This window comes from Paenibacillus sp. UNC451MF, assembly GCF_000686845.1.
Taxonomy (GTDB): domain Bacteria; phylum Bacillota; class Bacilli; order Paenibacillales; family NBRC-103111; genus Paenibacillus_S.
The window spans coordinates 57672-108953 of sequence record NZ_JMLS01000026.1 but is presented as its reverse complement, the minus strand read 5'-3'; the positions used below and the strand labels follow the sequence as shown (position 1 = coordinate 108953).

General features: G+C 46.7%; 44 protein-coding genes (1 of these 44 cut by a window edge). 15 read left to right on the top strand and 29 right to left on the bottom strand.

Annotated features, from left to right (window positions below; all coding sequences use genetic code 11):
• Nucleotides 1-209 precede the first annotated feature (209 nt).
• Nucleotides 210-2246, bottom strand: a complete 2037-nt coding sequence (locus tag BP97_RS0124505) for a molybdopterin oxidoreductase family protein (protein WP_028551488.1) — start codon at nucleotides 2244-2246, stop codon at nucleotides 210-212.
• A 202-nt stretch (nucleotides 2247-2448) separates the two neighbouring features.
• Between BP97_RS0124505 and BP97_RS0124500 the strand changes: the two genes are divergently transcribed.
• The 3 genes from BP97_RS0124500 to BP97_RS0124490 are packed head-to-tail and all read left to right on the top strand — an operon-like array spanning nucleotide 2449 to nucleotide 6243.
• The gene (locus BP97_RS0124500; protein WP_028551487.1) at nucleotides 2449-3435 is read left to right on the top strand and encodes a substrate-binding domain-containing protein; all 987 of its coding nucleotides are present in this window, start codon (nucleotides 2449-2451) and stop codon (nucleotides 3433-3435) included.
• A complete protein-coding gene (locus tag BP97_RS0124495; protein WP_028551486.1) occupies nucleotides 3432-4916 on the top strand; it encodes a sensor histidine kinase in 1485 nt (494 codons plus the stop codon). The genes BP97_RS0124500 and BP97_RS0124495 overlap by 4 nt, the downstream gene beginning before the upstream one ends.
• On the top strand, nucleotides 4894-6243 hold the full coding sequence (locus tag BP97_RS0124490) for a response regulator (RefSeq protein ID WP_028551485.1): 1350 nt from the start codon (nucleotides 4894-4896) through the stop codon (nucleotides 6241-6243). The genes BP97_RS0124495 and BP97_RS0124490 overlap by 23 nt, the downstream gene beginning before the upstream one ends.
• A gap of 138 nt (nucleotides 6244-6381) precedes the next feature.
• On the opposite strand, the gene BP97_RS0124485 is transcribed toward BP97_RS0124490, so the two are convergent.
• Entirely contained in the window at nucleotides 6382-6696 is a 315-nt protein-coding gene (locus tag BP97_RS0124485) for an MGMT family protein (protein WP_028551484.1), read from the bottom strand.
• Nucleotides 6697-6713: 17 nt separating this feature from the next.
• A complete protein-coding gene (locus BP97_RS0124480) occupies nucleotides 6714-7388 on the bottom strand; it encodes a DNA-3-methyladenine glycosylase family protein (protein WP_028551483.1) in 675 nt (224 codons plus the stop codon).
• 272 nt (nucleotides 7389-7660) lie between these two features.
• Here BP97_RS0124480 and BP97_RS0124475 point away from each other — a divergent pair, with 272 nt between their 5' ends.
• Together BP97_RS0124475 and BP97_RS0124465 are read left to right on the top strand one after the other, a co-directional pair.
• Entirely contained in the window at nucleotides 7661-8260 is a 600-nt protein-coding gene (locus tag BP97_RS0124475; RefSeq protein ID WP_028551482.1) for a TetR/AcrR family transcriptional regulator, read from the top strand.
• Between the two features lie 107 nt (nucleotides 8261-8367).
• Nucleotides 8368-8940 carry a hypothetical protein gene (locus tag BP97_RS0124465; RefSeq protein WP_028551481.1) on the top strand — a complete coding sequence of 191 codons (573 nt, stop codon included), beginning with the start codon at nucleotides 8368-8370 and terminating at the stop codon, nucleotides 8938-8940.
• A 614-nt stretch (nucleotides 8941-9554) separates the two neighbouring features.
• On the opposite strand, the gene BP97_RS40330 is transcribed toward BP97_RS0124465, so the two are convergent.
• Entirely contained in the window at nucleotides 9555-9770 is a 216-nt protein-coding gene (locus BP97_RS40330) for a hypothetical protein (RefSeq protein WP_156043302.1), read from the bottom strand.
• A 778-nt stretch (nucleotides 9771-10548) separates the two neighbouring features.
• On the opposite strand from BP97_RS40330, the gene BP97_RS0124450 reads away from it, so the two are divergent.
• On the top strand, nucleotides 10549-11943 hold the full coding sequence (locus BP97_RS0124450) for a sugar porter family MFS transporter (RefSeq protein WP_051620934.1): 1395 nt from the start codon (nucleotides 10549-10551) through the stop codon (nucleotides 11941-11943).
• Between the two features lie 299 nt (nucleotides 11944-12242).
• Here the strand turns inward: BP97_RS0124450 and BP97_RS37300 are convergent, their stop codons facing one another.
• The 7 genes from BP97_RS37300 to speB (BP97_RS0124415) are packed head-to-tail and all read right to left on the bottom strand — an operon-like array spanning nucleotide 12243 to nucleotide 20214.
• Complete coding sequence (locus BP97_RS37300) at nucleotides 12243-13541, bottom strand: MFS transporter (protein WP_064745734.1); 1299 nt, start codon at nucleotides 13539-13541, stop codon at nucleotides 12243-12245.
• 53 nt (nucleotides 13542-13594) lie between these two features.
• Nucleotides 13595-14527, bottom strand: coding sequence for an oligopeptide ABC transporter permease (gene opp4C, locus BP97_RS0124440; protein ID WP_081824340.1), 933 nt, complete (start codon nucleotides 14525-14527; stop codon nucleotides 13595-13597).
• Between the two features lie 21 nt (nucleotides 14528-14548).
• Nucleotides 14549-15499, bottom strand: a complete 951-nt coding sequence (locus BP97_RS0124435; RefSeq protein ID WP_028551477.1) for an ABC transporter permease — start codon at nucleotides 15497-15499, stop codon at nucleotides 14549-14551.
• Nucleotides 15492-16529, bottom strand: coding sequence for an ABC transporter ATP-binding protein (locus tag BP97_RS37295; protein ID WP_051620933.1), 1038 nt, complete (start codon nucleotides 16527-16529; stop codon nucleotides 15492-15494). The genes BP97_RS0124435 and BP97_RS37295 overlap by 8 nt, the downstream gene beginning before the upstream one ends.
• Before the next feature lie 43 nt (nucleotides 16530-16572).
• Nucleotides 16573-17547, bottom strand: coding sequence for an ABC transporter ATP-binding protein (locus BP97_RS0124425; protein WP_028551476.1), 975 nt, complete (start codon nucleotides 17545-17547; stop codon nucleotides 16573-16575).
• A gap of 20 nt (nucleotides 17548-17567) precedes the next feature.
• Nucleotides 17568-19205: an ABC transporter substrate-binding protein gene (locus BP97_RS0124420; protein WP_028551475.1), complete on the bottom strand. Its 1638-nt coding sequence runs from the start codon at nucleotides 19203-19205 to the stop codon at nucleotides 17568-17570.
• A gap of 25 nt (nucleotides 19206-19230) precedes the next feature.
• Entirely contained in the window at nucleotides 19231-20214 is a 984-nt protein-coding gene (gene speB, locus BP97_RS0124415) for an agmatinase (RefSeq protein ID WP_331281322.1), read from the bottom strand.
• A 338-nt stretch (nucleotides 20215-20552) separates the two neighbouring features.
• Here speB (BP97_RS0124415) and BP97_RS39075 point away from each other — a divergent pair, with 338 nt between their 5' ends.
• Entirely contained in the window at nucleotides 20553-21155 is a 603-nt protein-coding gene (locus BP97_RS39075; protein ID WP_051620932.1) for an ANTAR domain-containing response regulator, read from the top strand.
• A 130-nt stretch (nucleotides 21156-21285) separates the two neighbouring features.
• On the opposite strand, the gene speB (BP97_RS0124405) is transcribed toward BP97_RS39075, so the two are convergent.
• Nucleotides 21286-22260 carry an agmatinase gene (gene speB / locus BP97_RS0124405; protein WP_028551473.1) on the bottom strand — a complete coding sequence of 325 codons (975 nt, stop codon included), beginning with the start codon at nucleotides 22258-22260 and terminating at the stop codon, nucleotides 21286-21288.
• Nucleotides 22261-22595: 335 nt separating this feature from the next.
• Here speB (BP97_RS0124405) and BP97_RS0124400 point away from each other — a divergent pair, with 335 nt between their 5' ends.
• Complete coding sequence (locus BP97_RS0124400) at nucleotides 22596-23204, top strand: transglutaminase-like domain-containing protein (protein WP_028551472.1); 609 nt, start codon at nucleotides 22596-22598, stop codon at nucleotides 23202-23204.
• A 77-nt stretch (nucleotides 23205-23281) separates the two neighbouring features.
• Here BP97_RS0124400 and BP97_RS0124395 read toward each other — a convergent pair whose 3' ends face one another.
• Together BP97_RS0124395 and BP97_RS0124390 are read right to left on the bottom strand one after the other, a co-directional pair.
• Nucleotides 23282-25957, bottom strand: coding sequence for a YhgE/Pip domain-containing protein (locus BP97_RS0124395; RefSeq protein ID WP_028551471.1), 2676 nt, complete (start codon nucleotides 25955-25957; stop codon nucleotides 23282-23284).
• Between the two features lie 135 nt (nucleotides 25958-26092).
• Complete coding sequence (locus tag BP97_RS0124390) at nucleotides 26093-27175, bottom strand: Gfo/Idh/MocA family protein (protein ID WP_028551470.1); 1083 nt, start codon at nucleotides 27173-27175, stop codon at nucleotides 26093-26095.
• A gap of 199 nt (nucleotides 27176-27374) precedes the next feature.
• Here BP97_RS0124390 and BP97_RS0124385 point away from each other — a divergent pair, with 199 nt between their 5' ends.
• The gene (locus tag BP97_RS0124385; protein ID WP_028551469.1) at nucleotides 27375-28592 is read left to right on the top strand and encodes an MFS transporter; all 1218 of its coding nucleotides are present in this window, start codon (nucleotides 27375-27377) and stop codon (nucleotides 28590-28592) included.
• Nucleotides 28593-28888: 296 nt separating this feature from the next.
• Here the strand turns inward: BP97_RS0124385 and BP97_RS0124380 are convergent, their stop codons facing one another.
• The 6 genes from BP97_RS0124380 to BP97_RS0124355 all read right to left on the bottom strand — a co-directional run bounded on the left by BP97_RS0124380 (nucleotide 28889) and on the right by BP97_RS0124355 (nucleotide 34018).
• Nucleotides 28889-30085, bottom strand: coding sequence for an MFS transporter (locus BP97_RS0124380; protein WP_231506378.1), 1197 nt, complete (start codon nucleotides 30083-30085; stop codon nucleotides 28889-28891).
• 19 nt (nucleotides 30086-30104) lie between these two features.
• Nucleotides 30105-30545: a MerR family transcriptional regulator gene (locus tag BP97_RS0124375; RefSeq protein WP_028551467.1), complete on the bottom strand. Its 441-nt coding sequence runs from the start codon at nucleotides 30543-30545 to the stop codon at nucleotides 30105-30107.
• Between the two features lie 186 nt (nucleotides 30546-30731).
• Nucleotides 30732-31547, bottom strand: coding sequence for an ABC transporter permease (locus tag BP97_RS0124370; protein ID WP_036746458.1), 816 nt, complete (start codon nucleotides 31545-31547; stop codon nucleotides 30732-30734).
• Nucleotide 31548: 1 nt separating this feature from the next.
• Nucleotides 31549-32325 (bottom strand): ABC transporter ATP-binding protein, encoded by a 777-nt coding sequence (locus tag BP97_RS0124365; protein WP_028551465.1) that lies wholly within the window; start codon nucleotides 32323-32325, stop codon nucleotides 31549-31551.
• Nucleotides 32326-32329: 4 nt separating this feature from the next.
• A complete protein-coding gene (locus tag BP97_RS0124360) occupies nucleotides 32330-33394 on the bottom strand; it encodes an ABC transporter substrate-binding protein (protein WP_028551464.1) in 1065 nt (354 codons plus the stop codon).
• 129 nt (nucleotides 33395-33523) lie between these two features.
• The gene (locus BP97_RS0124355) at nucleotides 33524-34018 is read right to left on the bottom strand and encodes a DinB family protein (protein WP_028551463.1); all 495 of its coding nucleotides are present in this window, start codon (nucleotides 34016-34018) and stop codon (nucleotides 33524-33526) included.
• A gap of 382 nt (nucleotides 34019-34400) precedes the next feature.
• On the opposite strand from BP97_RS0124355, the gene BP97_RS40325 reads away from it, so the two are divergent.
• The 3 genes from BP97_RS40325 (at nucleotide 34401) to BP97_RS0124340 (ending at nucleotide 37209) form a co-directional block, all read left to right on the top strand.
• Nucleotides 34401-34559 (top strand): hypothetical protein, encoded by a 159-nt coding sequence (locus BP97_RS40325; RefSeq protein ID WP_156043301.1) that lies wholly within the window; start codon nucleotides 34401-34403, stop codon nucleotides 34557-34559.
• A gap of 175 nt (nucleotides 34560-34734) precedes the next feature.
• Nucleotides 34735-36693 carry a hypothetical protein gene (locus tag BP97_RS0124345; protein ID WP_156043300.1) on the top strand — a complete coding sequence of 653 codons (1959 nt, stop codon included), beginning with the start codon at nucleotides 34735-34737 and terminating at the stop codon, nucleotides 36691-36693.
• A gap of 324 nt (nucleotides 36694-37017) precedes the next feature.
• Complete coding sequence (locus BP97_RS0124340; protein WP_028551461.1) at nucleotides 37018-37209, top strand: hypothetical protein; 192 nt, start codon at nucleotides 37018-37020, stop codon at nucleotides 37207-37209.
• A 631-nt stretch (nucleotides 37210-37840) separates the two neighbouring features.
• Here the strand turns inward: BP97_RS0124340 and BP97_RS0124330 are convergent.
• The 3 genes from BP97_RS0124330 to BP97_RS0124320 form a co-directional block, all read right to left on the bottom strand.
• Nucleotides 37841-38425, bottom strand: a complete 585-nt coding sequence (locus BP97_RS0124330) for a sulfite oxidase-like oxidoreductase (RefSeq protein ID WP_028551460.1) — start codon at nucleotides 38423-38425, stop codon at nucleotides 37841-37843.
• 60 nt (nucleotides 38426-38485) lie between these two features.
• Nucleotides 38486-40669 (bottom strand): PAS domain S-box protein, encoded by a 2184-nt coding sequence (locus BP97_RS37285; protein ID WP_231506380.1) that lies wholly within the window; start codon nucleotides 40667-40669, stop codon nucleotides 38486-38488.
• Between the two features lie 86 nt (nucleotides 40670-40755).
• Entirely contained in the window at nucleotides 40756-41706 is a 951-nt protein-coding gene (locus tag BP97_RS0124320; RefSeq protein ID WP_028551459.1) for a Gfo/Idh/MocA family protein, read from the bottom strand.
• Nucleotides 41707-42143: 437 nt separating this feature from the next.
• Between BP97_RS0124320 and BP97_RS37280 the strand changes: the two genes are divergently transcribed.
• Complete coding sequence (locus BP97_RS37280; protein WP_051620929.1) at nucleotides 42144-42725, top strand: hypothetical protein; 582 nt, start codon at nucleotides 42144-42146, stop codon at nucleotides 42723-42725.
• 192 nt (nucleotides 42726-42917) lie between these two features.
• Here BP97_RS37280 and BP97_RS0124305 read toward each other — a convergent pair whose 3' ends face one another.
• From BP97_RS0124305 to BP97_RS0124290, 4 genes are all read right to left on the bottom strand, one after another.
• On the bottom strand, nucleotides 42918-43934 hold the full coding sequence (locus BP97_RS0124305; protein ID WP_028551457.1) for an aldo/keto reductase: 1017 nt from the start codon (nucleotides 43932-43934) through the stop codon (nucleotides 42918-42920).
• Between the two features lie 180 nt (nucleotides 43935-44114).
• Nucleotides 44115-45650, bottom strand: coding sequence for an anti-sigma-I factor RsgI family protein (locus BP97_RS37275; RefSeq protein WP_036746467.1), 1536 nt, complete (start codon nucleotides 45648-45650; stop codon nucleotides 44115-44117).
• Nucleotides 45643-46452: an RNA polymerase sigma factor SigI gene (gene sigI, locus BP97_RS0124295; protein WP_028551456.1), complete on the bottom strand. Its 810-nt coding sequence runs from the start codon at nucleotides 46450-46452 to the stop codon at nucleotides 45643-45645. Before sigI ends, BP97_RS37275 begins: the two co-directional genes overlap by 8 nt.
• A gap of 231 nt (nucleotides 46453-46683) precedes the next feature.
• Entirely contained in the window at nucleotides 46684-47112 is a 429-nt protein-coding gene (locus BP97_RS0124290; protein WP_028551455.1) for a hypothetical protein, read from the bottom strand.
• Nucleotides 47113-47526: 414 nt separating this feature from the next.
• On the opposite strand from BP97_RS0124290, the gene BP97_RS39810 reads away from it, so the two are divergent.
• A complete protein-coding gene (locus BP97_RS39810) occupies nucleotides 47527-47736 on the top strand; it encodes a KTSC domain-containing protein (protein ID WP_081824339.1) in 210 nt (69 codons plus the stop codon).
• A 358-nt stretch (nucleotides 47737-48094) separates the two neighbouring features.
• Nucleotides 48095-50056, top strand: a complete 1962-nt coding sequence (locus BP97_RS0124280; RefSeq protein WP_028551453.1) for a glycoside hydrolase family 15 protein — start codon at nucleotides 48095-48097, stop codon at nucleotides 50054-50056.
• A gap of 106 nt (nucleotides 50057-50162) precedes the next feature.
• Here the strand turns inward: BP97_RS0124280 and BP97_RS0124275 are convergent, their stop codons facing one another.
• Nucleotides 50163-50888, bottom strand: a complete 726-nt coding sequence (locus tag BP97_RS0124275; protein WP_028551452.1) for a bactofilin family protein — start codon at nucleotides 50886-50888, stop codon at nucleotides 50163-50165.
• Nucleotides 50889-51196: 308 nt separating this feature from the next.
• On the bottom strand, nucleotides 51197-51282 hold the 3' portion of the coding sequence (gcvH, locus tag BP97_RS0124270) for a glycine cleavage system protein GcvH (protein ID WP_028551451.1). 298 nt of this gene lie beyond the right edge of the window; only the last 86 of its 384 coding nucleotides appear in the window; its start codon lies beyond the right edge, outside the window; its stop codon occupies nucleotides 51197-51199.

Below are 51282 nucleotides of genomic sequence, written 5' to 3'. Positions count from 1 at the left end.
CCAATCTCATCTCAATGGCTTTCATCTTCACTTCTACTGGATAGCTTACTCTGGTTGTCAACGAAAAAACACCTCCAAGGTTGTCTCCATATCTTACGACATGGTTGCATTCTCTTGAAGGTGCTTTAATTTGTCTCACATTACGGGGTCAGTCCCCTATACGCAGGTAACGGTCTATTTATCTTATTAGCCGTCTGAACGTCATCTTGCTAAAGTTTATCCACCTGTACGCGGCCTGAGAAGAAGGTCGCTCCTCCCCCCATATCGGCAAGGCGATCCGGAGTCAGAGCGTTAACCGTTCTCTTGCCACCCGGCGAGTCCGCCCATAACCCTTGGCTTACTACCACTCCCGGCAGAACGTCTTCTCCGACCGATGCGGTCAGCTCGCATTCTCCGCGGCTGTTCCATACGCGAACGAGCTCTCCGTTCTGAATGCCGCGTGCTTGGGCATCCTTAACATTCATATGCACCTTCTGCGTCTTTTCCATACGGACATGCTTCTCATTATTGGAAAAGGTCGAGTTAAGGAAGTTATGATTCGGTCCCGGAATGAACAGAAACGGCAAATCCTCATCTTCGCAAAGCGGCGTATAGGTTGGGAGCGGAGGAAAGCCTCTTCTCTCCATAGCTTGGGAGTACAGCTCGATCTTGCCGCTCGGCGTCTTCAATCTTCCCGGAAACAGCGGCTTGACTGCTCCTTTCACATACTGCCGCTCTACAAGCGACTCATAGGTGATCCCCTCCAATACCGGATTGGCTGGATTATTAAGCGCCTGCCTAATCAGCTCCTCGTCCGTATCGCGCAGTGCCTGATCTTCAAAGCCCATCGCTTGCGCAAGCAGGCGGAATACATCGACATTCGATTTACTTTCGCCATAAGGCTCGATCACCGGCTGTTGTATTTGAATATAATGATGCCAGTAGGAGGCGTAAAAATCCGTATTCTCAAACGCTGAAGTAGCCGGCAGCACGATGTCCGCATAGCGTGCAGTTTCGGTCATGAACAGCTCATGGACGACGGTAAACAAATCTTCGCGCTCCAGTCCCTGCCTTACTTTATTCGCCTCCGGAGCCACTACCGCCGGGTTCGAATTGTAGACGTAAAGCGAACGTATAGGAGGGTCCAGCTCAAGCAATGCGCTGCCCAGCTGGTTCATATTGACTTGACGCACCTTACCCGGCAATAAATCTGGACGCATCAGTGCGGACTCATTGTGACCTAGAACAGACCCATTGCCTTTGATTGCGCCGCCGCCTGGCACAAGCCATTGCCCAGTAAGCGCGGGCAGACAGGAAATGGTACGGATGCACATCCCTCCGTTATCATGATGCTGAGGCCCATTGCCGATCCTTATAAACGAAGGCGAAGTTTGCCCGTACATACGGGCCAGCTTGTAGATATCCTCCACAGGCACACCGGTAATTCCCGACACGGTGACCGGATCATACTGCCGGACATGCTTCCGCAGCTCCTCATGGCCTACGGTGTATTCTTGCAAAAAGGCTTCATCTGTCATCTGTTCGTCGAACAGAATGTGCATGATGCCTAGCGCCAAGGCTGCATCCGTACCTGGCTTGATCGGAATGAACCAATCGGCCCAACGGCCGGTCTGGTTTTTATGAACGTCGATAACGACGATCTGGGCTCCATTCTTCCTTGCTTTCTCCGCAAGGACCACCTGGTGCATATTAGTGCTGACCGTATTGATCCCCCACATGATAAACAGCTTCGCATGAACGGTATCCTCTGGATCGGTCCCCACGCCTGAGCCCATCGTGTAGCTATAGCCTTCCGAGCCTGCCGCAGAGCAGATAGAATACTTCAACCGGGTTGCACCCAGACGGTGGAAAAACCGCCGGTCCATCCCCTCTGTTCCGATTAATCCCATGTTGCCATAAAAGCTGTAGGGCATGATCGCTTCCGCACCATGCTCTTCCATTGTCTTTTTCCAGTTGGAAGTGATTGTCTCAATAGCTTCCTTCCACGTAATGCGCTCGAATTGCCCGCTTCCCTTTTTTCCCGTCCGTTTCAAAGGGTATTGAAGCCGCTTGGCGTCATAGATTCGCTCGCCCATATTACGGACCTTGTTGCAGATGGCCCCTTGGGTCACCGGATGCGACGGATCTCCTTCAATTTTCACGATTTTCCCGTTTTCCTTATGAACCAATAAACCGCATTGATCAGGGCAATCCAATGAACATACGGATGGAAACACTCCTGTTTGTTGTTGAATAGCAGAACTCATGCTGTAGCTCCTTCCGGTCCTGTTCGAATTTGGCCGATAGACGGTCACACAGACTCTTCATAAATATCAGTTTATGAAAAAGCCTTGGATTAGTAAAGACTTGTATTCCAAGCTTACCCGACTCGCCTCGGTCCGTTTTGGATTATGCCGCCAGTTTTGTATAATGAACGTATAGTATACAGCTAGCCATCGGGAGGCAAGTATGTCGAATCGAAGATGGTCTATAGGCCTTCTTATTCTTAGCTTAGTGTTCATCTGCCTGCTGCTGCAATTTTTATTCTCAACAACGCGGATTCGGGAGCTGGCTCAACCGCCGTCAGTCGCGTTGGAACCGGCACCGCGGCACATTGTACTCATTTCGCAAGAGCTGGATAACCCGTTCTGGCGATCCGTTGAGCAGGGAGCCCGCGCTGCTGCCCAGCAGTACGGCTGGGAGCTGGAATATACCGGCTCTTTCCGTATTAATCTAGCCGAGCAGACGAAGCTGCTCGAGAAGGCGATTGCCGCCAAGGCCGATGCCATTCTGGTTCAAGGTGTTGGCAATCCGGAATATAAGCAATGGATCGATAAAGCGATTGCCAAAGGTATCGCCGTCCTTACTGTAGATACAGACGAACCGGACAGCACGCGGTTGTCCTATATCGGAACAGATAATGAAGAAGCAGGCCAACGGATGGGTGAGCTTGTCGTACAAAAGACCGGGAGCGCGGGCAGTATTGGCGTTCTTGTCGGGAGCTCAGCCGAGAGTCAGAGGTTACGACTGGAAGGGTTCCAAGAGGTTATTCACGGCTACCCTAATCTCACCATTACGGAGGTGCGAACGTCCAATATTTCCCGGCTTCAGGCTGAACAGCAAGCGGCCGATATGCTCGCGAAGTATCCGCAGATGCAGATCATGGTCGGATTCAGCGCACTGGATGGCATAGGCATCATGAAAGCAGCCGAGCGGGCTAATCGGAACGATCTGCAAATTTATTCCTTCGACGATTTGCCGGAAACCATCGATGGCATCCGGCAAGGAAAAATAGTTTCCTCCATCGTTCAGCAGCCCTATAAAATGGGATACGATGCTGTCGGTCTGCTCAACCATTATTGGAGCGGCCAAGCTTCGGAGAAGCAGCACTTTATTCCTACCACCGTTCTTGATCCGGCCAGCTTGGGTGGCACCGCAGGAGGTGCTAGCCAATGACGATACGTACCAAGCTGCTTTTGTTTATCCCTTTGCTGGTGCTTCTGGCTAATGCCGTGACCTTCTTCGTCTTTGAGAGCGGGAAGATCGTTCAGAGCAGCTATAACAGGACGATGGAGCGAATGCTTCAATACAAGCAAGGCGCACAAACAGCAGAGCAATCTCTGAAGACGTTATACGGCTACTTACTGAATCCGCAAGGAACCGATACGACGGATATCGAACGAGGGCAAGCCGAGATGGCAGCCATTCGCGAGGAGCTCACGGCACAGCTGCCCTCCTCTCTACATCCTTCAGAACTGACAACCTACCTTCATATGCTGGACACGCTCCAAGAGCAGGAGCAAGCTTCTCTCGCCTCAGCGCTCGCCCATTCTCAGGCCGAAGCGCTAAGCCATTATGAAGATGCAGAGGCCACTTTCGGATTTATCCGTGAGGAGGGGCAAAGTCTCGTCGATCTGGAGCTGAGCTCCTATCAGCCTGTCTACATGCAGCTGCAAGCGGAAAACAGCCGGATGAACCGGCTCGGAGCAGCTGTGTTTGTAGTCAATACGCTGCTGGGGATCGGGCTTGCCTTATGGATATCCGGCAGCATTACTGGACCGGTTCGCCGTCTTGTACGAATGGCTCAGCATTTTTCCAAAGGTCAGCTGCAGTCGGCGACTGACTCCGCACCCCCTCGTTCAGAAGATGAGCTGGGGATTTTATCCGATGCCTTTAAGCAGATGATAGCGGATTTGTACATTCTCATCGAAAAAGATAAGGAAAGCCTAGAGAAGGACCGTCTCGTTAAGGAATTGGAGCTTCAGGCTCTGCAAAGCCAGATTCAGCCCCATTTTCTATTCAATACGCTCAATGTGCTTTCCAAGCTGGCACTGATTGAAGGTGCGGAGAAAACGAGCGACCTTATCGTTTCTATGTCCAATCTGCTGCGCTATAACTTAAGCAGATTAGATCAACCGGTGACACTGAAGGATGAGCTCGACCATGTTAAAGAATACATAGCCATTCAGCATGCGCGTTTTCGCGATCGGGTGAGTTTCGATATGGAGATCGATTCTTCCGCTCTGTCCGCACCTATACCCGCCCTTACGATTCAGCCTTTGGTGGAAAACGCCTTTTTGCATGGCATTGAGAGCATGGAGCAAGGCGCCGTGATTCGCATAGCCGTTCGGAGGGACTCCGAAGGCATCTGCCTTGCCGTCGAGGATAATGGAGTTGGAATGAGCGAGGATGTACGGCAACGACTGCTCCATCTGGAGGGCGGAGTACGACCCGCTATCGGGGAGTCGTCGGAGCAGATGAAGAAACCGTCCACAGGACTCGGGACGGCGAATGTTTTTAAACGACTGCAATTGTTCTTTGAACGGAGTGATCTGGTAGCTATTCAAAGCAAGCCCGGGAAAGGAACCCGTATTCTTATCCGCATACCTGACGGAAAGGAGAGTGCATCGACCGATGTATCGACTGTTGATAGCTGATGATGAAGCTTTGGAGCGTGAAGGTCTGGAATGGATCGTTCAACGCATGCTGCCGGATCAGTTTGAAATTATCCATGCCGAGAATGGCAGAATGGCCATCGAACGAGCGGAAGAGCATCGTCCGCACATTATTTTGATGGATGTCAACATGCCGGGCATCCAGGGCTTGGATGCGCTTAGGGAAATCAAAAGGCAGCTGCCTGAGACAAAGATGGTGCTCGTCACTGCATATGACTATTTTTCTTATGCCAAGGAGGCGCTAACCCTTGGTGTAAAGGAATACATAGTGAAGCCTGCCCGAAGGGAGCAAGTCGTTCAGACCCTTCAGCAGCTTGTAGCTGAGCTGGAACGGGAACGTCTGAAACGGATGGAAGACCTGCAGCTCCGGGATAAGGTGTCGCAGCTGCAGCCGCTCGTAGAGAATGAGCTCGCCCTCATGTTTATGGTAGATCAAGTGCTTGGAGCAAGCGCTCCCTTACTATCCGAGTGGCTTGACTTTCCTCTGGATCAAGGCTGCTCTGTTGTGATTGCATTCTCCGAGCCCGAACACGTATATTCGCTGGATAAGAAAAAAATGTACGATACGGTCCGCAGCTTCGCCAAGTCTCACTTTGCTGGACCTTCTCTTATCAGCTCCTTTATCGATAGGCATATGGCCGTTTTTCTGAGTAAACCGCCTGACGTTCAAGATTCGGATTGGCAATCTATTATGCGCCAGTACGGAGAAAAACTTTGCTCAATAACGGAGAGACAGCTTGCCCTTACGGTCTCCATCGGTATCGGCTCGACTCATTCGGATGTCGAGGGCCTGCGCAAATCCTACTTTGAGGCTGTGTTTGCTTCGACCTATTTTGAACAAGGCGGCAAAGTATGCTTATTTGCGGAGCTGAGGAAGCAAGGCGGGGTCTCTTCCCTTAGCAATCCAAGCGATCAAAGGGAATCCACAGAGCATCGATCCTATGTATTGTCCGCCCTGCAGCGCATCCGCGAGGAGCGCGAGGAACAAACGATCCATGTGCTGGATAAGGCAAAAAACTACATCGAAAGCAGATTCACCGAAGATATTTCGCTCGAGGAAGCAGCCGATTTCGTTCACCTCAATCCCCACTATTTCAGCAAAGTGTTCAAGCAGCATATAGGGGAAACGTTCATCGATTTCCTTACCCGACTTAGAATCGAGAAAGCCAAAGAACTCATGGCTTCTAATGAATTAAGTCTCAAAGAGGTTTGCTTCGAGGTTGGCTACAAGGACCCTAACTACTTCAGCCGGGTGTTTAAAAAAGTCACCGGAATGACCCCGACCGAATTTCGCGGACAAGAGAACTAAACTTTGGGTCAAATAAAGAACTGGCTAATAAAAAGGGCGTGTATTGACCCGAAACGGATTATACATGCCCTTAATGATTAACTTGTAAAAGTACACGATCGCACCGCTCTTCCATAGCCTTGTTTACTCCACTGCGCATTAATCGCACGGAGGATGAAACTGCCAACGGGGCAGATCCAGTTTGCCTTGATCATCCACCGTAACCCCTTCATTTTGCAGGTGCATGATTTGTATGAATCTGGATTCCTCTTCCTGAAGCCCTATCTCTCCTTTGGAGTTGACGACCCGGTACCAGGGCAGGTTGTATTTCTTACTGGAAGAGTGAAGAATCCGCACGACCTGCCTTGCCGCTCTCCGGCTTCCGGCCAATTCAGCAATCTGCCCATAGGTCATCACATGCCCTTCCGGTATTCCTTTAATAACCTTAATAACCTGTTCGGTAAAAGGCGTCATCCCTTACACCCGCTCCCTTATTCACGCTGCTGCTCAGCGAGCTTCTCGCGAAATTGCTTATACTCTCCTGCACCAACATATCCCTGATTAATAGCTTCCCATAAATACAAAGAAGCAATCGAACGATACGGCTCCCAAGCCAGACTCTGCTGCTCCAACGCTGGACCGTCCCCTCGTTCCCCTTCATACAGCCACAAGGCTGCGCGGCGTAGCCCCACATCCCCCAACGAAAGCACATTCTCCCGCCCCATGAAGAATATCAAAAACATTTCCGCCGTCCATCGGCCAATTCCTTTTACCTTCGTCAAAGCATCGATGGCTTCCCCATCGCTCATGTCGTGCCATGCAGTGAAGTCGATTTCTCCTTGCTTGACCAGTTGGGCAAGCCCTTTGATATAGCCTATCTTAGGCCTGGAGACGCCCGCGGCGCGCAAGGCTTCCTCCGAAGCGGTCAACATAGAATCCGGTGTGATCTCGCCGCATTGTTGTTCTACACGTTGACAAATTGTTGCTGCCGCTTTGACAGAAAGCTGCTGACTGATCAGGGACTTGGACAAGTATTCAAAACCATCCGTACGTTTCGGTACGGTTAGTGGGCCAACCGCTTTAACCAGCTCTGCCAATCTAGTGTCTTGAAGGCATAATTGACGAAGTCTTGGCTCATCTGCATGTAATTCGAATAAGGATGTCATGGGGGTTCCTCATTTCCAAAGATCTAATTAGATTCAATCAACATCAAGCCTGTCCATTTCCTAAAACGTCCTTATAAGAGCCAGCTAAGTAATCGAACATACTTTCTATTTATTATAATTGCCGATCAAAACTTACTTCAAGCGGTTCCCTCGTGCTAAACATCGCACAGCTTATATTTTTTTTATTTTATGGAATTTACCCATTGATAAAACTAATATCATTAGTTAATATAAAACTAACGTTATTAGTTTTATTAAAAAGGAGCTTACCCATGTCACCACGAAACGGACTTGATTTACACACGGTTTTGCAAGCGGCAGCAGAAATGGCCGACTCCCAAGGACTGGACGAGATTACGTTGGCCTCCCTAGCTCAAAAGCTAGATATCAAATCTCCCTCCCTGTATAACCATGTCAACGGATTGCCAGGTCTTCGCAAAAAGCTCGCCGTTTACGGGCTGGATCAGCTGCTTGATGTCATGACTCGTGCAGCCGTAGGCCAGTCCGGTGCTGCTGCCGTACACGCGATTAGTGAAGCGTATATTTCTTTTGCCCGAACCCATCCGGGTTTGTACGATGCAACGCTTCGTGCTCCAGATGCAGCGGACACGGAGATCCAAAAGGTTGGGGGAGACATCGTCGATCTCGCCGTACGCGTGCTGCACGCTTACGACTTAAAAGGCGACGCTGCCATTCATGTCGTTCGAGGATTACGCAGCCTTCTGCATGGCTTTGCTTCACTCGAACAACGGGGTGGCTTTGGGCTGCTGCTTGATCTCGATGTCAGCTTCCGCCTGCTGATCGATACCTTCCTTGCCGGTATTGAAGCAATGAAACAGAACTCAGAAACCATTGCTAAACCAGAATTATAAAGGAGTGGAAGGCTATGAGTTTTTTATTGTTCGTCATTCTTTTTAGCGCGGGATGCGGATGGCTGGACGCAAAGGTCCGTTCCACCAAGCGAAAGGAAGGGATGTAAATGTTCGCAGGACATTTTGGTCTGGCCGCTGCTGTGAAAGCTAAGACTCCGGAAGTGCCTCTGTGGGCGCTCATGCTGAGCACACAACTGCTGGACATCGTGTTTGTTCCGCTTTTCTTGTCGGGTGTAGAAACGATGGAGCCAGTTGACGGAACCGGGTATGGGGCAAACATTATCTACGCCGATTATACCCATTCCTTGACAGGAGCACTGCTTATCTCGTTGCTTGCTGGCTTGTTAGCCCGATACTTCTGGGGAAAACGTAGCGGTCTCGTTATCGGTTCCGTCGTATTCAGCCATTGGCTTGTCGACCTGTTAGTCCACCGGATGGACCTTCCGCTACTCCCTGGCAACTTGGGTCACCTCCCCCTGCTCGGCTTCGGTTTATGGCGATTTCCAACCATCAGCATAGCGTTGGAGCTCTTACTTCTTGCTGTTGGATTTATTATGTATGCCCGTTCTTTATTATCCGGCAGTATTGGGAAAACAAGAGCTTGGGCCATTGCGGCAAGCGGGGTTATGGGCGTGCTGCTCGTGTTGTCGCTAGTTACGGATGTTCTTGGGGTGGGGTGAGGGGGAATGTACTATCCCTAGAGTTCGGCTAGGGATAGTCGTTCATTCTTTTTCTGCTCGAAACTATTCTTTTCTTCTGATTGCCTTTACCTGTTTTTCAAAACTTCTTTCTCCTTGGATTCTTGGTAGGGAAGAGGCTCATTTCTAGTGCAATTCGCTTTACTCTTGATAAAGTAAGAAAACATCGAACCGAACAGATCTATGTCTTGAAAAAATCCTTATAAACAGACTGGTTTTTTTCCAAAAACTTCCTTCCCCTATATCCCATATCCCATCTCTCCTTTTCATCCATATCAAACAATAATTGTAAAGTTACTTTTTTACATACCGAATCGTCCCTAGTATAAGGAGTATGAAGCCTAACAAAGAAGTGAATAGAGGGTATACGAGGGGAAAGAAAATATTCGGTAAATAGTTGTTAGTTGTATAACCAATAAATGTTGATGCTTGCGAAGAAATCTGTACTAACTTCACTCCCAGCAAATGTTCCGCGCGTTCTGGATAAGAAAATATCTCTTCCTCTGTTGTCTTATCCTTATTTACATAAATTAGTCGCCAATTTTGTGATTTAATTTCCCAGCCGTTCCAATTTTCCATCAAATTTTGGATGATAATCAATTGTTGTGTATTAGTGTTTTATCGAAAACTATAACAAGATTTAACATAGATAAAAAATTACTATCCCTCTCAATTTTAGGAGGCAGCCAAGCTTGTGTTGGTTCAGTTACCTCTTTTCCATTGATTTTAATTGTTACTAACATTACGTGTTCTTCTTTTCTAAACTTAAAATTTGATTCTGGTGAATCCATCCCAGTATCTTTTGTTATCACCTATTACATTACCTTCCCATTCAAACGGAGAAGCCAATATTTTTTTCGACTTTACCTCCTTAACTACTTCATACTCATTGAATATATCAATGACCGGTTTTATTTCATATCTTGAATTCACACTGGAACTCAACCAACTCTCTCGAATTATGGAAAAGAGAGGGTAGGCGGATAATATCAGTAGCACTGTCCCAGTAAGTAAAAAAATAATTCCAATTCTTTTTGGCTGCAACATAAAACGTCCTTCAATTTTTCCAGGGCTAAGATAGCCTTAGCCCTGGAAATAATCATTTCTCATGATTAGATTATTAGTTTTCATTCCAGAAGTCATCAATTAAACCAAGAGCTAAAGTAGATGTCACGAACCCCATCTCATAAGCCCTTATTCTTTCTCTTTATCGACCAAATACGCTTACCACTTCACGATAAAATTTAAGAGCCTGCTTTATCCATTTTTCAAATGGTATACGTGTGTCCTTGCTAAATGCATATGTTTTAAACTAAATCTATCAACTCCTCCTCCAAAGCTAGATCACAGTGACTCATTCTCTCTCCTTGGAGGTCGAAAGACCACCGCCCTACCACCCAAGCACTTTTTTGCTCGTTAGTAACAAATATGTGCTACCTTTCCCTATTTGTATCCCCTAAAAAAACCAGAACAAATTAAGTGCAGGAACAACACAAATAAGTGAAGACGATTGCCCGCTTCCCCTGTTCTTACGCGTGCTATAATGAATCTCGTTCGCAAGGCAGGTACGACAGAAAGGGGAACGTTTCTATGGAAATGACCATGCCCACATCGGACGAACAAGCCAAGCTAGGCAGCATCAAGTTCGTCACGCTCGTTTCAATTGTAGCCGCATTGGGCGGATTATTATTTGGATTTGATACTGCTGTTGTTTCGGGAGCCATCGGGTTTATGCAAACCCGCTTCGGTTTAAATGAAGTGCAAGTCGGCTGGGCCGTATCAAGTCTTATTATCGGTTGTATTATTGGGGCTGCAAGCTCTGGGGTCCTTAGTGACAAGTTTGGCAGGAAAAAGGTGCTGATCGCCGCCGCTCTTCTTTTTATAGTAGGATCGATAGGATCAGCTATTCCGGATACATTCACCGGATACATCATCGCTCGCATGATCGGAGGTCTCGGGATTGGGATCACCTCTACCTTGTGCCCGCTGTACAACGCAGAGATCGCACCCGCGAAATACCGCGGCCGTCTGGTAGCTTTGAATCAGCTTGCAACCGTTACCGGAATTTTCCTGGTTTACTTCGTTAACTCCGGCATTGCCGGGTCAGGAGATGAAGCATGGAATATATCCACTGCATGGCGTTGGATGTTCGGTGTCGGTGCTATTCCAGGATTCTTATTCCTGGTGCTGCTCTTCTTCGTTCCGGAAAGTCCAAGATGGTTAATCAAACAAGGCAGACCGGTAGAAGCGCTTCCTATCCTGCTGAAGATTCACGGTGAGGAACTCGCTCGCCAAGAAGTGTTAGATATCAAAGAAAGCTTCAAGCAGGAAAAGGATACTACCATCCGTCAATTGTTCCGTCCGGGCCTGCGGATTGCGCTTATCGTCGGAGTGGCGATAGCGGTTTTACAGCAGGTTACCGGGATTAATGCCATCATGTATTATGCTCCAGAAATATTCAAGCAAACCGGCGCCGGTACGAATGCGTCGCTTGTTCAAACGATTTTGGTAGGCTTAATCAATTTCTTGTTCACGATTCTTGCCCTTTGGCTCATCGACAAAGTAGGCCGCAAAGCGCTGCTGCTCGTCGGCTCCTCTGTCATGACCCTTTGTCTTGCGGTTATCGGTATCGCGTTCCATACGGGACATACCTCCGGACCACTTGTCCTTATCTTCATTTTGTTATATGTCGCGGCTTTTGCCGTCTCGCTCGGACCTGTTGTATGGGTGCTGCTGTCCGAGATTTTTCCGAATCGAATCCGCGGCAGAGCTACCGCAATAGCCTCTATGGCGCTTTGGGCTGCCGACTACGTCGTATCTCAGTCGTTCCCTCCGATGCTTAACTCGGCAGGACCTGCCATGACCTTCTGGATCTTCGGTGTCATGTCCTTGATCACTGTCCTGTTCACATGGCGTGTAGTACCTGAAACCAAAGGCAAATCCCTCGAGGAAATCGAGTCTCTTTGGTATGCTAAGAAAGCTTAAGTTGCATTGAAAAAAGACCGCCTCGAAAGAGCGGTCTTCTTTTTTGAGAACCCGATAAACTTTGAAATATGCCTTGATGCTCCGGTGGAGTATCCCCCTCCTGCCGCTGTTGTTCTCAGGAAATATTCAATTGTATTGTATTAGCGGATATTTCCTGATGGATGCTATCGCTCTTCCGAGGCATACCCCACCTACTTTACAGCATATTTCCCGTAAGGTTTCTCAAAAACACAGACCGCCCAAAAAAGGCGGTCTGTGTTCACTATCAGCATGCTGCCGCAGCTAGTATAGCTTCAATTTTAATGAGGCAAGGTGCGAAGCTTCACTTCCGGCACCGGATCGGGATCTTTGTTCATATTCGAATGAATATAGAACATCACCAGGGCCGCTAGAGACGAGAGCGTACCCAAGAAGAACACAGAACCTATTCCCCATAGATCAAAAGCATGGCCGAACATAAGAGGTCCGATCATCCTTCCAACATTGGCGAATCCGCCTGCCAGACCCATGTAGAACGGAGCATGAACTCCAGACCTCTCTGAGAAGAAGGTCGGTATGGCCGGCAACAGCATCATCTCACCCAGCGTAGCCAGAATCATTCCGATAATTAAATAAATGTACAGCTCGTGGAAAAATAAAATGAACGAGAACGCAGAAACAGAGAACAATGCGCTGATCAGCATTTGCCGAACGATATTTTGCGCGAACCTTCTTTTAATCCAGCTTGTAAAGGGCTGCCCGACAAGAATAACAATTCCGTTAACCGTCCATAGTAAGCTGTAGAACTTCAGATCCATTCCTTGCTCTTCAATATATGGAGCTACTCCTGTGGACCATTGGGTGAAAGATAGCCAGAAGAACATCGAGCCAATCGATATAAACAAGTACAGCTTAATATTTCGAAGCAACTGTCCGCGGTTGAGCTGCACGATTTCCGCTCTCGCACTTACAGTGCCTTTCCGCTCTTCTTTTTCCGGTATGGCTGCATCATCACCGATGGACTGCAAAGAGCTTTCCTTCATAAAGAAGAACAAGAAGATAGCGAACAACAGCGTAGTACTTCCTGTCAGCATGTACGTCAGCTTGAACGAGATCGATGCGATAAGCCCTCCGACCATAGCGCCAATAGACAAGCCGAAGTTGTTGCATACATACATCACGTTGTACAGCTTGCGCCGATGCTCCTTCCACCTGAAGCCTACATAAGCGTTCATCGAAGGCATCGAGATGCCATTCGTAAAGCCGAGCAGACAAACGAGCATAATATAGATCGGCCAGCTATCTGTAAATGCAATGGCGAACAAAGCCAAGGATGAGAGCGTAAAAGAACCGGAAATCATCGCTTTGGGTCCGATCCTGTAATACAGATTACCGCCTACGAATTCCCCCAGTACGCTGAATAGTGCTTGATAGAGGACGATCAGTCCGGCCTCTCCGTACGATTTACCCATTACATTATGCACATATAGTGTGGTCAAAGGCCACATGACCGCTTTCCCCGTAGAATTCACGAAGCTTGCCGTTAGGAAGAACAGCGCATCTCTAGGAAAAGATTGCATAACGGACCTTACTGCAGACGAAGCTTGTTTTACGTTCATTATTTTCCCACCACTATCATAGTAAAGTCGTCGCCGGCCCTGAGCCTTCCCCGTTAAGCGTTAATTTTCTTCGGATCCATAGCATCCCTTACACCGTCACCGATAAAATTAATCGATAGTACGGATACGATAATAATGAGCCCTGGAGGAATCCACAGCCACGGCTGACTCGTCAGTGCCGTAATCGACTGAGCTGCATTCAACATATTACCCCAGCTGGCTGTCGGAGGCTGAACCCCCATACCGAGAAAACTAAGCGAAGATTCGGATAAAATAGCCGCAGCCGCACCGAATGTCGCATTAACGAGAATCGGTCCCAACGCATTAGGAAGGATATGCCCGAATAGAAGCCTGGGCGTGCTTAGGCCGAGCGCAATACCCGCTTTGACATATTCCGTTTGCCGCAAGGACAGTACACTCCCCCGGACGAGCCTGGCGACGGAAGGCCAACCGAGCAAAGCCAATACTATTATAATATTCGATAATCCGGTGCCAAGTACAGTGACTAGCACCAAAATAACCATCAAGCTCGGAAACGACATGAACACATCAATCACCCGATTGATCACCATATCGACCCAGCCGCCCATATATCCGGCAATGGCTCCGATCACCGTACCTATAATAACATATAGGGCCACGGTAACTACACCCACTGACAGCGACACCCGTGTCGCATACATTAATCGGCTCAATACATCACGCCCCACTTGGTCCGTTCCGAGCCAATGCTCGGCGGATGGCGCAGCGGAGAAAGCTTTTCCGATGGCATTCGGATTGTAAGGTGCAAGCAGCGGGGCAAAAATACCGATGAAGATCAACAGAGCAAGAGCAGTTAAGCCGACCACCGCCATTTTATGCTTCAAAAATCGCCTCATAATGATTTTGGCATAACTGTCGGAAACAAACTCGGGGGATCGGCTTTGAAGAAGCGAAGGCAGAGCTTCTGCTGCGGTCAGTTCTTTTTGCATATCCATCGAAGACATAAGGTTTCTCCTCCAGTCATCCTAATTGTACTTAATACGCGGATCGACAACGGCATACATCATATCAGACCATAAATTGGCGCACAGCACGGTTAGAGCAGCCAGCATGTTAATACCCATCAGCAGTGGAAAGTCGCGGGAAAGAATAGCCTGAATCGTGAGCTGGCCCATGCCGTTCCATTGAAAAATACTTTCTGTAATAACCGCTCCCCCGATCAAAATCGGGATGTCCAGTCCAGCAATAGTAATGACGGGAATGAGCGCATTTTTGAGCGCATGCTTGTTGACGACAAAGAACTCCTTAACTCCCTTGGCTCTTGCCGTTCGCAAATAATCCTGACCCAGCACCTCCATAACGCTGGAGCGCACATATCTCACCATTCCTCCGGCAATGGATGTTCCGAGAGTAATTGTAGGTAAAATAAGATGAAGCACAGTGTCCCACACTCCCCCATTCCCGCCCATGGTGCTCATGCCTCCGGTAGGCAAAATGCCCAGCAGTACTCCGAACACATAAATTAAGCCAAGGCCCAAGAAAAAGCTTGGTATAGACACGCACAGAAAGGAATTTGCCGACATGAAATAGTCGAACTTGGAATTGGCTTTGACGGCACAGTAGACGCCGATAGGAATGGAGATCAAATAACCGAATACAATCGAAGCTCCCATCAAGATCAAAGTGGGGCCGATACGCTCTGAGATGAGATTGACGACCGGCTGGAACGAGCTGAAGGAATGACCCAAATCGCCGTGAGCCAAATTAAGCATCCACTTCAGGTAGCGAATCATGAACGGGTCGTTCAAGCCTAGGGCCTCACGGCGAATCGCCTTATCCGCTTCGGATACATCGGGATTGACATACATATCGACAGGATCGCCCGGGACGAGATTAATAATGATAAAGTTCAAGAAGGTAACGCCCAGCAGCACAGGAATTGCGATCAACAACCGGCGGATCACATAATTAAGCATAGGCGCGTTCCTCCGATCCTATCCCTTCCAATTCTCCGAGCGGGAAGTGACAGGCCACCCTGTGCTCACCTGCAGACAAGCCCGGCTCCCGCTCTCTGCAGATCGGCTGAGCTATGGGACAGCGCGTATGGAATCGGCATCCTTGAGGAGGCGAGGCCGGACTTGGCACATCTCCCTCCAGCACAATGCGCTGTGCATTTCTCATGGCGGGATTAGGTACAGGGTAAGCATCTAACAGTGCTTTCGTATACGGATGTCTCGGCATAGTGAATATCTGTTTCTTGGGGGCAATCTCCACGATCTTGCCCAAATACATGACTGCGATACGGTCACTCACATACTTTACCGCTCCGAGCCCGTGTCCGATAAACAAGTACGTTAAACGAAACTGCTGCTGAAGCTCTTTCATCAAGTTTAATATTTGAGCCTGAATCGATACATCAAGTGCTGAGACCGGCTCGTCGCAGACGATAAGCTTGGGCCGCAGACCCACCGCTCGGGCAATTCCGATCCGCTGGCGCTGTCCACCGGAAAACTCATGCGGATATTTGCCCAAGCTTTGCGCCGATAAACCTACAAGCTCCATAAGTTCAGCCGCCTGCCGAACCGCCTCTGCCTCGCTCACACCGGTCAATGTCCTCAATGGCTCTGTCATTAATTCAACAATCCGCTTGCGGGGATTTAACGAGGAATAAGGATCTTGGAAAATCATCTGCAAATCAGAGCGAAGGGACCTCATCTTCGATAAACCCATCGGTGCAAGATCATGGCCTTGGAACAGAATGCTTCCTTCAGTAAGTTCCTCAAGCTTAATAATGCTGCGGCCCAGCGTCGATTTCCCACAGCCGGATTCCCCTACCAGTCCTACCGTTTCGCCGGGATAGACGTCCAGGTCAATACCGTCTACCGCTTTGATATGGCCGACCGTTCGGGAGAACACCCCCCGTTTGATCGGATAGTATTTTTTGACCCCTCTCAGCTGCAATAGAGGCTCCTGCGGTACTGCTTCACTCCTGCCGGTTGTCAGCATCGTCGTTCCCCTCCATCATTGGGATTTGGTTATTTTCATGGTGTTACTGCACATCTCCAATACCGGCAAACCAGCATTTCACTTTATGTCCCGGAGAAGCCTCAACCAGCGGTGGCGCATTCCTGCACATCTCGGAAGCCATGGAGCACCGGGCTTGATAACGGCAGCCCTCCGGCATATCTAGCAGGGAGGGAACTGCGCCCGGTATAGACTGCAGCTCCTCATCCTCCAGCTCCAAATGAGGAATGGACCTCATTAATCCGATGGTATAAGGATGCATAGGGCGCTCGAATAGCTCATAGACCTCAGCCTCCTCGACCACCTGTCCTGCGTACATGACGATAATTCGGTCCGCCATTTCAGCCACGACGCCAAGATCATGTGAGATTAGAATGATAGAGGTGTTGGACTCAGCACGGATTTTTTTCATCAGTTCCAGAATCTGTGCCTGAATGGTAACATCCAGGGCGGTTGTCGGCTCATCCGCTATCAACAGCTTCGGCTTACAGGCTAGCGCCATGGCAATCATCACGCGCTGCTTCATGCCTCCCGAGATGGTATGGGGATATTGATGCATCACTTCCTCAGCTCTTGGAAATCCGACGGCCTTGAGCAGTCCAACGGCATGCTGCCATGCCTCCTTGCTGCGCAGCTTCAAATGGATTCGGATCGATTCGGTCAGCTGGTTGCCGATCGTAAATACTGGATTGAGCGAGGACATAGGGTCTTGAAAAATCATCGCGATATCCTTCCCGCGAAGAGAGCCCAGCTCGCTATCCGGCATAGAGACCAGATCTTGGCCTTGGAACAAGATAGAGCCGCTCTTGATGCTGCCGTTGCGACCGAGCAGCTTCAGAATGGATAAGGAGGTCACGCTTTTGCCGCAGCCCGACTCGCCTACAATGCCTAAAGTCTCTCCCTGCTTCAGCGAGAAGCTGACATCATCGACTGAGGTCACCTCCCCTGCCTCGGTTCTAAATGATGTTCGAAGCTGACGAACTTCCAAGAGCTCTTTCATGTGTTCACCTCATTAGTTCGTTATTTGCGGTACCATTCGTTGACGCTGTAATGCATTCCGTCCGTCACACCGCCTTTACCCTCAACCGATTTGGAGATCGCGATCAGATTGTATTCGGAGTACACGGTAATTAACGGGACATCCTCCTGAATCGTATTTTGCAGCTCTTTATAAATCTGGAACCGCTTGTCTTTATCCGTCTCGTTCATTCCGCGATTGAACAGATCGTCAACCGTCTTACTTTTATACCTCATATCATTCAAAGCAGCTGTAGAACGATATACCGTAGCCGGGCCATCAGGGTCCATCAGGCTGCCGAAGCTGCTCAATGTCAGATCGAAATCCCCTTTGACGAGTCGAGAAACGGTGGTCGGAAAATCAAAGTTAACCTGCTTAACCTTCAGTCCAATCGCTTGAAAATTTTGCTGAATAATATTGCCCGCCATTTCCCTTGTCTTATCTCCGGTCGGAACAATCAATTCAATGGATTTGTTCATATCGAAGCCCGCTTCCTTCAGCATCTGCTTCGCTTTCTCCGGATCGAATCCGTAGGATTTCACATTTTTATCATGATAAGGATGCGAGTTGGAATAAGGGCCATCCTGCAGCTCTCCCGCTCCCGGCATCAATTGATCGACGATCATCTGGCGGTCTATGGCATAGGCCAGAGCTTGCCTCACCTTCTTATCCGGGAAACGCTCCATGTTAATTTCGATGGAATTGTAACGCCTAGTTTGCTGCTCCTCGGTTCGAAGATTTGCGAAGGTTTTGACCGTCTTCCATTCGGACGCCGGTATATTGCCCGAGCCTTGAGCAGCATTCATATCGAGCTCACCGGATTGCAGCTGGGCGACCATGTTGGAGGCAGGCATAATTTTGACAAAAACCTTGGCAATTTTCGGAGCGCCACGGTAGTAATTCTCATTAGCCGCCAGCTCCACATAGGATTTGTTTTCGTATTTAACGAATTTGTACGGCCCTGAAGTCACATTAGGATTTCTCCAGAACGGATTCTGGTTCAATGTCGCCGGATCGGCGCTCTCCAATACATGCTTAGGGACAATAAGTAAATCGCTCAGCCTTTCATACAGCAGATTAGGATCAACCGGCTTCGATGTTTTCAGCTCCAGATGCTTGTCGTCAATGACCTTGATCGAAGAAATTTTATCCTGACCTGCTGGAAGCATGCCCTTCTCGTTCAAGCCATCCAAAGCAAATATCGCGGAGCGCTGTGTGGTGATGGTCTTTGGATTGACGATCAAATTAATCGTAAACTCTACATCCTGAGCGGTAACCGGTTTGCCGTCCGTCCAGTTCGCGTTGTTACGAATCGCTATTTTATAGGTTTGGTTATCTTCGGTGGTAAAGGATTCCGCCAATGCCATTTTGAAATCCAACGGTCCTACTGTCTTCACCAATGAGTCGAAAAAGTATCGGTATATGAATACTGCCCCGCTCGAACCGCTGCCGTCAGAATCAATCGGATTAAACATTAACGGCGGATTCGTAATCCCGACGGTCAATTGACTTCCTGCGGTACCGGTCATACTGCCTGTTGCAGCTGCAGAGCCTTGCTCCGTAGCGGATGGTTTGCTGCAGCCGGCCAGCATCAGCACAGCGAGTGATATAAGGCCCCATGTCTTGTATGTCTTCTTCATCGACTCATCCCCCTCTGGTTCTGTTCTAGCCTACAGCTACCGCGTCTTCGGAAGCCGCAACGCTGTCCATACGACGTCTGACTGCGAGCAAGCACACAAATTCGAAAGCGATATTCGCTGCGTTCAATGCTGTAATTTGATTGGCATCCCGGTCAGGGAGCACCTCCACCAGATCAAAGCCGATAAAGTTCATTCCTGCCAAACCACGAAGCATTTTTTGCGCCTCGTATGTCGTGAAGCCGCCTACTTCTGGAGTGCCCGTTCCCGGCGCATAGACCGGATCCAGGAAATCCACGTCGAAGGTAAGGAACACAGGTCTGTCTCCGACCCTAGCCTTGATTTTCGCGCACAGCTCTGGAATGGTCAGCTCCCGGACGTCATCGGTTGTAAGAACCTCGAAGCCCATTTCTCTAGCATCGGCCAGATTGTTCGGCTTAAAGGTGCTGCCTCTCATCCCCATTTGAATGGAATGCTCTGCATCGATCAGCCCTTCATCCACCGCATAGCTGAACACCGCTCCGTGCGACCACATCCGTTCAGGATTTTTGGATCTTCCCGTATCGGAATGGGAGTCAAAATGAACAAGGCACACAGGGCCATGCTTCTTGGCCGCCGCTCTAAGGTGAGGAAGAGAGATGGAATGGTCACCGCCCAACATAATCGGCACAATACCTGCTTCGAATACAGGCGTCAGCTGCTCTTCTATAGCCTGATACGATTGCTCTATATAGCCAGGGTGCACCGTCAAATCACCGTAATCAATACCAGACAAAAATTCTGAAATATCGATGTTGTGGACCGGAGATATCGGGCGAATACGCTGTGACATCGTGCGGATGGACGAAGGTCCGAAACGGGCCCCAACCGCATAGCTGACTCCTGTATCGAACGGAACGCCAATAACAGCGAAATCGACATTTTCTAAGGTCTGTACATGAGGAAGGTGCATAAACGTGTGGATTCCAGAAAATAAAGGTCTACCCATTTCAATTTGCGGACGGTACATCATAACTCCACTCTCCCTTGTTATTATTTAGTCTAATAAACAGCACAAAGAGGCCGTTGTTAGATTCAACGGCCCCTTTGCCTATACAAATCATCGCTTGGATGATTGTGTACTATGCAGTTGTTATGAGCTCATTATAGACCAAAGATAATTTAATGTCAACTAACATAACATTATTTTACGATAATCAAAACAAAAGCATATTTATTGTTATTTTATATAACATATTAGTAACATATTTATTGACTTTTTTGATTGATTTCTTCAATAATTAACATATACCTCACTCGCTATTTTATGTCTCTTCTCAACTTCATACTCTAAAATCGAGGTGATCATGCATGAAGACCCGGATTTTACACCTACACGACATTCCGACGACCAAGTGCCGAGTGGATCTAAGATTGAAGGAATTGGACTATTGGGTAACTTCGATCGAAGCCGGTAATCTCGCCTCCTTGCAGCAGCGCAAGTTCGAAATTGTCGTACTGGACGTCCCTGCCTGCCGACTTAAGCCTTGGCTTCACGAAGCTAATTCACGTTTTGTTCTTCCCCTGTTTTGGTGGTGTGAAGAACGCAAGCCCGCTACCACCGCTCCCCACGACAAAGTAGACGGCATTCTCTGCTGCGGCATGAATGACAATGAGCTCCAATGGTCACTTTTGCTCGGAATCAAAAGCTTTCAACGAAGACTGCACCTTGAACGGGAGTACAGCTTTCTTGCCTCCAAATTCGAAGAAAAAAAGCTGGTCGACGACGCGAAGATCATGCTCAGCAAGGTCAAAGAAGTCAGTGAGACGAAGGCTTATGAGATGATGCGCACCCAAGCCATGAACGAAAGAAAAAAGTTAGTCGAAGTGGCACAAGCCGTCCTAAGAACGAACAACCTCTCGTCCAGAAACACAGCCTCCTCCCAACTTAAGAAGTACGACTACACCCAATAAATAGCCGCGACCAACTGCATTTACACCTCTCACGATTCGTTCATCCATAAAAAATCGCGCTTATCCCACAAAGGATAAGCGCGAAGTACTTGTTTTTGCGCGTCATTACTCTAAGCTAAGCTATGCTGCGTTAACCCGTTACCGCCTCCGTAACAACCCGCTCCATTGCACTCCGCTTGTTCAAAGCAAGCAGAGTGATAACCTCATAAACGATATGCGCTGCATTCAGTGCAGTAACCCGGGTCGGATCGCGATCGGGCAATACTTCAACCAGGTCAAAGCCAATAATATTCAGACCGGCAAGCCCGCGCAGCATCTGTATGGCCTCGTAAGTCGTGAAACCGCCGACTTCCGGAGTTCCTGTACCGGGAGCGAATACCGGGTCAAGAAAATCGATATCAAAGGTCAAAAATACCGGTTTATCTCCTACCCTTTGTTTAATCCGGCTGCACAACGCCTCTACGCCAAGCCTTTTCACTTGGTCCGTCGTCAGCAAATCGAAGCCGAGATTTCTCGTCTCCTCATAATGCGTCAGAGCCGAGCACCCCCGCATCCCCATTTGAATAGAGCTTTCTGTATCGATCCAACCCTCGTGAGCACCATGCCAAAACATGCTGCCATGAGAATATGGACGACTCTCATCCATAGGCTTCCATGCGTCCGAGTGGGAGTCAAAGTGAACCAGACTGATCGGACCATAGGTTTTGGAGGCCGCCAGAACATGCGGGTAAGAGATCGAGTGATCGCCGCCCAAAATAACCGGCACGATCTTCTTCTCGAAAATCGGCTCCAGCTGTTCTTGAATCACCTCATAGCTTTGTTCAATATATCCCGGATACACCGTCAAATCTCCATAGTCAATCCCAGATAAATACTCGCTGGAATCAATGCCTTGAGCAGGATTCGTCGGTCGAATCCGTTGAGACATTTCCCGAATAGCCGATGGCCCGAATCGCGTTCCAACCGCATAGCCCGCTCCAGTATCGAACGTATTCCCTATTACGGCATAATCAACATTCTCTAATGTTTGTACATGAGGCAAATGCATAAACGTGCGAATCCCCGCAAAACCTGGCTTTCCTTTTTCAAATATTGGACGATACATCAACAGCACCTCCACACTAAATATTTAGTTGCATAAACCATTCATTTGCTTAACCGCGCACAAAAAGCCGCCTTCTTTGTATTAAAGAAGCGGCCCTATTGCCAATTCAAGCTTGACGATGCTGGCAAGCTTGAACTATTTAGTTTTTCGTGGTTTATGTTAAGTAAGTTAACATATAAATTCATTCAAGTCAATACTTACTTTTTTTTCGCTTATTCCGCTCCAGTTATTGACAAAACCACACTTAGAATTCATAGTTAGAACATAAATAAGTGACACACATATAACATTTTATTGTGTTTTCACAATCATTTGGGGAGGTGTACCGTGAAGATATGAATCTTATATGCGAATCCAATCAACTGGCAGACTACTTATCGGAATCGGATGTTATCGATCTTCAACACCCGTCAATTCAAGCTGCTGCGCAAAGACTCCATAGTGGACACAATGATGAGCAAGCAATCGTTAAAGCCGCTTTTGAATTTGTGCGGGATGAAATTGATCATTCCTGGGATATCCAGGGCTCGATAGTTACTAGAGCCGCATCGGAAGTGCTTCAGCATCGCCAGGGCATCTGTTACGCTAAATCCAATTTATTGGCCGCACTCCTCCGCAGCTTGAGCATCCCTACTGGGTTCTGCTATCAAAAGCTGACTCTTGGCGATACTCCAGACACTGGATATTGCATTCACGCCTTGAACGCCGTATATCTCCACTCCCTGCAGCGTTGGGTGCGTCTGGACGCCCGCGGCAACAAAGAAGGAGTTCAGGCAGAATTTTCAATAGACGAGGAGCAGCTCGCTTTCCCCATTCGCTCTCATTACGAAGAAATCGATTATCCGGTCATTTACACCGAGCCGAACGTGAAAACGATGGATACCCTCGCCAACAATACTGACGTGCTGACTATGTATCTCAACCGTCTCCCTACTGACTTATGATAATGAACGTGTAAGACACTCCAAAGAGCACCCTGGGCCGAATTCGGAATTCAACCTCAAGGTGCTCTTTATCTTCATTACGGGATCAGCTTTGTCTGTCTCGCTTTCTCTGCGACCCGTTTAGTATAGCCGCTAAGCGGCTTCTTCAATGCCAGGGCCACCACATAGCACAAAACAATGAACACAATCAGGAAAAAGATATCCTTGAGCGCAACCGCCCATAAAATTCCCCCGACTGCTTCACGCATCACTCCGACTGCGTAAGTAAACGGCATAAACGGGTTCAAGTTCTGAAAGAACGGCGCAGCCGTGCTAACAGGGAACGTTCCGCCCGAGCTAGAAAATTGCAGAACAAGGAAAATAATCGCCAGCCCTTTGCCGATATTGCCGAACACAGATACCAACGTATAGGTGATGGTAATGAACACGTTGCTGATCAGAATCGCAAACAAGACAAACCATATTTTGTGTACCACGTAAGTCCCCAACAGGAAGAAGTCACCCAGAGACACGATCAACGCTTGAGCGAAGCCGATGGTCAGGAAAATGCAAAGTCTGCCAAAATAGACCTCATAGCTTTTGTACACTCCTTCCGCACCTTCTACATCCACCCTCATTAAGGAAACCAACAGCATAGCTCCTACCCATAAGGAAAGCGTCGTATAAAAAGGAGACATTGCCGAGCCGTAATTCGGAATCGGGAATTTCTTGTCTTCCTTAATCAAGATAGGATTGGATAAGAAATCACTTTCCTTTTGAATATCGTTTTGCAAAAATTGCAGCAGCTCGCTGATGCTGTTCCCGCCCTCAAGCCTTCTAATCTGATCCGCTGTTTTGCGAACAGCATCCTCAAACTCCGGAAGATTGTTTCTGACGAGGCCCGCCACTTGATGCACAGCGCTTTCCAGCTCCGAAAATCGAGTCTGATATAAATTCGACAGCTTACGCAGTTCATCTTCTAAGGCAGGCAAGTCATTTCGCACAAAATCCGCTGCTTGATGAACCTTTTGTTCGATCCTCGGCAGATCGTTGCGAATGAACGGCACTGCTTCATTGACTGCTGTCGTAAAATCATTCATCTTGCTCTGAATCGTAGCTGAAGCTTCATGAATGCGAGTCCGAATCTGCGGTAAATCCTTTTGCAGCGCATCCAGCTCAGTTTGAGCAAACCGGATGCCGGTCTGGGCATCCTGCAGAATTGCTTTAATGTCCGGCAGCTTGGACTTTAACGTCTGCAGAACGTCCGATGCATTGCTCGCAACGGATTGAATTTGGCTTAACGCTTTAGTGATGTTCGGAACAATCTCCGAATCATACCGGGACAGGATATCTCCCAGAGCCGTACTGGCATCTTTGGATAGCTTATTTAAATTGTTGACGATATCTTTGGCCGGCTTCTCACCCTTTTGAATGGAAGTCACAATGGCGTTAATCAGCTGCACCTGCTGGCTGAAATTCGATCTCACGCTCGTCAAACGGTCAATTACGTTACCGAGAGGATTCCCCGGTAAATAGCTGTTCAGCCTTGTGAAAAGATCAATTTGGCGATCCAATACTTTTACAGCCGTATTCAAACGGTCTGCCGCAAAGTTCAATACCGCTAGCAAGGACTTAGGGTCGATATTGGCGTCTTGCAGCTGTTCAGTAATTTGCGTCACGGCATCCGCTGTTTGCTGAAGCAAGATCAAATTCTGTTTGATAACAGGAATAAGCGCTTGAAAAGCGGCGTCATTTTTTTGCAAAAAATCGTTCAGCTGATCGGCAAAAGCCCCGCCATTGGTTGCAATAGCTTCGATCTTGGGCAGCGCCCCGAGCGCAGCTCCAACAATCTCATCCGCCTTGCGGACATCATTAATGGCTGTATTCATCGCGTCTTCGACCTTATAGAAGTTTTGGTCGAGCTCTACTAGACGATCGGCTGCCCGCTGGATATCCGGCAGCTTTTCTTGGATGAGCAGCACCTCGCTTGCCACTTCATTGATTTTGGGCCATTGATCCTCCACCTTGAGCAGTGCCGCTCCCGCTTTATCTATCTCCGGAATTTTCTGCTCCAGCTCGACGATCTTGTCGCCTTTTTCACGAAAATCCGGCAGCTTTTGTTCAATGTCCAGCACCTTGTTACCCATGTCCTCGATTTCAGGAAGGCGCGTCTCGAGCTCAAATATACGCTCCTCTATCTTACGGATCGTAGGCAGCTGCTGCTCGAATCGGAGGCCCAGCTCCTTCATTCGAGTCAGTACCGTCTCACTTACGGTTTTGATGAAATTTTCACTGATCTGCGAGGTGACGCTGGATGCGCCTTTTTCAGTGATTTTAGGAGCGACCGCATTAATTTTTTCGTTTACGGTGTATTGAATCTCAGGCTTCTGTACTTCGCCTTCCAGCACCTTGGCAATTTTCCTCGAGAAATCGGCCGGTATGAGCAAGCTGGCGTAATACGTCCCTCGTTCCACACCGCGAGTGGCCTCCTCCTCATCGACGAAGATCCACCCCAGCTTATGATTATCCTTCAAGCTTTCTAAAACCTCGTTGCCGATATTGAACTGTTTATCCTGTACGGTAGCTCCCTCATCCTTGCTGGTTACCGCAATTTTGATGCCGGACGTATTCGCATACGGGTCCCACATCGCTTTTAAGTTAATCCAGGCATACACGGATGGTAAGATAGCCAGGGCAATCATCAGCAGTAAGCCCGTAGGAACCTTAGCTATGTTAAGTAAATCCGTCTTATATATTTGATAAATCCTCTTCATTCGCAGTCCACCTAAGTTGATGTCATTTGTTGTTTAATTTATCCTCACATTCCATATTCCATACTTAGTGCCTTAGAGATCGCCCCAATCCTAATACCGTACTTCATCCAACCTTCGTCGGTACACTTAGCCTCTTTACAGTGCCCACGGCTGGCGTTCTGCCACAATTTTCCCACCAGTTACAATCGCCTTCTCTATCATCAAGCCCAAGTAGTGATCCTGGGAAGCATCCCTAAGACTATAAAAATCAGGTCCTCCGGCAGCGTAATTAGCCATATGCTGCAAGCAGGAGGCTATAGCGATTTCGTCATCGTACAACCTTGCAGGAGCAAAGGGATTGTCGTACACCCAACGTTCTCCCGCCATAATTCCTTTCAGAAAATAACCTTCCAGATTCTCGTCTTCCCCGCGGTTAATCCGTTTGAGATCCATATAGAGCGGAGTCTCGTGATCCGCCAGCACCCGAATGCGGTTGTCGAAAATTTCGCCGCGTTGTCCTCTTACGGACAGATGATTCGAGCGAGTCCAAGAGCGATGCTGGTCTTTCGTAAAATCATAAATGCCAAGCTTCCCTCCAAAATCCATCCAAGCCAAATCACGCTGCAGCGGAATGATACGTTCTTCAGTCGGAGGACCGCTGCGCGTAGGCCCTGCAACCCAGTCGGATTCGAATCTCATCGCCTGAATAGCGACTTCTTCAAAGCCTGCTCCAAGCATTTTCCGAATCAAACTTACCCCATGATACATATGCGAAATAGATACAGTAGCCTCGGTCAGCTGCCCAAGCTGTCCCGATCGTATAAATGCCAGTCGTGCTGCATGAGACGGCTGAAAATGATACTGCTCCGCCACCTGAACTCTTGCACCAGTCAAGGTAAGCTTCTCATGCAGCTCCAACAATCCTTCGAGATCCGGGGCTGGCGGTGTTTCCGCCAATGCAGGTATTCCGAGCTCCGCCAATTGAAGTAAATAATCCTTGCAAGCAGAGCGACTGACAGACACAACCACAAAATCCGGCTTCTCCTTTTGTAAAAGCCCCTCCAACGTTGTAAAGGTAGGCACATTCCACTCTCGTTCAAGCATCTCACCTTTGGCAGCATCCCTAACAACGAGCCCATTAACGCGGAATTGCTCCGGAAGCGCTTGGGCGATTCTAAGATAATATTGCGCACGGAACCCTCCGCCGCCTATAATACTGAACGATACCGGTTTTCCCACGATCGATCCCTCCTAGTTATGCCAATCATCTCCATCTAAAATAACGCATATTTCCATTTAATGAAACTGATTTTCGAAATTTCAGCATGACAGGCTTTCTCATTACAACATTCTATCGTGCCAAAAAAAGATTTTATCGGGAAGGACCTCTTATTAATGTTATGATGATCAAAAAGAATGAAAAGGGAGTGCTTCTTTGGTGGATTATTCTTGGAAACGCAATCTTTTCGTATTATGGATCGGCACCTTTTTGGTGAGCATGGCTTACTCGGTATCCATTCCTTTCATGTCTATATTTCTACAAGAGGATTTAGGCGTTAATGACCATCTCGAAGCATGGACTGGCGTCATTTTTGCCTCTACCTTTTTAGCTAGCTCGCTCATTGCGCCCTTCTGGGGCTCGCTAGCCGACAAATATGGACGAAAGCCTATGATGCTGAGAGCAGGCATATGCTTATCAATCGCTTACTTTTTATATTTTGTGGTACAAAATCCATATGAACTGATTGTGGTGCGGATTATGGAAGGCTTGCTCGCGGGGTATATCCCATCGGCAATCGCTTTAGTGGCAACCAATACACCCGAAAAAAATATTGGCTATGCATTGGGCATTATTTCGACCTCGAGCGCTACCGCATCGATTCTCGGTCCGCTGTTTGGAGGCGTCGTCAGTCACCTTATCGGACCACGAGAAACGTTCTTTGTCGCAGGCGTTATGGTCCTCATCGCGTTCGTCATTGCCGTTCTGTGGGTGAAGGAGCCCTCCTTCAACAAGTCTGAGGCAAAGCGATCATCTATTGCGAGTGACCTTAAAGTCGCCGCCTCCAATAAACCGCTGATGTCGGCTCTATTCATTGTGTTCATTACCTCTACATCTATTATGATCCTTGAACCGTTATTAACGATCTATGTATTGAAGCTGGGCTCCAGCCAATCGTCAGCGTCGTTGAACGCAGGCATCATCTTCTCAGCTGTGGGCATCGCTACGCTAATCGCCGCACCCCGTTGGGGAAAACTAGGAACCAAGTTCGGGTATGAAAAAGTACTGTTCATAGGTCTTTTAGGCGGAGGCTTAGGGAACCTGCTGCAAATTTTGTTTCACAATCTGGTCGGCTTTGGCTCGCTTCGCTTTGTTTACGGGCTTTTCTTCGCAGCCGTATACCCTGCACTGAATGCTTTTATCGCGCAGAAGACGGATCCTAGCTTCCGCAGCCGCGCTTTCAGCTTGAACCAATCCGCGAACCAAATGGGATTATTGCTAGGACCTTTGATTGGTGGCTTCCTGGCATCCCAAACTTCGATTCCTATCGTATTTGCTATCAACGGCTGTATGCTTCTTGTCGTGGCTTTGTTATTGAAGTTACCTAGATTCTCGTTTCATGCTGCTCCTTCCTCTTTGAAGGAAACATCCAAATAAGCGAGTTATCTTACTACTGCCCCGTAAAACATAAAAAACCGACCTCTTTGAGGTCGGCGAGTTGAGAAGCCTATGGATACCAATAGCTGAGCGCGGTAGGTGGGGTATCCCCTGGAAGAGCGATAGCGTCCGCCTTTGTTATTGGGAAATACCCGCTGCAGCAACGATTAAATTTAAAAATTTCCCGATAACAACAGCGGCTGGAGGGGGATACCCCACCGGGAGTACCGAAGCTATTTTTACCTCCACAGGTTTCTCATCATGAAAGCCGACCTCAACAAGGTCGGCTTTTTATGTTAATGAGATGATTCCGCACGATCAATATGCAGCAAATGTTTACGATTGCCCATTACGAATAACACAGAGATAAGAACGAAGCACCCGCCCACGATAAACGGCACATGCGGATTGAACCACTCGGCCAGCTTACCTGCAAACCATGGAGCAATCGCTCCGCCAAGAAATCGCAAGAAGCTGTAAGCTGCAGATGCCGTCGGACGCTCAACCGGTGCTGCCTGCATAACGGCTGTAGTAATTAATGTATTGTTATTGCCTAGGAAGGCACCAGCTACGATAACGGCGATAATAACCACCGCTTTGCTGGACGTCCAAATCCCCATAGCGAACAAAGTTAAAGCAAACAATGTCAGCATCGCACACATGGATGTGATCGTGCCGTAGCGTCTTTCCAGCCTAGGGGCCATAAATACGGACGTACCGGCAAGAAGAAGACCCCATCCTAGGAATACATAACCGAGCCCGCGTTCTTTCAAATGCATGACGAACGGCGAATAGGCGAGCAATGTGAAAAATCCAAAGTTATACAAGAAAGCCGTAATCCCGAGCGTCAATAGCCCCCGGTATTTTAAAGCACGGAACGGGTCCAACAATGAGCTTTTGGACTTCGTCAGCGTTTTGGTTTTTGGCATCATGACAAGAAGGAAAATAAAAGCGACAATCATTAGGACGCTAACTCCGAAGAAGGGACCACGCCACGAAATGGAGCCCAGCTCCCCACCTAACAGCGGACCAACAGAAATACCAAGTCCAATGGCAGCTTCATACAAAATAATTGCCTGGGCTGTTCCAGCGGTTGACAATGAAACAATAGCGGATAACGCCGTTGCGACAAAAAGCGCATTACCAAGACCCCAGCCGCCGCGTAGACCGACCAGTGTCCAAATGCCATTAGAAGCACCACCCAGAGCTGCGAAAATCGCGATGATGATAATCCCCAGCAGCAATGTCCATTTGGTGCCTAATCTTGACGAAACGACGCCGGTAATTAGCATGGCGATAGCCATAACCATATTGTAGCTTGTAAAAAGCAGCGTAACCTGGCTTGGCGTTGCATTCATTTTTTCAGCGATTGCGGGCAAAATAGGATCGACAAGGCCGATCCCCATAAAGGCGATAATACATGCAAAACCGACAGCCCAAACCGCTTTGGGCTGACTCAATAAACCACTTTTACCAGATGATGCGGGTTCCATAAAACTCTCAGCTCCTTTTTTATTGCTCATTTTCTCCATTCATTCTGGCTATGGCAGCCTGAACACGATTTAGAAACTGTTGAATTTCATCGCGCATTTCAATCATTTTTTCCAGCTTTTCTTCGATAATGACAAGCTGATTTTTCACTACGGGTTCCAATTGAATTAACTTCGGAAGCTTTTCCTTATCGTCTGATATTTGCCTGTATCCTTGTCTGTGCGATTCCAGCTCTTCTGTAATGGATATATAGCGCTGCAGCTCTTGCAAGGAAAAGCCTAGTACATCTCGCGCGTTGATAAGCCGTTTCAACCGATCAATGTGCTCTTGTGTGTACATGCGGATCCCACCGTCTGTACGTTCAGGGGGAGACAGTAGCCCAATCTCCTCGTAATAGCGAAGCGTTCTTTTAGTTAAGCCGCATTCCTTCGCTACGTCATCGATCTTGAATTTTGCCGTCATCCGTATCATCCTTCTCTCTTTGTCGTATTCTATTATGCTCCTAAGTTAACGTTAACGTCAACTGTAACTTTTAACAAAACATCGATTGTAATATGCTACGATACTTACTCACCTATACAAAAAAGACTGTGAATGAGTCGGCTGAATATTCAACCAATCCATTCACAGTCTCTTAGAATTTCCATCCTATTTCCATGGCAGCAGTTTGTTTTCAAGCCACTGCAAGCCGCGGTTAAACAGCAGCCCTAACAATGAAAGAACGACAACGCCAACCATCAGCTTCGTAGTAATCATTAGGTTCCCGTAATGGAGAATCATCGATCCTACGCCCTGCTGGGCAGCAATCATTTCCGCAGAAACCAGCAGCAGCAGGGATGTACCTGCAGCAAGCTTCAGTCCAGCGAAAATCATCGGCAAAGCTCCTGGCAGGATCACCTTGCGGATAACATTAAAGTGGCTTGAGCCAAATGTAACAGCCGCTTTGATCCATATGGGATCGACGTTCTTAACGCCGGAAAATGTATTAATGACGACAGGGAAAAACACGCCCAGCGCAATCATCGTAAATTTAGGCGTTTCTCCAATACCGAGCCACAGAATAATCAATGGCAGCAACGCGATTTTTGGAATCGGATAAATCGAATAGACAATCGGGCTTACGATAGCATCGACCCACCGTGAAAACCCTAGCAATAAGCCTACAACGATACCACATACCGCTCCAATCGCATATCCAACAAGAATACGATATAAGCTCGCCCATAGGTTTTCATGCAGCTCACCGCTCGTCAGCATATCCCACCCAGCCGACAGGATGGCTGTCGGGGCAGGTAAAAACAACGGCGGCATAATGCCCATCCGGCATACCAATTCCCATAGCAGCAATATGACTAGAATACCCAGTACGGAAGCATAGCCCGGTACCTTCAACTCGAGAAAAGATACCCGGTTGCGGATAACATGGCGCTGCTCGGTTGTGTTTTCTTTGGATGACACACTCATGTTATCCCTCCTTTAGAGCTTCTTGGGCATCATGCCGAATAAGCTGCCAGATTTCATCGGTGTATTTCTCAAAAGCTACGCGGTGCTCATCCTTATCTCTGCCCATTTTAGGCAGGTCAATCCGGATTTGCGCTTTAATTTGACCTGGATGACGGGAAAGTACAATAACCCGATCCGCCAAATAAACGGCCTCTTGAATGTTGTGCGTGACATAAAGCGTGCTCAATCGGGTGCGATCCCATATCGACAGCAGCTCTTCCTGCATTAGCGTTCGGGTTTGTGCATCGAGAGCCGAGAACGGCTCATCCATGAGCAGCAGGTCCGGTTCGACGGCTAGCGCTCTTGCGATACCCGCACGTTGGCGCATCCCACCCGATAATTGCTTAGGGAACGCCGATTCAAAGCCTGTAAGACCAACCATATCAATGTAATGCTGACCTTTTTCCTTCTGTTCCTGCTTGCTTGCCCCTTGCTCTTCCAGCCCGAAGACCACATTCTCATAAACTGTACGCCAAGGGAACAGAGCAATTTCCTGAAACACAATTCCGAGGCGCGGCGGCTTCGCTGCATTAAATCCCTCGAAATAAACTTCACCCGAGGAAGGGGACAAAAGTCCCCCGACTATATTGAGCAGTGTCGATTTCCCGCAGCCGCTAGGTCCAACCAGGACAACAAATTCCTGCTCTTCAATCGCGAAGTTAATGTTTTGCAGTGCAGTAACTTCCCGCTTCTTGGAGTCGATAAATTTTTTCTCTACGTTATCTACTACGATCCTCATTGCATTATTTCCCCAACTGCTTCAACGCTTCATTCAGCAGATCGGTGTTAATAATGCCAGCAGGGTCAACAGCTTTATCGATCAGCTTTTCTTTGGCATACCAATCCACTTGGGTTTTGATGTCCGTAGCGAGAAGTTTTCCGTCACGATCCATGTAAGGCAAGCCTTGCTTTACAGTTTCTTCAGGTTGATCCGTGTACTTAGCGATAATTTTAACGACATCGTCATAGTTGCCTCCAGGAACAACTTTTCCGTCTTTAAGAGTCAATACCGCGTCGTAATAGTAGCGTGTTGCTTTTGCATAAGCCTTCAAGAAGCGTACGGACAAGTCCTTGTTATCTGCAAGCTTAGGAGAGAAGAACACTCCTGAAGTTTGATATTCAATCTCGTCCCCTACTTGTGCCAAAGTGCGGCCATAGCCTTCTTTAACAACCGTAGTCAGGTTGGGCTCGTTCAACATAACAGCGTCGACCTGTTTGCTTTTCAGCGATTCCATCAAGCCTTTAATGCTGTTCAATGGAACGAGTTCAACGTCCTTCAGCGTCAAGCCGTGTTTCTCAAGCAGACGTCCCACCATGTAATGATACGTGGAGCCTGTTTGGGTGATCCCGATTTTTTTGCCTTTTAGCTGCTCTATGGATTTCACAGCAGAATCTGTAGGAACCATCAAAGCTGTGGAAGAATAGCCTTTTTGCTCTCTACCCTTGTCTGCAACGATAACCAGCTTTTGTCCACCCGCAACCATGTTGTATAAGCTTGCCGAGATTCCGGTCGCTCCGACTTGCACGCTTCCGCCCGCTGTAGCTACTGCAATCGGTTGAGCCGCGTCGAACCACTTCGCCTTGGCGTCAATGCCTTCCTCTTTGAAATACCCTTTCTCCATTGCAATAAATATCGGTGCGGAGCTTGTCAGCTTAAGCATGCCGATATCCATCGAAACCGTCTCAGCTTTACCTGGTGCAGGCGAGCTTCCTGGAGCCGTTGGGGCCGCTTCTTTTTTTCCGCAGCCTGCTAGTGCGGTGCTGATACCCAAAACTAACGTTAGTGCCAAAAGTGATGCCTTTCTCATGCTGTTTTACCCTCCATTTTTTTATACGCAATTGCCAAACCCTATATTTGTTCGACGCGTTAAAGCAATTATCCTGCCTAAACCTCAATTTTTATTGAACAATGTTTAAAAAAATGCATGTAATTCAAGTTAATGCTTCCATTTCAAAATATTGTTATCTTGCTCTTGCAGCAATCGGGTCATATAGACGATCTGTCCGGTATGATACCCATAATGAACAGTGAGATGGTATAGCAGCCTTGAAATAGGACGATTGTATGTCGCAATTCCCGCGTCTGGAGGGTACTGAACCGTCACTTCGCGGTCAAGCTCCTCCTCGGTTAAGGCTGTAAGGATGCTTCTCGACTGCTCCCTGACATTAGCCAAGCGGCTATATAATTCCTTGCAGGAATAGCCTCCCTCCGCCAAAAACTCAGCAGAACGTTCCCTCGTAAATGGGTGGCCGCCTATACTGCTCACAATGTTATGGTATTCATTTCCAGCCAAATGAAGACATAGGTTACCAATACTATTAGTCCCCTCTTTAAGCTTTTCCCAAACGTTTTCGTCCGAAATGCGGGTTAGGGCTTTTTCGATTTTTTCAAGCTCTTGATCAAGTAACGATAAAGTCATTGTGATAAACATGCTGCACCTTCCTTATTTGAAATACATTATTTTATATTTACATTACACCTGAACATAAAGAAAGCCGGATTCTCCCGGCCCTGGTTTCGATATGCTAATCAAAATCGTAGCGCTGTTCTTCCCACGGATCTGCTTGGTGGATATAATTCAACGATATAAAACTCATTTTATTATTCACAGCCTGCAGATAATGAATTCTACACAAACGGATCGCCCACCTTCTCCATAAACACATCCCTCTGTTACTTATCCTAACTATCTATACCAACCTCCCAATATATGGTATAATGAAAAATGTCGAAATAACGGTCTGGAAAGCATCCGTTATACGGCTTTTATTTAGACAATCAATTATACATTTATATAAAAAGGGAGTGCTGCCATGAATTATGTTCGTAAAAACATTCCATTCGATCTATCAAAGCCGAATGAGAAGCAATTGTGGGAATGGCTTAAAACTCAACCTCACGGCGCTTTTGCAGAAGAAACCAAGCGATTTTGGAATGAAAAAATGATCAAGACCACACTCAAAAAAGAGTAATATAGTACCTAATTTTATCAATTATGAAATGGAGCAGATGATGTCAACTTATAGAAGCAACATTTTTTTATACTCTTCACTTGTCGTAATATCAATTTTACTGTCGTTTTGGGTTCTAAATATTTGGACATATGACTTTACTATTCCTTTCTATTACGTTGGTGACTCAATGCAAGTGGCTGGGTGGGTCAAAACTATCATTGATTTTGGTTGGTACTTAACAAATTCAAACGCAGGAATGCCATTTGGACAAGAAATGTACGATTATGCTGGTTCGGACATGTTTAATTTCTTTCTTATTAAAGCCATGAGTTGGTTTACAGATAAATTTGGTCTTATCATGAACTTATTTTTTCTTCTTGGATTTCCCTTATGTGCATGCGCCGCTGCTTTTGTGACGCGGTACTTGAAGTTGTCTTATATGTCTGCGTTTGTAACTGGTATCTTATTTACAATGCTGCCTTTTCACTTTTTTCGAAACGCAACACATATGTTTTTGGGGTTTTATTGGACGATACCGTTCATTGTTCTTATGATCTATTGGTCGTCCACCATTGAACGTCCATCAAGAAAAATGTACATATGGTCTATTATCCTGTCATTAATTATCTCGAGCTCAGGTGTTTATTACGCATTTTTCGGATGCTTTCTCTTGGTTTCGATAGGCATCATTGCGATTATTAAACGTAGATCAATTAAATTATCATTATATCCATTTGTCATTACACTAGTGATTGCAGTTGGATGTCTGATAAATCTAAGCCCTAACTTCACTTATTCATTGACTCATGGAAAAAACATCGAAACTTCTCACAAATTTTATGGTGAGGCTGAAGCATATGGACTAAAAATTACCCAGCTTGTGCTTCCAGTTAATGACCATAGAATAGATAAGCTAGCAGAATTGAAGAGTAAATATAACCTTAATTTCCCAATCAGTTACGGAAGCGCTCATACTGCTTTGGGAATCGTTGGAACGATCGGATTTATCATTCTATTGTTCAGTTTGCTCTCTCCAATGAAAGAGGATTTGATCAATAAAATGGGGAAAATAAATATATTGTCATTGTTATTATCGACTATTGGGGGTATAGGAGCCATCATTTCTTTTGTGGTCCCCGAGATTCGAGGATATGACCGGATTGGACTGTTTATAGCCTTTGTATCATTCATTGGATTCTTCTCATTATTGGAACGGATGAAGGTAAAAAGTACAGCTGCGAGATCCATTGTTTTTTTAATAGTGCTTGTTATTGGTATGCTGGACCAAACAACAAACTCGTTTGCTGTAAATTATAAAGTTCAAGATGAATATAAAAGTGATCAGAAATTTGTCCAGAACATTGAATCTAGCGTTCCTCAAAACTCAATGATATTTCAACTTCCTTATGTCGCTTATCCAGAGAGCCCACGAGTAGAAAAGATGGCTGATTATGCTTTAAGCAAGGGGTATCTTCACTCTAATAGTTTGCGCTGGAGCTATGGGGCTATGAGAGGAAGGTACGGTGATCAGTGGCAAAAGCTCGTTTCTCAAAAGCCTATGCCGGAAATGGTCAACCATCTGATCTATGCAGGATTTCAGGGAATATATATAGACAGATTTGGTTATAAGGACAATGGAGAAAAAATCGAATCCGAATTACAGAATATTTTACATGTAACCCCGATAATAAGCGATGATCAGCGATTAACTTATTTTGATTTTGGATCGTACGAAAAAACATTAAATATCCCTCATAATGAATTGGAAAAACTAAAAAACAAGGCGATGTACTTGGTAAATGATACATGGTCAAACGGATTCTATGGATTAGAAAAAGATCTAACACATAACTGGCGATGGAGTAGCAGTGAGGGTGATTTATTTTTAACAAATCCAGCACCGTCAGCTAAACAACTAACTATCAGTTTGGGATTGTCTACGGGTTACCCAAATAAATCTAAAGTTTTCTTAACTGGATTAATCAATGAATCTTTTGAGGTAAACAATCAAACTGCTTTTTTCAACAAATCGATAACATTACCACCAGGAATGCATCAAATTCATTTCTCGACAAATGCAAAGAGGTTGGATGGATCAGATCCGAGAGAACTTTTCTTTAATGTTGTAGATTGGAAGATTACTGAAAATTAATGTTGTGTATTAAAGTGGACAAGAGCCTGATCTAGTTTTCCCAATCATAAATGAAGACGTAGAGCTAAATGAGCTGCAGAGAATTAAAGATAAAGTTGTTACTGCGCTTCAAACAGCCGGATTTAATATAGAGGTATCTGAAGAGTGGACCGGACACAGCGTTTGTACCAGATTATTTATGTGGATGGAAAATTAAAGCGTGGGAAGGCAAGTAAATATGTTATAATATAGGTATCGCTCCCAAGCGTTTTTCCTATCTCTACCTCAGACCTTTTGCTCCCAAGAGTAAAGGGTCTTTTTATTTATTACATAGAAGGTGATCTTATGTTTAAAAGCGTTAAACTGCCAGACGGATATTCAACAGGTGTACTGTTTGATCTGGCTGCCGGTAGACAAGTTGATATATTTGCAGAACGAATCGGGATTCAGCGAAAGAAATGGTTCATATTAAAAGAACCGGATTGGTCGCTTAAGAAACGGATCTTATCGATTGAGATAGAGAATTTAAGCAAATAGGGAAGGAAGACGCGCGGAGACTTACGTGTGTAAATACTATCGTAATGACTGAAGGATTTATTATCTGCTTATCGATCAGTATGAGAATTAAAGAGTGAGGCCCCCGGTTAAAGGAGGCCTCTTTGTTCTATTTATTGAAGTACTTTCCCATTTCATATGTGATCTCGTGCATACGTATTAGATATGGTTCCATCCACTTATGAGCTACTGGGTCATTCTGATATTCACTATAAATATAACGGTGTTGGTTCGTACCACGATACGCCTTTTTCATGAATACTTATTCGATTTGTTTGAAAAATACAGCGTAGGGATTAAATCCAGGAGTGAGGAATTGATACTACAACCGCTTCTGGTCGAATGGTTACAAATTTACTAGCCTGGAAGATTTAAAGATTCTCTAACAGAACAGAAAAAAAGCTACATGGATCCTCAGGAGGTAATCCAGCAGCTTCAACGTATTCATGATTTATGGTATCAAATTGAAGACGAGGTTGCCAAGAAATAATTTCTTAATGAGGTATTCTCTCATATAACCATCAATACAGATGTCACCGAGGCCAAATGAGGCCCAGGTAGACGAGTGCCTGTTTACTGTCCGATTGGGATTTGAATGCCTAATCGGGCTTTTTTAATCAAAATCATAGCGCTGTTCTTCCCACGGATTACCATACATATGGTATCCGTTTCGCTCCCAAAATCCCGGCTTGTCGCTTTGCATGAACTCGATCCCGCGCAGCCATTTGGCGCTTTTCCAGAAATAGAGATGAGGCACTACCATACGAACCGGGTAGCCATGGTCTGGAGTCAGCAGCTCTCCATTATGCTTAAGGGCAAAGAACGAAGTTTCCCGAAGAAAGTCCTCCAGCGGCAGATTCGTCGTCCAGCCATGCTCAGCATGCAGCATAACATACTTAGCTTCAGGCTTCAGCTTAACCCGCTTCATCACCTCAGCTACCGCTACCCCTTCCCACACATTATCCAGCTTGGACCAAGTCGTCACACAGTGAATATCGTTCTGGAACTCCCGTCGAGGGAGAGCGATGAACTCCTGGTAGCTAAGTGTCGCTTCCTCCTCCACAAGTCCGAACAGTCGAAAGTTCCATAGGCTCATATCATTATAATAAGGCACGCTGCCATAGTGAAGAACGGGAAATCCTCGTGTCAGCGTCTGACCCGGCGGCACCCTGTTCCCGATTTCCTGCTTTAAGTTCATTGTCCTTTCCTCCCTCTTGGCTCGCAAGTCACTTTCCATTCATGAAGCGCTCTTTTTCTATTATGACCCCATAACGGATTGTTCTTTCAAAGTATGTTCCGTTAGCGGCAAGCTCACTTCAACCATAGTTCCGTAATTCACTCTGCTTGTAATAGACATCTTACCGCCATGATGCTCAATAATTTTTTGGCTGACCATGAGTCCTAATCCCGTTCCGCCTTCCTTGGTTGTGAAGAAAGGCTCTCCAAGCCGAGGTAGCTTATCCTCCGGAATGCCGCAGCCTTGATCAATAATCTGCAGCCTCGCATGACCGAGTGCGTCCACAGAAAGAACAATCTGAATAATCCCCTCGCGCGTCATCGCTTCGATTGCGTTTTTCAGGAAGTTAATAATAACTTGCTTTATTTGATTAGGGTCGCAATGCACCGTAAAAGGCCCTTGTTCGGCTGCTAACTGGATTTCAATGTTTTTCATAATCGCCTGCGTGCCAATCAACGTTTGAACCTCTTCTACTAAATCCTTAAGATCGGTCACTTTTAATTGGAGTGTCTGTGGCTTGGACAGCATCAATAATTCGCTCACGATCAGCTCGATGCGATCCAGCTCTTCCTTCATAATGGATAAATATCTGGGAAACTGGGCGTCCGAATGCATCATCAGCTTAACGAATCCTTTCAAAGCTGTTAGCGGATTGCGAATTTCATGGGCCACGCCTGCCGCCAATTGACCAACAACGGACAGCTTCTCGGATTTGCGCAGCAGCTCGTCCTTCCTCTTTTGCTCGGTAATGTCTTTAACCATCACATAGCAGCCGACCATTTCATGACGAATGATGATCGGTGCAGGAGTAATGAGCAAATCAATGACAGATCCGTCCTTACCTACAATCCGCATTTCTCCACAATCGACCGATTCATTTTTCATAAACTGTTGAAACCACTGCTGGGCGCGCCCTACATCTTCATAGTAGAATAAGTCCGTATAATGAAACTCATTCAATTCTTGCGCAGAATATCCCGTTATTTGCTCCGCGGCCGGATTAACTGAAACGATATAGCCTGTTTTATCCAAGGATATTATCGCATCTGGATTATATCTTTTTAATGATGTATATCGATCAATTGTTTCTTCAAGCAGCTGCTGCATTTTCTTTTGCTCACTGATGTCTTGAAGAGTCCCTTGAATCCTGCTTGATTGACCTTGCTCATCCAACACAACTACGCCCTGGATGTGGACGTGCTTTTCATTATTATCTGATAGCTTTAAACGACATTCTAGACTGAAGTTATGCCCTTCATCTATTGCCCTCTTCAACATAGCCAACAAGAGAGCATGATCTTCCGGGTGAACAAAATGCAGCAGAGTTTCGAACCTTCCGGTTATTTTGTTATCCGTAATACCATGAATGCGAAACAGCTCCTCGGAGCAATAGATCTCATCCCGCTCCAAATCCCATTCCCAGCTGCCGATGGATGCTATCCGCTGTGCTTCTGCCAAGCTCCTTTGGCTATTAATAAGGGCTTGCTCCGTCAGCATTCGTTCCGTAACATCCCTTCCAATGGACAAGATTTTGTCTACTTCTCCATCCGCATTTCGAATGATTTTGATAGACGTCTCAAACCATATGTATTGCCCATCTGCATGACGGAATCGAGCGCAGATTTTATCCATATCGCTATATTGGCGCTCCACGATGTTGGTTACATCCTCAGAATGAAAATAGTCCAATAGCTTCAGCCCTATAAACTCATTCGGATGGTAGCCAAGCAAATTCTGAAGAGCAGGCGAAGCGTAAAGGCAAGTTCCATCGGCTGAGCTGTAAACGATAATATCCTGCGAATGCTCCAAAATAACGGACTCCAATTGATCTGCAAGCTTTCGCTCCGATATATCGGTCAAATATATATATAAGCTGTCCGGTGTCCCCAGCTCATTACAAAATACTGAGACCTGTTCCGACATCCACAGGACATGCCCCGATTTGTGGATGTAGCGGGCTTCCATACTTGAAGAATGACAGCGACCATCCTGTAATTCCTTAAGCTGCTGTTCTTCATGAGGCCAATCCTCAGGGTGCGTAAGAGCTTTGATGTCTTTCCCCACTAATTCCCATTCATCGTAACCAAGCATTTGACAGAGGGCCGGATTAACACGGTTCCATACACCGTTTATAGAAGAAATAGCGATACCGGCTGGAGCAAGCAAAAATGCGTTTTCATAAAAAGAAGGGTGTTCCAGGTGCATTGAACTCAAAAGTGTAGCCTCCTTTGCATTTTCATTAGTAACTGCTCAGGTACTTGACTAACCTTATCTATGTATAACCGCTTGCATTACAAATGAGCGATCATTCGTTCAATCATTTGATGAACGGGTAATACACGGTCTGCGCGAATTGTACAAGCTGCGGCGTCATCCAAATGTTCAAGAAAATGATGGACAGCCCCTGTAAAGCCGCGACGCGATATGATCGTCTCCCAGCTGCCAAAGCCCCCTGACTGAGGAGAACTATTCTTTTCAGAGAAAACGGCTGATTCCATATTCGTCACCTCAGCAGAACGGCCGCTTCCATGCAGCTCGAGCTTTTCATGATCAGCACCAGCAAGCCTTGCCATACTGAACTGACCTGCACGAATGGTCTCTAGGCCATCAACAGATCTGGGGAACACAAGACTTCCTGTTCCGAAAAGCAGCTTTCCTTCCTCATCCTTACTTTCTATGTACTGCAAATTTTCGAAGTGATCTCCGCCTAACCATAACATCAAATCCAGCATATGGATCATATCATCATACAAAGTGAACTTGGCGCTATGTTTTTGCAGCTTCGTCCTATGTTTGGAAACGGTGCAAAAATCGAAGCCTCCAGCCTCCTCCAGCCACTTTCTCGCCTGGACATAGAGAGGAGCAAAGCGGCGGTTAAACCCGACCCCAAGCACAAGTCCCTGGTCAAGTGCGTACTGGGCCATAGCCTCGGATTCATGATAAGCATAAGATAATGGCTTGTCTACGTAAACAGCTACTTTCTTCTTTAAGCAAGCCATGACCACATCATAATGAGTCTCTGTCGGGCTATGCACGAATACGGCCTCCGGCTCTTCAGCAAGTAGGCCATCAACCGTGTCAAAACGCCCTTTAATGCGGTATTGGCTCGCGATTCTTTCCACCGTATCCGGTGTCCGGCTGTTGATGCCAACAATGTGAACGCTCTCATTCGTGCTCAAGAGAGGTAAGTATACTTTTTGAGCGATATCTCCTAGCCCTATGATCCCGATTCTTTTCTTCACGATTTGACCCTCCTAAGAGTTTTCTGTAGGAAAACTTACTTCGTAAGCACAGGCTAAGTTTTCTGAAAGAGAACTTACTTCGTAAGCATAAGCTGAGTTTTCTGAAAGAAAACTTACTTCGTAAGCATAAGCTGAGTTTTCTGAAAGAAAACTTACTTCGTAAGCATAAGCTGAGTTTTCTGTAGGAAACCTGATTTCGTAAATTTTCTCGGCCCATGTCGATATATCACGAAACTTCATGCCCATAGTCACGTATGTCAACTAGTAGCATAGACTTGACCCTAGCGCTCCTATCCGCTTAAAGTGATGCCTACATAAATTTGACATACCGCAAAAATGGGAAATCGCTTTAATTTGCTATGGTCGTTATGGTAGAATAGGAATATTGTGAATATATCGGCTTTACCATTTTGCTTTCCATCTGGGGGATGGCTCACTTGTCGAAAAAAAATGTAAAATTATTTTGGATGTTTATTATACTGTTTGCCGCTTTGTTAGGATTAGCCGCACTCTTTCAATCTGAAATGCTCATCTATGCAGCCAGCGCGATTCCGATTCTGATCGTACTATTTTTGCCTGACATTAAGAAGTATCAATATATTCGCACTACGAAAAACTCAAAGAATCTCGCCATTTACAAGCAGGAGAACGGTGAAGAGTCGCTGATTATCATTGCGTTCCAACCAGGCTTTCTCCGCTGGAAATCTCGTAAGCTATTCTTTCATCTGAACGATATAAGCGAAGATTCCAATAGAGCCGCTTCGGTTCTGCAGGGACATGGCGGAACAGTTGCCTCCATTCCAGTGCTGTCTTTCGATTTAAGCGCCCACAAGCGTAAAACCGGATGGATTAGCATCGATCTTTCGCAGTTGGAGCAGCGAACAACCAATTTGTCTTATACAACCGACGAGATCAACCGCTTGGTGATTCGCATGAAAGACCTGGAGGAAACGGCATTGACGATGATGTCGGCTACCACCTCTTCTACTAAAAACAAAAATAAAAGTATTTCGGCTTAATCATAAAATTCGAGAAAGACTGCTACCTCATCTGACTCTTGAATCGCTAAGATAAAATGCATTTACAAGTGCTGCCTAAGGGCAGCATTTTTTTCATGTATGTCTCTGACTAGGACTAAATGCAAGCCCTTCATTGCGCTAAGCAGTAAGAAGGGACGTTACCCGGTGGGCAACGTCACAAATAGCCTGTAATTAACGGTAGTAAGAAGCCGCTTCTTGAACCACCTTTTGCATAGGCAGATGATAAGGACATTTCTCCTCGCAAAGCGGCTTCTCTCTACAGGGCTCATAATCCGCGCAGGAGAGAATCTTCTCTTTTTGCCGTTCATAGAAGCCGTCTCCCTTCGGCAGCAAACCGAAGGTTTGTCGTACTTGGCTCGATATCATAATATCCGGAATGGTAACCCCAATCGGACAGGAGCAGTAGTTACAACGGCGGCAATTATGACTCCCGAGCTCGAGTGCCAAAGATTCCAGCTCCTTACGCTCCGTCGTATCAACCTCAAGCTCCATTGCAGCTAAATTTTGTTTGACCTCGTCTACACTAACCATTCCAGAAATAATAACATCAACATTTTGGCTGTAAGGGTACCGGATAGCCTTCTCAACAGGCTGAATAAATCCTCCGGACAGCGGCTTCATGGCCACTTTGCCCATTCCCATTTGCGTAGCCATTGGGATAAGTTCGTCCAGCGCAAAGGGCTGCGCCAGATTGAGATGGAATAAGACTTGATCAAAATCGCCCTTGCTGATCCACTTCGCCAATAGTTCAGGACGATGGCCTGTGATCCCTATGTAGCGTACCTTTCCAGCCTCTTTCATCTCCAAGGCCGCTTTATATGCCCCATTGTCTTCCATTGCCAGCTTATACTCACTCACATAGTTTACATAATGAATTTGCAGCAAATCGATGACATCGGTCTTCATTCTTACCAGGCTGCGTTCGATTTCTTCCTTGGCGGAAGCGTAATCGCGCTTATTCGTCTTCGTAGCCAAAAAATACTCCGAGCGGCGATGAGAGATGGTTTCCCCGATAATCTCCTCGCTATTGCGATATCCTGCTGCTGTATCAATGTAGTTAATCCCATGATCCAGTGCATAATTCAGTGTTTCTCCCGCTTGCTCCAGGGATACCCCTGGTAAATTCATCGCTCCAAACCCTAATGCGGATACCCGGTATCCCGTCTTTCCAAATTCGCCGTATCTCAACTGTTCTCTCCCCTTTTACCACGAAATCTTTTAAATATCGAAAGCTTCGATAGCGAAGCTAATAAGAACTTATTCAAGTTACTATTTTATCATAACCTCGTCTACTCCGTCATAAGAGCAATCAAAATTCACGCAAAAAACACAGCGGCCAACTTCGGCGGCTGTGTTTTCAAGGCGGATTTAACGCCTCTCGTCTTTGCCATTGCTATCACTTCTTTGAAACTTACCCTCATCATCCTTCGATGAATCAACTTTTTTCTTGTCATCGGATTTTTTATCGTCCGTTTTTTTGTCGTCCGTTTTCTTATCATCCAATGATTTTTTATTATCCTGCTCTTTTTTGGCGTCATCCGTCTTTTTGTCATTTTGCTTTTTTAAATCTTCCTGACGCTTTGCCTCTTCGCGTTTACGATCCTCATCATCCTTCTTAGAGTCATCCTTTTTCGGATCGTTTGACTTCTTTGGGTCATCGTCCTTCTTCCTAGGGTCCTCTTTCCTGGAATCCGTATCTATCTTAGAATCGTCGTCTTTCTTATTTTCATTTCCAGACTGAGACTTACCGGGAACAGGGGTTCCCGGTTTAGGTGTTGGTTTAGGTGTCGGTGTCGGCTTAGGCGTCACCGCCGATCCCGGTTTTTTATCGTCCTTCCGGTCATCGTTTTTGTTGCTGGTGACGTTCGTATTCACACTGCTGCCGGAGCCGGACTTTTTCGGGTCATTCTTGTCGTTATTCTTGTCGTTCTTGTCGTTCTTGTCATTCTTGTCATTCTTATCGTTCTTGTCGTTATTCTTATCATTCTTGTCATTCTTGTTACTGCTGCTATTGCTTTTCCCGTTGTCTTTGGAAGTTTGTTCCTTTTTCTTTTCCTGAAGCCTCTTATCCAATGCTCCGGATTTTTCGTCTTCCATCAGCTTTTTGAAGTCTGCCTTCGTCGGAGCTTTGTCAGGCTGAACAATAGCTGTTTTGTTCTCCGGGTTGTTTTTCACAATCTGATGAATCGACTCTTTCTTCAACTCATCGATCGAGACATCAACACCATTGTTCTTGGCGTTCAGATAGACCGAATATTTCCCCATAGAAACGCCGCTCTTATTTGCTTCCTCACGAACTTCCTGCGGAGCTGCAAATGCCTCCACCTGGTAAGAACTAGCCTGTTCGGGATGGGTTTGCTTAATATGGTCGGATACTTGCTGGCGAAGCTTCTCAGCGATCTTCGAATCATCAACCTTACTCTTCTCCTGCACCACGGAGCTTGCGATAACAATGTCTGCTTCCCCTTTGGCGAGCGATTTCTGCTCAGCCTTATCTAACAGGGTAGCTGTTACGTTCTCCAATGTTTTCCCCTTGTAGTTCACTTCCTGAACCAATTCAGAACCATCATCATTCAGCCCTCTAAGTTCGAGCACTTGTTCCTTTTCATCGATCCCCATCTCAATGGATGGATTGATGTCCAGCGACACATAGGCAACGACCTCGGAGCTGCCCATTCTACCAGCAAAGCTGGCGAATACGACTAGGCAGAACACGACCGCCGCGACGAGTGCGGACCGGCCGGCTACGGACGGACTACGCCAGTTCAAACCGGCGTCAGCATAAATGATTTCCTCACCGACTTCACAGTTGCGGTTTTTTCGAGAAATTTTATCAAATTTGCCGTCCTGACGCATTACGATAATGCTGGAGCCCGTCATCTCCATGACGATGCCTTTATTCATTTGCTACCCCCCCTTCAATTACATCCTCTTTAATATGTAGATAATCACGAAGATATGGATAAGGCCCGTTATAAATTAAAGCGACGGCAATGATAAATTTGCGGTTGCGTTCCAATGTCTTTCGGGACACCTTCACCATGTCCAACAATTCCTTAATTGGCAGCATACGCTTTGTGAGCATTGTCCTCATTAATTCGGAATCCTCGGAAAGCTGTTTGCCTATAGCAAACAAAGCCTGCCTGGAATCGTCATGCTTGGGAGACGCATCCACCAAATCCGAAAATTGAATACCAAAATCTGTCAAACAACGATTCAAATCCGATATTTCGCTCCGCCGCTCCTCCATTCCTTTTTGCTTCTCATACTGCTCGATAGCCTGATGGATTTCCACCGGGTTCACGACGTTATCCTCTTCGTCCTCCACTTCGAACATGCTGTAAGGAATCTGTTGCGAAAAGCGCTGCTCCTTACGGACATAGTCAATTAAACGGCGTCGTATGACTTGCTCAGCAAAACCGAGAAAAGACCGACCCGCCTGTGGGGAAAATTGGTTAACAGCTTCGTTAAAAGCGCCTAAAGCAATACTAAATTCATCATCTCTTGCCGGATCTACATACCTCTTGCAAAAACGGCTTGTTACCTTCGCAACATACGGCTGGTAATCCGTAATAAATTGATTGCGAAGGCGTAAGTCACCCTCTTGAATCCGAACCACAAGTTGCTCAGGTGTTTGTGTATCCGATTGATCAGGGCGGTGAGACTGGCGTTTTCCGAGAAATCTCTTAAATAAAACGAGCAGCAATCGTTCCACCTCACACTATATTTTTTCGCTATCGTCACGGTTGTTTACGGGGGTCGTTTTGTGCCTCAGCACTTATTATATCACAGGTAATATGAACCAAGCTTTTCTTTGTCGAAAGTCGCTGTCATCCCGTGGTATTTTTGACTGAATTACGGTATATAATAACGAGACAATCCTTTGAAGGCAACAAAAAAACGTCCCTTACTAAATAAGAGACGTTGTCAGGTCCAATTATGTTAAGCCGCGCATCGACTTTTTGTTCTTTAATCTGCTTTTGCGCTGGCTGAGGATATTCAGCCGCTTTTTAAGCTGCTCCTCCCATTCGACATCGCCCCATGCTTTGGCTACCATCAACAGATCCAAAGACATATCGATTTGACTGCGCACGACCTCAAGGGGATCTTCATTCTCATGATTCACGCAGTTTTCTATTAGTTCCGCTTGGCTTCGGGTATCCACATACTCTTGGAAATCCACTTCTGGGGCTCCATCGCCATGCGCATATTCTGCTAAAATATCGTACTCACTTTCTACCAAGTAATGAACCTCAACCCGGTGACAAACCGGACAAAATAATAGAGGCACATTATGAATTTGTGTTCTTATATGTTTTAAAGTCCCTTTCGTTCCGATCATACTGGCGCCACAACAAAAACTCATCTTTACGCCTCCTAAATATTTTCCCTTCAAAACTCTAACGGGTTCAATAAGGATACCGGGCTTCTCCTTCATACGGAGTGCCTCGCTCGAAATCATGATAAACAGAAACGACTTATCGTCTATTATAACAGCAGGCAGGTTCAATGAACAAGGCAGTTGCGGATATTACCATTTTTTGCGCAACCAGTACTCATCATTTGCATGAGAGCTGATTCATCCCATTAATTATCGGGTATATAAATATATAAGGATATAAGAAATAGGTACAAGCTCCAAGCGAATCCTTGAGTGCCACCTATTCTAATCCAATATTTATGGGCATATATTAACTATATGTCGACGAAAATCCGTTGCGGCTCAGCTCTTGCTATGCCAACGGATTTTTCATTCTCATTTCCGAAGGGAGAGAGTCACATGAAGTACATTCCGATCGGATCCAAGCAAATCGCTTTCGTGCAGTACGACGATCAGTCCGCGCAAATGCACATCCAATACCATACGGGACAGACACAGGTTTGTACTGGAGTCAACGAGGATCAGGTGCAAAGACTTCTGCAGTCGGATAACCCCTATGACATCATGGTGCGCTTGACCCGTGTCCCGCAGACCGCCCATCAAGCCTAATGATGCTCTGATTGCAGGCAGCCACAAAATCAGCACTACAAAAGCATCCTCAGTCAAACCCCGACCGGAGTTCGTCAACAGCCAGAATGGAAAAACGCAAACTTCCTGCTCTCGGGGTTTTCCCATCTCCGCTTTCGGGTGGAGATTTATTTTTGCCAATTAGCCCTCGTGTAAGTATAGTTCTCTCCATATAGGAAATAGTAGAGTACTAGAGAAGCCGCCATTATTGTTAAAAGATTTTTCCTAATATCCCGAGGAATCCGTTTTCACGCGCTGCAACGGGATTGACCGCTTTGGTAGAAAAAGGTACTCTAATTGAAAAGAAGTACACTCCAGATAGATAAAGGATGTGGGTGGATTGCCAAGACATTTAGTCATCGGAAACGGCAAGTTTTTGATCAACCTAGACCGTCAAACGTACATGAGAGATTTATATTATCCCTATGTAGGGCAATTAAACCACATCGGAGGTTATCAGTGCAGAATCGGCTTGTGGGTCGACGGTGCCTTCTCTTGGTTGAATGATCCGGAGTGGGATTTCCGACTTGCTTACGCAGAGGATTCGCTGATTACCGAAGTAACCGCAGAGAATGCTCGTCTAGGGATCTCACTGCTAATTAATGACGGAGTCCATCAACGGGACGACATTTATTTAAAAAGAGTGCAGATCCACAATCAATGGGACACCGTCCGCGAGGTACGGATGTTTTTTAACCAGGATCTCGTCATTAATGAAACCGAAGTCGGCGATACAGCCGCTTATTATCCGGTCAACAATACTGTATTTCATTATAAAAAAGATAAATATTTCATGTTCAGCGGCAGCACGGGGCCTGAAGGCATTTACCAGTACACCACTGGTGTGAAGCGCTTCTATAATGCTGAAGGCACTTGGAGGGATGCCGAGGACGGCCATCTCATGGGCAATGCCATCGCTCAAGGCTCCGTCGATAGCACGATCAGCTTCCGTCTGCATGTGCCGCCTCATGCGGATGAAACCATGTACTACTGGATGTCGGCAGGCAAAGATTTAGAGGAAGTCAAGAAGCTCGACGCCTACGTTAAAGAAAGCCATCCCGGCAAGCTGCTCGACCGCATTAAAGTATATTGGCAGCGTTGGGTTAACAAATCTGAACGGGATTACGGCGACCTGAGTCCGGAGGTCATCCAGCTTTACAAGCAGAGCCTACTGATCGTACGTACGCAGACGGACGTCAACGGGGCGATTATTGCTGCTAATGACTCGGATATCATGCAGAGCAACCGCGATCATTACAGCTATATGTGGCCGCGTGACGGCGCGCTGATCGCATATGCCATGTCCATGGCCGGCTACCAAGGCATGATTACGCCATTCTTCCACTTCTGTGCTAACGTGCTGTCTCCGGAGGGCTATCTGCATCATAAGTACAATCCCGACGGCACGGTGGGCTCCAGCTGGCATCCTTATATTCATGCCGGCAAGACGCAGCTGCCTATTCAAGAAGACGAGACGGCACTAGTATTGTTCGCATTATGGCAGGACTTTCTGAAGCATGGCGTTATCGAGCTTCCACAGTCTTTATATCGTACCTTAATTCGCCGAGCGGCCCGCTTCATGTCCACTTATATCGATCAGGATTTGAACCTCCCGAAACCGAGCTACGATTTATGGGAGGAACGCTATGGCATCTATACGTTCACAGCGTCAGCGGTTTACGGAGGGCTGATTGCTGCCGCAAATTTCTGCAGTCTGTTCGGCGATGAAGAGCGCAGCAGCAGGTACAAGCATACGGCTGAGAGAATCAAAGCCGGAATGTTAAAGCATCTGTGGGATGAGGAAGAGCAGCGCTTTGTGCGAGGCCTCTACTTGGAGAATGGAGAATGGGTCAAGGACCGAACCATCGAAAGCAGTGTATATGGCATTTTCGAATTTGGCGTACTTCCAGCTGACGATGACCGTGTCGTTCGTACTATGCAGACGAATCGAGATCGTCTGACCATTAAGACCGATATCGGCGGCGTAGCGCGGTATTACCACGACTATTACTTCCAGCGTTCATCGGACATTGAGAACATCCCTGGGAATCCATGGATCATTTGTACGCTCTGGATTGCAGAGTGGGAAATCGAATATGCCAAGACAGTGGCTGAGCTTGAGGCGCCTCGCCGTACATTGGAGTGGGTAGTGAAGCATGCGATGGAAAGCAGCATTTTACCAGAGCAGCTTGATCCGTTCGACGGCAGTCCTGTGTCCGTAGCCCCACTGACCTGGTCGCATGCAACCTACGTACTTACGGTTGTGAAATACATGGAGAAATATAAGAAGCTTAAAGGGTAGCCTTGCTTGAAGCATCCATTCATAGGATGAAGAATAAAGCCTGGACTCATCATAACCTTAGGTTACGGTGAGTCCAGGCTTTATTAGGCTTTGAGGAACCATTCCATTATATTTGCTTGGCATCCTGAATCTTCGCGCTCTTATCGGGATGAAAAGCTTGCTTGTACTCGACTCTGTCGATGATACAACCCGGGCCTATCGTAATGCGGCTGCCGCGCACCATTTTGGCTGTCGTATACTCCAATTCAATCTCGTCACCCTCGATAGTATCGACTGTCAGCTGCTTAGCTACGAATTTAGGCAGAAAAGGGTTCAGCAGCGACTTCAGTCCGCTCCTGCGTACCGTAATCTTCTCTCCGCCAATCTCTTGAGCACGGCAAGGACCGTACATCGTAATATCGACATTGCCGGCATTCAATAACCCGCCGATTTGGAAAACTCCCTGCACCGTAAATGTCTCCGCTTCGCTGTCCCCGTCTATATGAAAGCCTCCCTCGACACGAACATGGTCACCTGTTACGCTTCCCTTAACACGGGTTGAGCCGCTGCATTCCAGCTCTCCATAAGTGAGGTCACCGTCAACCTTGACTTCACCGCTGACCTTGAACTTCTCTACCTCCACATTCCCGTCAATATGGCAAGACCCGCTAATAGCAGCAGCTTTAGCATACAAATGTCCCTTTACTCCACCCTTACCATTGATCTCGAAATCCATGCAATCTGTATCGCTCAATAGGTTGCCAAAGCCATCAATCTTGACGTTCCGGAAGCTGCCACCTCCAGAGGATCCGCTGCCCGCAATAACCAAATCCTGCTCTTTGTGCTGTTCCATCCGATTCCCTCCATCATTGAATATTCCTATTATTTCAATATTATCGCTATCTCATTATGCTGCTTATGCAACGAAACAATGTTTCGATATTCTGAATTCAAGTTTATATGAGCTTCGATTATTAGATTGAGAAAGCTTGATATTAGATGTAACAATAAATATAACCCATCAATGTTTTAAGTGTAACATAACACTGTTACGTTGTAAATATGAGGTGCTTCCATTACATATAAATAGGCATCCACACAAAATGAAAAAGCTCTCCTCATCCCTAAGCCGAAGCGTTAGTTGAGGAGAGCTTGCTGTTTTTATTCGTGTCCATAGGTTGCTTCGTATTTGGCAGCATCCCATAGGTTGTCTAGCTCCGCGGGATCTGCAACTTCCACCACAATCA

What these genes read in the sequence shown, in the direction of transcription:
- BP97_RS0124395 (WP_028551471.1), bottom strand. Translation starts at nt 25,957, where the DNA reads ATGAAGAGGATTTATCAAATATATAAGACGGATTTACTTAACATAGCT.
- BP97_RS0124505 (WP_028551488.1), bottom strand. Translation starts at nt 2,246, where the DNA reads ATGAGTTCTGCTATTCAACAACAAACAGGAGTGTTTCCATCCGTATGT.
- BP97_RS0124475 (WP_028551482.1), top strand. Translation starts at nt 7,661, where the DNA reads ATGTCACCACGAAACGGACTTGATTTACACACGGTTTTGCAAGCGGCA.
- BP97_RS37300 (WP_064745734.1), bottom strand. Translation starts at nt 13,541, where the DNA reads ATGAACGTAAAACAAGCTTCGTCTGCAGTAAGGTCCGTTATGCAATCT.
- BP97_RS0124480 (WP_028551483.1), bottom strand. Translation starts at nt 7,388, where the DNA reads ATGACATCCTTATTCGAATTACATGCAGATGAGCCAAGACTTCGTCAA.
- BP97_RS0124435 (WP_028551477.1), bottom strand. Translation starts at nt 15,499, where the DNA reads ATGCTTAATTATGTGATCCGCCGGTTGTTGATCGCAATTCCTGTGCTG.
- BP97_RS0124370 (WP_036746458.1), bottom strand. Translation starts at nt 31,547, where the DNA reads ATGAGTGTGTCATCCAAAGAAAACACAACCGAGCAGCGCCATGTTATC.
- BP97_RS0124290 (WP_028551455.1), bottom strand. Translation starts at nt 47,112, where the DNA reads ATGAGTTTTTGTTGTGGCGCCAGTATGATCGGAACGAAAGGGACTTTA.
- BP97_RS37275 (WP_036746467.1), bottom strand. Translation starts at nt 45,650, where the DNA reads ATGAATAAAGGCATCGTCATGGAGATGACGGGCTCCAGCATTATCGTA.
- BP97_RS0124275 (WP_028551452.1), bottom strand. Translation starts at nt 50,888, where the DNA reads ATGGAACAGCACAAAGAGCAGGATTTGGTTATTGCGGGCAGCGGATCC.
- BP97_RS0124355 (WP_028551463.1), bottom strand. Translation starts at nt 34,018, where the DNA reads ATGTTTATCACAATGACTTTATCGTTACTTGATCAAGAGCTTGAAAAA.
- BP97_RS39810 (WP_081824339.1), top strand. Translation starts at nt 47,527, where the DNA reads ATGAAGTACATTCCGATCGGATCCAAGCAAATCGCTTTCGTGCAGTAC.
- BP97_RS39075 (WP_051620932.1), top strand. Translation starts at nt 20,553, where the DNA reads ATGAAGACCCGGATTTTACACCTACACGACATTCCGACGACCAAGTGC.
- BP97_RS0124330 (WP_028551460.1), bottom strand. Translation starts at nt 38,425, where the DNA reads ATGAACTTAAAGCAGGAAATCGGGAACAGGGTGCCGCCGGGTCAGACG.
- BP97_RS0124380 (WP_231506378.1), bottom strand. Translation starts at nt 30,085, where the DNA reads ATGGAACCCGCATCATCTGGTAAAAGTGGTTTATTGAGTCAGCCCAAA.
- BP97_RS0124400 (WP_028551472.1), top strand. Translation starts at nt 22,596, where the DNA reads ATGAATCTTATATGCGAATCCAATCAACTGGCAGACTACTTATCGGAA.
- BP97_RS0124450 (WP_051620934.1), top strand. Translation starts at nt 10,549, where the DNA reads ATGGAAATGACCATGCCCACATCGGACGAACAAGCCAAGCTAGGCAGC.
- BP97_RS0124365 (WP_028551465.1), bottom strand. Translation starts at nt 32,325, where the DNA reads ATGAGGATCGTAGTAGATAACGTAGAGAAAAAATTTATCGACTCCAAG.
- BP97_RS37295 (WP_051620933.1), bottom strand. Translation starts at nt 16,529, where the DNA reads ATGCTGACAACCGGCAGGAGTGAAGCAGTACCGCAGGAGCCTCTATTG.
- BP97_RS0124465 (WP_028551481.1), top strand. Translation starts at nt 8,368, where the DNA reads ATGTTCGCAGGACATTTTGGTCTGGCCGCTGCTGTGAAAGCTAAGACT.
- speB (WP_331281322.1), bottom strand. Translation starts at nt 20,214, where the DNA reads ATGATGTACCGTCCGCAAATTGAAATGGGTAGACCTTTATTTTCTGGA.
- BP97_RS0124485 (WP_028551484.1), bottom strand. Translation starts at nt 6,696, where the DNA reads ATGACGCCTTTTACCGAACAGGTTATTAAGGTTATTAAAGGAATACCG.
- BP97_RS40325 (WP_156043301.1), top strand. Translation starts at nt 34,401, where the DNA reads ATGAATTATGTTCGTAAAAACATTCCATTCGATCTATCAAAGCCGAAT.
- BP97_RS0124340 (WP_028551461.1), top strand. Translation starts at nt 37,018, where the DNA reads ATGTTTAAAAGCGTTAAACTGCCAGACGGATATTCAACAGGTGTACTG.
- BP97_RS37285 (WP_231506380.1), bottom strand. Translation starts at nt 40,669, where the DNA reads ATGCACCTGGAACACCCTTCTTTTTATGAAAACGCATTTTTGCTTGCT.
- BP97_RS0124490 (WP_028551485.1), top strand. Translation starts at nt 4,894, where the DNA reads ATGTATCGACTGTTGATAGCTGATGATGAAGCTTTGGAGCGTGAAGGT.
- BP97_RS0124500 (WP_028551487.1), top strand. Translation starts at nt 2,449, where the DNA reads ATGTCGAATCGAAGATGGTCTATAGGCCTTCTTATTCTTAGCTTAGTG.
- BP97_RS0124495 (WP_028551486.1), top strand. Translation starts at nt 3,432, where the DNA reads ATGACGATACGTACCAAGCTGCTTTTGTTTATCCCTTTGCTGGTGCTT.
- BP97_RS0124420 (WP_028551475.1), bottom strand. Translation starts at nt 19,205, where the DNA reads ATGAAGAAGACATACAAGACATGGGGCCTTATATCACTCGCTGTGCTG.
- BP97_RS0124425 (WP_028551476.1), bottom strand. Translation starts at nt 17,547, where the DNA reads ATGAAAGAGCTCTTGGAAGTTCGTCAGCTTCGAACATCATTTAGAACC.
- BP97_RS0124375 (WP_028551467.1), bottom strand. Translation starts at nt 30,545, where the DNA reads ATGACGGCAAAATTCAAGATCGATGACGTAGCGAAGGAATGCGGCTTA.
- BP97_RS0124360 (WP_028551464.1), bottom strand. Translation starts at nt 33,394, where the DNA reads ATGAGAAAGGCATCACTTTTGGCACTAACGTTAGTTTTGGGTATCAGC.
- speB (WP_028551473.1), bottom strand. Translation starts at nt 22,260, where the DNA reads ATGTATCGTCCAATATTTGAAAAAGGAAAGCCAGGTTTTGCGGGGATT.
- opp4C (WP_081824340.1), bottom strand. Translation starts at nt 14,527, where the DNA reads ATGTCTTCGATGGATATGCAAAAAGAACTGACCGCAGCAGAAGCTCTG.